Origin of the sequence: Flavobacterium swingsii, from assembly GCF_900111965.1 — a bacterium.
GTDB lineage: Bacteria > Bacteroidota > Bacteroidia > Flavobacteriales > Flavobacteriaceae > Flavobacterium > Flavobacterium swingsii.
This window is the reverse complement of the sequence record NZ_FOJT01000005.1, coordinates 115,344-173,014: the sequence shown is the minus strand read 5'-3', so window position 1 is coordinate 173,014 and position 57,671 is coordinate 115,344. Positions and strand designations below refer to the sequence as shown.

The 57,671-nt window shown below is 31.8% G+C and carries 58 protein-coding genes (2 of these 58 cut by a window edge); 20 read left to right on the top strand and 38 right to left on the bottom strand.

Annotated elements, in window-relative coordinates; translation table 11 throughout:
• Both BM053_RS09970 and BM053_RS09965 read left to right on the top strand, forming a co-directional pair.
• On the top strand, positions 1–298 hold the 3' portion of the coding sequence (locus BM053_RS09970; RefSeq protein WP_167357337.1) for a low molecular weight protein-tyrosine-phosphatase. Its footprint begins 161 nt before the window's first position; only the last 298 of its 459 coding nucleotides appear in the window; its start codon lies off the left edge, out of view; it ends in the stop codon at positions 296–298.
• Between the two features lie 6 nt (positions 299–304).
• Positions 305–1,021 (top strand): SAM-dependent methyltransferase, encoded by a 717-nt coding sequence (locus BM053_RS09965; protein ID WP_091476990.1) that lies wholly within the window; start codon positions 305–307, stop codon positions 1,019–1,021.
• Here the strand turns inward: BM053_RS09965 and BM053_RS09960 are convergent.
• The 5 genes from BM053_RS09960 to dapF form a co-directional block, all read right to left on the bottom strand.
• A complete protein-coding gene (locus BM053_RS09960; RefSeq protein ID WP_091476989.1) occupies positions 1,018–1,659 on the bottom strand; it encodes a peptidoglycan-binding protein LysM in 642 nt (213 codons plus the stop codon). The genes BM053_RS09965 and BM053_RS09960 overlap by 4 nt on opposite strands.
• A gap of 108 nt (positions 1,660–1,767) precedes the next feature.
• On the bottom strand, positions 1,768–2,682 hold the full coding sequence (locus tag BM053_RS09955) for a DUF2279 domain-containing protein (protein ID WP_091476987.1): 915 nt from the start codon (positions 2,680–2,682) through the stop codon (positions 1,768–1,770).
• Positions 2,683–2,684: 2 nt separating this feature from the next.
• Entirely contained in the window at positions 2,685–3,716 is a 1,032-nt protein-coding gene (gene mltG / locus BM053_RS09950; RefSeq protein WP_091476985.1) for an endolytic transglycosylase MltG, read from the bottom strand.
• Positions 3,717–3,727: 11 nt separating this feature from the next.
• The gene (locus tag BM053_RS09945; RefSeq protein WP_091476983.1) at positions 3,728–4,261 is read right to left on the bottom strand and encodes a GNAT family N-acetyltransferase; all 534 of its coding nucleotides are present in this window, start codon (positions 4,259–4,261) and stop codon (positions 3,728–3,730) included.
• A 6-nt stretch (positions 4,262–4,267) separates the two neighbouring features.
• A complete protein-coding gene (dapF, locus tag BM053_RS09940) occupies positions 4,268–5,047 on the bottom strand; it encodes a diaminopimelate epimerase (protein WP_091476982.1) in 780 nt (259 codons plus the stop codon).
• 264 nt (positions 5,048–5,311) lie between these two features.
• Here dapF and BM053_RS09935 point away from each other — a divergent pair, with 264 nt between their 5' ends.
• From BM053_RS09935 to BM053_RS09920, 4 genes are all read left to right on the top strand, one after another.
• On the top strand, positions 5,312–6,700 hold the full coding sequence (locus BM053_RS09935; protein WP_091476980.1) for a Do family serine endopeptidase: 1,389 nt from the start codon (positions 5,312–5,314) through the stop codon (positions 6,698–6,700).
• Positions 6,701–6,844: 144 nt separating this feature from the next.
• The gene (locus BM053_RS09930; RefSeq protein WP_091476979.1) at positions 6,845–8,293 is read left to right on the top strand and encodes a glyceraldehyde-3-phosphate dehydrogenase; all 1,449 of its coding nucleotides are present in this window, start codon (positions 6,845–6,847) and stop codon (positions 8,291–8,293) included.
• 108 nt (positions 8,294–8,401) lie between these two features.
• Positions 8,402–8,764, top strand: coding sequence for a DUF2200 domain-containing protein (locus BM053_RS09925; RefSeq protein WP_091476977.1), 363 nt, complete (start codon positions 8,402–8,404; stop codon positions 8,762–8,764).
• 98 nt (positions 8,765–8,862) lie between these two features.
• Positions 8,863–9,216: an iron chaperone gene (locus BM053_RS09920; protein ID WP_091476975.1), complete on the top strand. Its 354-nt coding sequence runs from the start codon at positions 8,863–8,865 to the stop codon at positions 9,214–9,216.
• Positions 9,217–9,224: 8 nt separating this feature from the next.
• On the opposite strand, the gene BM053_RS09915 is transcribed toward BM053_RS09920, so the two are convergent.
• On the bottom strand, positions 9,225–10,451 hold the full coding sequence (locus BM053_RS09915) for a C40 family peptidase (protein ID WP_091476973.1): 1,227 nt from the start codon (positions 10,449–10,451) through the stop codon (positions 9,225–9,227).
• A gap of 242 nt (positions 10,452–10,693) precedes the next feature.
• Between BM053_RS09915 and BM053_RS09910 the strand changes: the two genes are divergently transcribed.
• The 5 genes from BM053_RS09910 (at position 10,694) to BM053_RS09890 (ending at position 15,462) form a co-directional block, all read left to right on the top strand.
• Positions 10,694–11,809: a Nif3-like dinuclear metal center hexameric protein gene (locus BM053_RS09910; RefSeq protein WP_091476971.1), complete on the top strand. Its 1,116-nt coding sequence runs from the start codon at positions 10,694–10,696 to the stop codon at positions 11,807–11,809.
• 2 nt (positions 11,810–11,811) lie between these two features.
• Complete coding sequence (locus BM053_RS09905; RefSeq protein WP_091476969.1) at positions 11,812–12,591, top strand: zinc ribbon domain-containing protein; 780 nt, start codon at positions 11,812–11,814, stop codon at positions 12,589–12,591.
• Positions 12,592–12,692: 101 nt separating this feature from the next.
• On the top strand, positions 12,693–13,469 hold the full coding sequence (locus BM053_RS09900) for an alpha/beta hydrolase (protein ID WP_317040208.1): 777 nt from the start codon (positions 12,693–12,695) through the stop codon (positions 13,467–13,469).
• A gap of 173 nt (positions 13,470–13,642) precedes the next feature.
• A complete protein-coding gene (rluF, locus tag BM053_RS09895; RefSeq protein ID WP_091476967.1) occupies positions 13,643–14,413 on the top strand; it encodes a 23S rRNA pseudouridine(2604) synthase RluF in 771 nt (256 codons plus the stop codon).
• Positions 14,414–14,466: 53 nt separating this feature from the next.
• The gene (locus tag BM053_RS09890) at positions 14,467–15,462 is read left to right on the top strand and encodes a hypothetical protein (RefSeq protein WP_091476965.1); all 996 of its coding nucleotides are present in this window, start codon (positions 14,467–14,469) and stop codon (positions 15,460–15,462) included.
• On the opposite strand, the gene BM053_RS09885 is transcribed toward BM053_RS09890, so the two are convergent.
• The gene (locus BM053_RS09885; RefSeq protein ID WP_091476963.1) at positions 15,463–16,266 is read right to left on the bottom strand and encodes a mechanosensitive ion channel family protein; all 804 of its coding nucleotides are present in this window, start codon (positions 16,264–16,266) and stop codon (positions 15,463–15,465) included.
• Positions 16,267–16,324: 58 nt separating this feature from the next.
• A complete protein-coding gene (locus BM053_RS09880) occupies positions 16,325–17,887 on the bottom strand; it encodes an NAD(P)/FAD-dependent oxidoreductase (protein ID WP_091476961.1) in 1,563 nt (520 codons plus the stop codon).
• 169 nt (positions 17,888–18,056) lie between these two features.
• Between BM053_RS09880 and BM053_RS09875 the strand changes: the two genes are divergently transcribed.
• Positions 18,057–18,491, top strand: a complete 435-nt coding sequence (locus BM053_RS09875; protein WP_244148520.1) for an SRPBCC family protein — start codon at positions 18,057–18,059, stop codon at positions 18,489–18,491.
• A 37-nt stretch (positions 18,492–18,528) separates the two neighbouring features.
• The gene (locus BM053_RS09870; protein WP_091476956.1) at positions 18,529–18,768 is read left to right on the top strand and encodes a hypothetical protein; all 240 of its coding nucleotides are present in this window, start codon (positions 18,529–18,531) and stop codon (positions 18,766–18,768) included.
• Between the two features lie 61 nt (positions 18,769–18,829).
• Here BM053_RS09870 and recQ read toward each other — a convergent pair whose 3' ends face one another.
• Positions 18,830–21,025: a DNA helicase RecQ gene (gene recQ / locus BM053_RS09865; protein WP_091476954.1), complete on the bottom strand. Its 2,196-nt coding sequence runs from the start codon at positions 21,023–21,025 to the stop codon at positions 18,830–18,832.
• 85 nt (positions 21,026–21,110) lie between these two features.
• On the opposite strand from recQ, the gene BM053_RS09860 reads away from it, so the two are divergent.
• The 4 genes from BM053_RS09860 to lptB all read left to right on the top strand — a co-directional run bounded on the left by BM053_RS09860 (position 21,111) and on the right by lptB (position 24,060).
• Positions 21,111–22,076, top strand: a complete 966-nt coding sequence (locus tag BM053_RS09860; RefSeq protein ID WP_167357336.1) for a KpsF/GutQ family sugar-phosphate isomerase — start codon at positions 21,111–21,113, stop codon at positions 22,074–22,076.
• Positions 22,076–22,900, top strand: coding sequence for a twin-arginine translocase subunit TatC (gene tatC / locus BM053_RS09855; RefSeq protein ID WP_091476953.1), 825 nt, complete (start codon positions 22,076–22,078; stop codon positions 22,898–22,900). The genes BM053_RS09860 and tatC overlap by 1 nt, the downstream gene beginning before the upstream one ends.
• Entirely contained in the window at positions 22,881–23,228 is a 348-nt protein-coding gene (locus BM053_RS09850; protein ID WP_091476951.1) for a carboxymuconolactone decarboxylase family protein, read from the top strand. The genes tatC and BM053_RS09850 overlap by 20 nt, the downstream gene beginning before the upstream one ends.
• A 91-nt stretch (positions 23,229–23,319) precedes the next feature.
• A complete protein-coding gene (lptB, locus tag BM053_RS09845) occupies positions 23,320–24,060 on the top strand; it encodes an LPS export ABC transporter ATP-binding protein (protein WP_091476949.1) in 741 nt (246 codons plus the stop codon).
• A 55-nt stretch (positions 24,061–24,115) separates the two neighbouring features.
• On the opposite strand, the gene BM053_RS09840 is transcribed toward lptB, so the two are convergent.
• The 3 genes from BM053_RS09840 to BM053_RS09830 form a co-directional block, all read right to left on the bottom strand.
• Entirely contained in the window at positions 24,116–24,967 is an 852-nt protein-coding gene (locus BM053_RS09840) for a helix-turn-helix domain-containing protein (RefSeq protein WP_091476947.1), read from the bottom strand.
• A gap of 123 nt (positions 24,968–25,090) precedes the next feature.
• Positions 25,091–25,906: a glycoside hydrolase family 25 protein gene (locus tag BM053_RS09835; RefSeq protein ID WP_091476945.1), complete on the bottom strand. Its 816-nt coding sequence runs from the start codon at positions 25,904–25,906 to the stop codon at positions 25,091–25,093.
• A 7-nt stretch (positions 25,907–25,913) separates the two neighbouring features.
• Complete coding sequence (locus BM053_RS09830) at positions 25,914–26,651, bottom strand: CDP-alcohol phosphatidyltransferase family protein (RefSeq protein WP_091476943.1); 738 nt, start codon at positions 26,649–26,651, stop codon at positions 25,914–25,916.
• A 109-nt stretch (positions 26,652–26,760) separates the two neighbouring features.
• Between BM053_RS09830 and BM053_RS09825 the strand changes: the two genes are divergently transcribed.
• Both BM053_RS09825 and BM053_RS09820 read left to right on the top strand, forming a co-directional pair.
• Positions 26,761–27,837, top strand: a complete 1,077-nt coding sequence (locus BM053_RS09825; RefSeq protein WP_091476941.1) for a putative type IX sorting system protein PorV2 — start codon at positions 26,761–26,763, stop codon at positions 27,835–27,837.
• Positions 27,838–27,842: 5 nt separating this feature from the next.
• Positions 27,843–28,943, top strand: a complete 1,101-nt coding sequence (locus tag BM053_RS09820) for a lipoprotein N-acyltransferase Lnb domain-containing protein (RefSeq protein ID WP_091476940.1) — start codon at positions 27,843–27,845, stop codon at positions 28,941–28,943.
• Between the two features lie 2 nt (positions 28,944–28,945).
• On the opposite strand, the gene BM053_RS09815 is transcribed toward BM053_RS09820, so the two are convergent.
• The 25 genes from BM053_RS09815 to BM053_RS09695 form a co-directional block, all read right to left on the bottom strand.
• Positions 28,946–30,343 (bottom strand): exopolysaccharide biosynthesis polyprenyl glycosylphosphotransferase, encoded by a 1,398-nt coding sequence (locus BM053_RS09815; protein WP_091476938.1) that lies wholly within the window; start codon positions 30,341–30,343, stop codon positions 28,946–28,948.
• A 33-nt stretch (positions 30,344–30,376) separates the two neighbouring features.
• The gene (locus BM053_RS09810; protein WP_091476936.1) at positions 30,377–31,735 is read right to left on the bottom strand and encodes an O-antigen ligase family protein; all 1,359 of its coding nucleotides are present in this window, start codon (positions 31,733–31,735) and stop codon (positions 30,377–30,379) included.
• Entirely contained in the window at positions 31,725–32,807 is a 1,083-nt protein-coding gene (locus BM053_RS09805; RefSeq protein WP_091476934.1) for a glycosyltransferase, read from the bottom strand. The genes BM053_RS09810 and BM053_RS09805 overlap by 11 nt, the downstream gene beginning before the upstream one ends.
• A complete protein-coding gene (locus tag BM053_RS09800) occupies positions 32,804–33,922 on the bottom strand; it encodes a glycosyltransferase family 4 protein (RefSeq protein ID WP_091476932.1) in 1,119 nt (372 codons plus the stop codon). The genes BM053_RS09805 and BM053_RS09800 overlap by 4 nt, the downstream gene beginning before the upstream one ends.
• Before the next feature lie 11 nt (positions 33,923–33,933).
• Positions 33,934–34,746 (bottom strand): class I SAM-dependent methyltransferase, encoded by an 813-nt coding sequence (locus BM053_RS09795; RefSeq protein ID WP_091476931.1) that lies wholly within the window; start codon positions 34,744–34,746, stop codon positions 33,934–33,936.
• A gap of 29 nt (positions 34,747–34,775) precedes the next feature.
• On the bottom strand, positions 34,776–35,930 hold the full coding sequence (locus BM053_RS09790; protein ID WP_091476929.1) for a glycosyltransferase family 4 protein: 1,155 nt from the start codon (positions 35,928–35,930) through the stop codon (positions 34,776–34,778).
• Position 35,931: 1 nt separating this feature from the next.
• A complete protein-coding gene (locus tag BM053_RS09785; protein ID WP_091476927.1) occupies positions 35,932–37,314 on the bottom strand; it encodes a hypothetical protein in 1,383 nt (460 codons plus the stop codon).
• Positions 37,307–38,542: a hypothetical protein gene (locus BM053_RS09780; RefSeq protein ID WP_091476924.1), complete on the bottom strand. Its 1,236-nt coding sequence runs from the start codon at positions 38,540–38,542 to the stop codon at positions 37,307–37,309. The genes BM053_RS09785 and BM053_RS09780 overlap by 8 nt, the downstream gene beginning before the upstream one ends.
• Positions 38,532–39,647 carry a dTDP-4-amino-4,6-dideoxygalactose transaminase gene (gene rffA / locus BM053_RS09775; protein WP_091476922.1) on the bottom strand — a complete coding sequence of 372 codons (1,116 nt, stop codon included), beginning with the start codon at positions 39,645–39,647 and terminating at the stop codon, positions 38,532–38,534. The genes BM053_RS09780 and rffA overlap by 11 nt, the downstream gene beginning before the upstream one ends.
• Positions 39,644–40,327, bottom strand: a complete 684-nt coding sequence (locus BM053_RS09770) for a GNAT family N-acetyltransferase (protein ID WP_091476920.1) — start codon at positions 40,325–40,327, stop codon at positions 39,644–39,646. The genes rffA and BM053_RS09770 overlap by 4 nt, the downstream gene beginning before the upstream one ends.
• Positions 40,324–41,253: a glycosyltransferase family 2 protein gene (locus tag BM053_RS09765; protein WP_091476918.1), complete on the bottom strand. Its 930-nt coding sequence runs from the start codon at positions 41,251–41,253 to the stop codon at positions 40,324–40,326. Before BM053_RS09765 ends, BM053_RS09770 begins: the two co-directional genes overlap by 4 nt.
• Positions 41,254–41,271: 18 nt before the next feature.
• Entirely contained in the window at positions 41,272–42,432 is a 1,161-nt protein-coding gene (locus BM053_RS09760) for a hypothetical protein (RefSeq protein WP_091476917.1), read from the bottom strand.
• A gap of 10 nt (positions 42,433–42,442) precedes the next feature.
• The gene (gene neuC, locus BM053_RS09755; RefSeq protein WP_091476915.1) at positions 42,443–43,564 is read right to left on the bottom strand and encodes a UDP-N-acetylglucosamine 2-epimerase; all 1,122 of its coding nucleotides are present in this window, start codon (positions 43,562–43,564) and stop codon (positions 42,443–42,445) included.
• Position 43,565: 1 nt separating this feature from the next.
• Entirely contained in the window at positions 43,566–44,354 is a 789-nt protein-coding gene (locus tag BM053_RS09750; RefSeq protein ID WP_091476913.1) for a glycosyltransferase family 2 protein, read from the bottom strand.
• Positions 44,347–45,387, bottom strand: coding sequence for an N-acetylneuraminate synthase family protein (locus tag BM053_RS09745; RefSeq protein ID WP_091476912.1), 1,041 nt, complete (start codon positions 45,385–45,387; stop codon positions 44,347–44,349). The genes BM053_RS09750 and BM053_RS09745 overlap by 8 nt, the downstream gene beginning before the upstream one ends.
• Positions 45,388–45,507: 120 nt before the next feature.
• Positions 45,508–46,170, bottom strand: coding sequence for an acylneuraminate cytidylyltransferase family protein (locus BM053_RS09740; protein ID WP_091476910.1), 663 nt, complete (start codon positions 46,168–46,170; stop codon positions 45,508–45,510).
• Positions 46,163–46,795, bottom strand: a complete 633-nt coding sequence (locus BM053_RS12235) for a CatB-related O-acetyltransferase (RefSeq protein WP_091476908.1) — start codon at positions 46,793–46,795, stop codon at positions 46,163–46,165. The genes BM053_RS09740 and BM053_RS12235 overlap by 8 nt, the downstream gene beginning before the upstream one ends.
• Before the next feature lie 4 nt (positions 46,796–46,799).
• Complete coding sequence (locus BM053_RS09730) at positions 46,800–47,792, bottom strand: glycosyltransferase family A protein (RefSeq protein ID WP_091476906.1); 993 nt, start codon at positions 47,790–47,792, stop codon at positions 46,800–46,802.
• On the bottom strand, positions 47,776–48,711 hold the full coding sequence (locus tag BM053_RS09725) for an NAD-dependent epimerase/dehydratase family protein (RefSeq protein WP_091476905.1): 936 nt from the start codon (positions 48,709–48,711) through the stop codon (positions 47,776–47,778). Before BM053_RS09725 ends, BM053_RS09730 begins: the two co-directional genes overlap by 17 nt.
• A 9-nt stretch (positions 48,712–48,720) precedes the next feature.
• Complete coding sequence (locus BM053_RS09720) at positions 48,721–49,602, bottom strand: glycosyltransferase family 2 protein (RefSeq protein WP_091476903.1); 882 nt, start codon at positions 49,600–49,602, stop codon at positions 48,721–48,723.
• Positions 49,592–50,512, bottom strand: coding sequence for a glycosyltransferase family 2 protein (locus BM053_RS09715; RefSeq protein WP_091476902.1), 921 nt, complete (start codon positions 50,510–50,512; stop codon positions 49,592–49,594). The genes BM053_RS09720 and BM053_RS09715 overlap by 11 nt, the downstream gene beginning before the upstream one ends.
• A gap of 32 nt (positions 50,513–50,544) precedes the next feature.
• On the bottom strand, positions 50,545–51,402 hold the full coding sequence (locus tag BM053_RS09710; protein WP_091476900.1) for an FkbM family methyltransferase: 858 nt from the start codon (positions 51,400–51,402) through the stop codon (positions 50,545–50,547).
• Between the two features lie 49 nt (positions 51,403–51,451).
• Positions 51,452–52,543, bottom strand: a complete 1,092-nt coding sequence (locus BM053_RS09705; protein ID WP_167357335.1) for a glycosyltransferase — start codon at positions 52,541–52,543, stop codon at positions 51,452–51,454.
• A 4-nt stretch (positions 52,544–52,547) separates the two neighbouring features.
• Positions 52,548–53,816, bottom strand: a complete 1,269-nt coding sequence (locus BM053_RS09700; RefSeq protein WP_091476895.1) for an ABC transporter ATP-binding protein — start codon at positions 53,814–53,816, stop codon at positions 52,548–52,550.
• 3 nt (positions 53,817–53,819) lie between these two features.
• Positions 53,820–54,785, bottom strand: a complete 966-nt coding sequence (locus BM053_RS09695) for an ABC transporter permease (RefSeq protein WP_244148519.1) — start codon at positions 54,783–54,785, stop codon at positions 53,820–53,822.
• A 53-nt stretch (positions 54,786–54,838) separates the two neighbouring features.
• On the opposite strand from BM053_RS09695, the gene BM053_RS09690 reads away from it, so the two are divergent.
• A complete protein-coding gene (locus BM053_RS09690) occupies positions 54,839–55,558 on the top strand; it encodes a tyrosine-protein phosphatase (RefSeq protein ID WP_091476894.1) in 720 nt (239 codons plus the stop codon).
• Positions 55,559–55,595: 37 nt separating this feature from the next.
• On the opposite strand, the gene BM053_RS09685 is transcribed toward BM053_RS09690, so the two are convergent.
• Positions 55,596–57,671, bottom strand: the 3' portion of a protein-coding gene (locus BM053_RS09685) for a GumC family protein (protein WP_091476892.1). It continues 282 nt past the right edge of the window; the window shows 2,076 of its 2,358 coding nt (coding positions 283–2,358); its start codon lies beyond the right edge, outside the window — the gene reads right to left on this strand; it ends in the stop codon at positions 55,596–55,598.

Sequence of the window (57,671 nt, the reverse complement as noted above, 5' to 3'; positions counted from 1 at the left end):
TGCAAAGGAAAAAGGGATTGATATTTCGAACTTAAAAGGTCGTCAATTCTCGAAACAAGATTTTTCAGATTTTGATTACATTTATGTAATGGATAATCAGAATTATAAAGATGTAATTGCACTTGCTTCTCATGAAAATGAAAAAGAAAAAGTGCAACTCATTCTTAATGAATTATTTCCTGATGAAAATGTAGATGTTCCGGATCCTTATTACGGTTTACAAGATGGTTTTGCAAGAGTTTATGATATGCTCGATGAAGCTTGCGATGTAATTAAGGAAAGACTTTTAAAAAAATAAACCAAGATGAATATTTTAGGAAAATTATATCTTATTCCAACCACTCTTGGCGAAATGAATGCTGATGATGTGTTGCCGCAAACCATCAAAAGAGCTATCGATTTTATAGATTATTATATTGTCGAGAACGAAAAAACAGCAAGAAAATCTATAAAAATTGTTCATGCTGAGAAAAAACAATCAGAACTAAAACTTTTTTTATTAAATAAACATACTGACGCTAAAGAGCATTTAGATTTTATAAAACCATTACTAGAAGGTCATAATGTAGGTTTAATGAGCGAAGCTGGTTGCCCTGGAGTTGCTGACCCAGGTGCAGTTATTGTAAAAATTGCTCACGAAAAAGGAATACAAGTCGTTCCGTTAGTTGGCCCATCATCTATCCTGTTAGCTCTTATGGCATCCGGTATGAATGGTCAGAGTTTTACCTTTAATGGTTATTTACCTATTGATAAATCTGAAAAAAAACACGCAATAAAAGGTTTAGAAAAATTGTCTTTCGATAAAAATCAGTCGCAATTATTTATCGAAACACCTTACCGAAACAACAAATTATTAGAAGATATTTTGCAAACCTTGCAACCCAATACGCTTTTGTGCATAGCTTGTGATATTACTTTACCAACAGAATATATCAAAACGATGACCGTGAATTTATGGAAAAAACAAAAGGTCGATTTGCACAACCGACCTTGTATTTTTATTATTCACAAAACATATTAATAATGCCTGGCTTTAGCTTTTTCACTGGCATCTATACAACTGGTGTCGTAACCCGCAAAATCTTTCATGTATTCTGAGATTGAAGTGCCATAATTATCTTTGCATTTTCTGCGTCCGTTAGTTTTTAAGAACCTTTTTACCGATCCTGGTCCGCCAAGATGAGCTGCAGCTAAAATTCCGGATTCCGTAATTTCTATTCCGTTTATTATTTTTCCCGAATATTTGGTAATTTCTTCGCGAAGTTCCCATTTATTTCTAGATAAATTGGCTAAAAAGGCTTTCTCTTGCAATTTTCGACTTCTTAGGAAAGAAATTGTATCTCTAATTCCTAAAATTCGTAAAGTTTCTGAACCAAACTGATATTTCCCTAAATATCCAAGCGTATTTACTTTATGATACTTTCCTTGAGATTCACGAACAGCCAAAGACTGTCTAAATCCTATAAAAGTTTTTCCGGTAAATGGGATATTAAAAAAGGTTTGGTTAAGTTCTGTTTCGGTAGGTACGGTATAAAACATTTCTTCTTTTTCAAAGATATGAAACCAAGGAAAAAGTTCAGAATAAAATGGTTTAAAACCAGAACTTAAAATTGTAATTGAGGCAAATATTCCGATGTAAAATATTTGTTTTTTTGTCATAAATTGTTTTTCTTTCTAACTAGGTAAAACCATCAAAATTAGAAAATTTCTACAGAACAAATTTACAACCGAAAGCTAAAGTACTGAAATATAATATGTTAAATTTTGTTAAAAATATAAACAATGAAAGTTAACAACTCCGTTAGATGTTAATTCGACACTTGGTGCGGGGATTTTTATAATATTGAAAATCGAGAAAACAGTCTTCAAAAAATGCGACTTTGTGTTAATTTTTGTTAAATCTACATCTAAACTGAGGTAAAACTGGCGGTATCTTTTGTCTTCAAAACTACTATTTATGTCAGAAATCCCTTTATTTCCAGAAATCATTCCTTCGGCTCCGTAACCAACAGCAACATTTACCCATTTTGGTATTTTAGAAGTTGGAAAAAACGAATGCACATTGGCAGACAACCAATATGTTTGCCCATTATAATCTTTTAAGATTTGTTCATTGAATGATTTTCCGAGTGCTTCTGGTCGGATTGAAGCGTATGAAGTGGTGTGAAAAGAAAACTTAGGTACAATTCGTTGCTCTTTCCATAATAATTCTTGCGAAACATATAAAGTTGTACCTGCAGCATTTGCAATAATATCTCCGGAAGAAGCACCCCATTTTTGGGAATATCCGTCAAGAACTTCGACAGCTGTTAGAAATACAAAACCCAACGTTGATCCATAAAGCAATTGTTGCTTTTTTGTAGCACCGCTCCATTGCAATAAATTTGCACCAGTGTTTCCTATATGATAAGCAGAATAAATGTGTCCCAACTTATCCATTTGGAGCCATTCTTTATTGTCATTTATAAAATGAAATTTAGATTTCGGATAGTCTTTATACCATAATTCGTTCAAGCCAATTAAAGCGCCAGAAATAGCAACAGCTTCAGTAATTACAACTGTATTTCTTCTTGGAATGATTAAAGAATCGGCAGGTTTTAAGAAATCATCAATGCTGTTTTGAGCAAAAATTGGAATTGAAAAGAAGAATAAACTTAAATATATGTAGTAATATAATTTCAAAATTATTTTTCGATACCTAACTTAGTAACCCATTCTGCGTATTTTTTTGCATAAACTTGGTGTTCTTCATACGTTTTTGCAAAATCATGGTAACCAAAACGTTCTACACTTGCGCAGAAGAATATATAATCGTGTTTTTCGGCATTTAACACTGCGTCGATAGCTGAAATATCTGGCATAGCGATTGGTCCGGGAGGCAATCCAGTATGAACATAAGTATTATACGGAGAGGAAGAATGTAACATGTTGCCACGAACTCTTTTTATCACTTGGTCGAAATCGCCAGATTCTTTTTTGACTGCAAAAATTACCGTTGGATCTGCTTGTAATGGTGTTTCTAGTTTTAATCGGTTTAGGTAAACTCCAGCAACACGAGGACGTTCGTCGATTTTTACTGTTTCTTTATGCACGATTGATGCTAATGTAGTAACTTCTTGAGAAGTCATTCCTAGTACTTTGGCTTTTGCTAATCTGTCGTTATTCCAAAAAATGGTATATTCTTTTGCCATTTTTTCACGGAATTTTTCTGCCGAAATATTCCATTTTACTTCATAAGTATTTGGAATAAACATACCTAGAATCGTTTCGTTATTGAAACCATTTTTTTTCATAAAAACAGTGTCACGCAGGCTATTAATCAGTGTCGTACTATCTACTTCCATTTGAGAGGAAACGCGAGAAACTAATTTCTCTAAACTTTCTTGGTTGTTAAAAGCCAATTTTAATGGTTCATTGTGACGAAGTGCCGTTATTAATTGAAAATTATTCATCCCTTTTTTGAACAAGAACCTACCTGGAAAAACATTGTCGTTATAAGAACGTTTTTCGGCAACGAATTTAAATGTATTAATATTTTTTACATTCGGTTCGATAATTTTAAGCACATCTTCGTAAGTTGAGCCAGTTGGGATAAAAACGTAAAGTTCATTTTTGTCGAACTTTGTATTGTTTGAAAATATATTGATATAACCATAAATAGCTACCGAAGCTACTAAGATTAATGAAACTATAATGGCAATTTTCTTTTTATTCAAAACGTTATTTTTTAAATTTTTGTGTTTATCAATTGAAACAATTCTTCATCAAAGTATTTTCCTTCGTGAAAAGTCCAATCTTTTTTGCTTCCAATTTTTTGAAAACCAAAAGTAGTAAAAAGCTTTAAACTAACTTCATTATTACTTCCAATATTTGCATACAATTGATGCAGATTTAACTTCATAAATGCATAATTTACTAAAAGAGACAAAGCTTCTTTTCCTATACCTTGGTTTCTGTTTTCTGTGTTTTCGATAACAATTCCTATTCCTGCACGATTATTTTTGGGATCAAAATCGAATAAATCTATTAATCCTAAAGGTTTTGATGCATTATTTTTACAAATAGCCAATCGCAATTGCTTGGCTTCATAGATATCCTGATGGGCATTTTCGAGATATTGTTTGATTAAAAATCGAGAATAAGGCGTTTGTGTATTACTAACTTCCCAAATAGTTTCGTTGTTTTCTACACCAAAGATGAAGTCTAAATCTTCTGGTTCTAATGCTCGTAAATAAATATTATTTCCTTTTAAAGTTATCAAAATAGGTTAATTAAATTCGTAATTCACTTCAAAAACAAATTCTGCTGGTCCTTTTAGGAAAACATTTGTAAAAATACCGTTTTCTTCATCGAACGAAACTTCGAGTTTTCCGCCTTGTACGTTTATAATAATGTTGTTCGAATTTGTTTTCCCTATAGCTTTCACAGCAATTGCGGTTGCCGTTGCTCCTGTTCCGCAAGAAAGTGTTTCGTCTTCTACACCACGTTCGTAGGTTCTGATTGAAAATTCATTTTCGGAAATTTGATTTACAAAATTGACATTACTTCCTGGTTTACCATACAAATAGCTGTATCTGATTTTTGCTCCTTCTTTTTTTACATCAAAATTAGACAAATCATCTACAAACTGAACGTGATGTGGCGAACCTGTGTTTAAGAAAATATAATTATCGTGAATTTTTACTTCACTTACATTTTTCATTTGTAGTGAAACAATTTCATTTTCATTTATTGTGGCGTGATGCAAACCATCTATTGCTATAAATGTTGCTTCATTATTTATAATATTTAGTTTTTTTGCAAAAGCGACTAAACATCGTCCACCGTTGCCACACATAGAGCTTTGGTTTCCGTCAGAGTTGTAATAAACCATTTTAAAATTGGTGGTTTCATCATTTTCTAACAAAATAAGACCGTCGGCTCCAATACCAAAACGTCTGTCGCAAAGTTTTTCGATAAGTGCTGTATTTTCTTTTGGAAATGCTTGCAAACGGTTGTCTATCATGACAAAATCGTTTCCTGTTCCTTGGTATTTGTAGAGTATCATTTTATTGGTTATTCGGTTGTTAGAAAGACTAATTTGAATTTTAGCCCTGATGGAAGTGGAAATCCTTGCTTTTTTTGGCAAGATTGCAACGTACAGCAGGAACGATGTTCTTAGAAACTATAATGTTGTGCTCCTAAAAACTATTACAAAAGTACAAATATTAATGTTAAGTTAAAAGTTGTTAAACGAGCGTTAAACTGTTTTTCTGATGGCAACAAATTTCTAAATTTACGTTTAGAATTTAAAATCTAAAAATATTTAACTATGAAAAAATTTGCAAGTTTATTTTTTGTGTCTTTGTTAAGCGGAGCTACAACGCTGGGTGCTTACAAATTATTTATGGAAGAGAAAAATTCCTCTAAATTGTCGATTGCGAGTACTAATTATGCCAAAAATGTAGGTTTTACTGCCGAAAATACTGATTTTACGACAGCCGCAGAAAATACCATTCATACGGTGGTTCACGTAAAAAATATGACCGTGTATAATGTGCCGAGCGATCCTATGTTAGAGTTCTTTTATGGTTCTCGTGGCGGTGGAGGTCAGCAAACTCAAGTAGGGACTGGTTCAGGCGTGATTATTAGTGCCGATGGTTATATTGTGACAAACAATCATGTGGTTAAAGGTGCTACGGAACTTGAAATTACGTTAAACAACAATAAAACATACAAAGCAAAATTAGTGGGAACCGATAGTAAAATGGATGTTGCTTTACTAAAAATAGATGCCGACGAGAAATTGCCTTATGCTACTTTTGGTGATTCGGACAATCTAAAAGTGGGTGAATGGGTTTTGGCAGTTGGAAATCCGTATAACTTGACATCGACCGTTACCGCTGGAATTGTTTCGGCAAAAGCCAGAGATTTGTCTGGCGGCGGAATCCAATCGTTTATACAAACCGATGCCGCTGTAAATCCAGGAAATAGTGGTGGTGCTTTAGTGAATACTCGTGGGGAATTGATTGGGATAAACACGATGATTTCTTCTCAAACTGGTTCTTATGTTGGTTATTCGTTTGCTGTTCCGTCTAATTTAACTCGTAAAATTGTTGAAGATTTGATGGAATACGGCAACGTACAACGTGGTATTTTAGGTATTGAAGCTGGTGAACTGAATAGTGCCACCTCGAAAGAATTAGGAATAAAACAAAGTACAGGTGTACTTATAAATAAAGTTTCTAAAAATTCTGGTGCCGAAAAAGCTGGGCTTAAAAAAGGAGACATAATCCAGAAATTAGATGAAAAAAGCATCATGTCATTTTCCGATTTAACTTCTTACATTAATACAAAACGTCCGAATGACGAAATTAAAGTAGGAATTGTTCGTGACGAAAAAAACATAACTATTCCTGTAAAATTGACCAAAAAAGAACTCATCAATTACGATTTGAAAGGTTTAGAATTAGCCGATATTGATAATGGTGATATGAAGAAATTCAATATTAAATATGGTGTTAAAATCGAAAACATTACCAATGATGAACTTGCCGGTTATGCAGAGCAACTAAAAGGCGGTGTCATTTTAAGTATCGATAATGTAAAAGCTACTGATATTGAAACCGTGACTAAAGTTTTATCTAAAAAAGCTGAAAGCCAACGTTCTCAAATTGAGTTAATTACGGTAAATGGCCAGATATTGAGATTCTTATTATAACATAATTTGAGGAAAATTAAACCAACCAGTCTTTTTAGACTGGTTTTTTTTTGATACTAAAAAAACTATAAAAATCCTTTACGAAAACGATTGAAATTGATACTTTTGCATCACAAAAAATAATAATCCTTTTTTACTTAAACAATGAGCAACACAACGGTTTACGAAAAAGAAATCGCTTTTCAAGCAGACAGAAGAAGAGCTGGAGTCGAATTAATAAAAATAATTAGCGATTTGTGGTACGACAAATCTATCGAAATGGTTCTTTTCAGAAACCAACTTATCGACAGAAATGTAAGCGACATCATTAACCTACACGAATATGCAGGAGAGTTTGTAAACAAACCAATCTCAGTATTTGATTCGGTAGAAATTGCCAGAGCTATATTATCGCTAGATTTACCACCATCTAAACTAGATATTGGCAAACTAACTTACGAATTTCATCTTGAAAACAACAAATACAATGATGCAAAATCATTTGTAATTGACAAACTAAAAGATGCTAAAAACACCGAAGACATTCACCCAAAAGATGTTGTTTTATATGGTTTCGGACGTATTGGCCGTTTATTAGCAAGAGAATTAATGTCTAAAATGGGTAAAGGAAACCAATTGCGTTTACGCGCTATTGTAACTCGTGACAAAAACGATGCAACCACTTTAGAAAAAAGAGCTTCATTGTTACGTTACGACTCTATTCACGGAGATTTTCAAGGATCGGTCGTTGCCGATGTGGCAAATAATGCTTTAATTATCAACGGAACAACCGTTCATATCATTACAGCAAATCAGCCAGAAGATATCGATTATACTGCCTATGAAATCCATGACGCTTTAGTTATTGATAACACAGGTGCTTTTACAACTCAAGAAGCATTGGCAAGACACTTAACATCAAAAGGAGTTGATAAAGTATTATTGACAGCGCCAGGAAAAGGTGTTCCAAATATCGTACATGGTGTAAACCAAAACGAGTACAATCCAGATGAAGTAAATATTTTTTCTGCAGCTTCTTGTACAACCAATGCAATTACACCAATTTTGAAAGCGGTTGAAGATACATTAGGTGTTGTAAAAGGACATTTAGAAACGATTCACGCTTATACAAACGACCAGAATTTAGTCGACAATATGCATAAAAAATACCGTCGTGGTCGTGCAGCAGCATTAAATATGGTAATTACCGAAACTGGTGCAGGAAGTGCAGTAGCAAAAGCATTACCAAGTTTAGCTGGAAAATTAACTTCAAATGCAATTCGTGTTCCTGTTCCTAATGGTTCATTAGTAGTTTTAAATCTTGAAGTAGGAAAAGAAACTTCGATTGAAGACGTTAACAATATCATGAAAAAATATGCTTTAGAAGGAGAACTTGTTGAGCAAATTAAATATTCATTAAACAACGAATTGGTATCTTCTGATATCGTAGGAACTTCAGCTCCAGCTATTTTCGATAGTAATGCAACAATTGTTTCTGCCGATGGTAAAAACATTGTATTGTATGTTTGGTATGATAACGAATACGGTTACAGTCACCAAGTAATTCGTTTGGCAAAATATATTGCTAAAGTAAGAAGATATACTTATTACTAGTAACTAGGTCAGATTTCATAAAATAACAAATCCGCTTTGAGAAATCGAAGCGGATTTTTTTTGATATATTTGATATTTGACAAAAGAATAACGCTAGAAACACAGAGCATGGACAATCTCGACAAACACAATGAACGTATTGCAAAAATGACCTTTGCCACGGTCTATCCCTTGTATATTGCAAAAGTTGAAAAGAAAAATAGAACAAAAGAAGAATTGCATCAAGTCATAGAATGGTTAACAGGCTTCAACAACGAAAAGCTGAAGGAACTAATAACAGAAAAGGTGACTTTTGAAACATTCTTCCAACAGGCTTCGCTAAATCCCAATGCACCTCTCATCACTGGAGTAATTTGTGGCTATCGCATAGAAGAAATCGAGAATCCTTTGACGCAACAGGTTAGATATTTAGATAAATTGGTAGATGAGTTAGCAAAAGGCAGAAAAATGGAAAAAATATTGCGAAGTTAGTAGCGTTAAAAATTTGAGTAATCTAAGATATAGACAATTCACTTTTATAAATTGAAGCGGATTTTTTTATAATTTAGATAAAAATATTTTCTTCAATTATGGAAACTAAAAAATATGCTTCAATTAAGGAATACATTGCAGATTTTCCTGAAAATGTAGCAACAATCTTGAATAAAATTAGAGAATGCATTCAAAAATCTGCTCCAAATGCGGAAGAAACCATTAGTTATAATATGCCAGCGTTTAAACAAAAGAAGGTTTTAGTTTATTTTGCAGCATACAAAAATCATATAGGATTTTATGCTTTACCATCAGGAAATAAAGCTTTTCAAGAAGAAATCTCTAAATATAAAACAGGAAAAGGTTCTATTCAGTTTCCATTAAATGAAGACATTCCTTATGAATTAATTAAAAAAATAGTTGAATTTAGAGTTATGGAAATTAACGAATAAAAAAATAATTACTCCAAAACTCGATTTATTTTTACAAATCGTTTGGCATAATACGCTTCTTTATTAGAAGAAATTATTACTCCAGCACTTGTTGAAGAATGTATGAATTTTATTTCATCACCAACCACTTCGACTACCATACCTACGTGACTCACACGACCTTTCCCCATAGTAGCAAAGAAAATTAAATCCCCTTTTTGCGCTTCAGATTCATTAACATTGCTACCAAACCTAGCCATTTCGCTTGAACTTCTTGGTAGTTTTATATCGTAAGTACTAAAAGTATTTATCATTAATCCCGAGCAATCGAAACCTTCTTTACTGGTTCCGCCGCTTCTGTATCTAACTCCAATATTCTCCGAAGCTGTGGCAATTAGCAGCTCTGCTTTACTCATACCTTCTGTCGATAATGGCTTCGCCGCAACTTCTTCTTCATCTTTATGAGGAATTATTTCTAGTATTCTAATTTGTGGCGTTGCTGCAGTTGCTTCTTCGGTTTCTTCATCAGATTCTTCCTCGATTTGAGGTTTTACTTCTTCTTTTTTCTTACTTTCTAACTTATTTTTTATTTCCTTAATTACAGGAGCTTCGGCAACAACGGTTTCTTTTTTAATTCCTTTTTTTATTAAAAGATGAAAACCAATAGGTAATTCTTTAACAATTTCTGGATTCAGTTTTTCTAATTCGGAAATACTAACGCCATATTTTTTCGAAATTCCGTATTTTGTTTCTTTTGCTAAAACAAGGTGTGTCATTTCTTCTTCGTCAGAAATTATTGTTTGCTTTTCGGGTTCAATATTTTTTATTGGTTTCGATGGCTCCGAAACAATAACTTTCTCTGGTTTATAATTTTTATCGACAGGGATAATTAATTGAAGTCCAATTTCCAAACCTTCTTTTTCGATAATTGGATTGGCTTTTTTAATATCATCAATAGAAACTTTGTATTGTTTCGAAATTCCGTAAAGTGTTTGTTTGGGTAAAACTTCGTGCGTTATTGTGGTTGCTTTTTTATCTAAAACAACTTCCGCTTTTGGTATTAATAAAACTGAATTCAATTTTAGTTTATTTTTAGATTCCGGATTTAGCCTAAAAATATCGTCTTGTTTTACGTTATACTTTTTAGCAATTTGGTAAACGCTTTCGCCTTTTGCAACAATATGTTTGATGTTATTTTCTTGCGAAAAAACATTTATAGTAATAAAAAAGAATAGTAATAATGTGATATGTTTCATGATATGCTTTTTTTTCTTCCGAAAATGGAAAACGCTAAAATAACCTTTAAAAGTCAATAGATAAAAAGAATAAAGGTTTTTTTAACATAAAAAAAACATTTAAAATTTATTGTTCTAAAAAAATTAATTCCAATTTTTACAAATTAATTCGTGAAAATTAGTGTAATTCGTGTTGAAAATATTTTAAACTATTTTTGCTCCTAAAATTGTAAATTTACAATCTCAAACAATCGAAAACTACAATGAAAATAAAAGAAATTCTTTCCTTTCTTGAAGAAATGGCGCCACTCGCCTACGCCGAAGATTTTGATAATGTAGGCTTACTCGTAGGCGATTCGAACAACGAAGCAACAGGTATTTTAGTTTGTCATGACGCACTAGAAACTGTGATTGACGAAGCTATTGCTAAAAAATGTAATCTCGTAGTTTGCTTCCACCCTATTTTATTTTCAGGTTTAAAAAAAATTACGGGCAAGAATTATGTAGAGCGATCTATTATAAAAGCGATAAAAAATGACATCGCTATTTATGCGGTTCACACCGCTTTAGACAACCATTTGCAAGGTGTAAACAAGATTTTTTGTGATGCTTTAGGATTAAAAAACACGAAAGTTTTAATACCAAAACAAAATTTTATTCAAAAATTAGTTACTTATACCATTCCGGAAAATGCAGATGCAATTCGTACTGCGATGTTACAAGCTGGAGCTGGAACAATAGGAAATTACGATGATTGCAGTTTCAATTCTGAGGGTTTTAGTACTTATAAAGGAAACGAAAATAGTAATCCATCGGTAGGAAATAAAGGCGAACTCACAAAAACCAACGAAATAAAAATAGAAGTGGTTTTCGAAAAACATTTGCAAAGCAAAATCCTAAAGGCATTATTTTCGACTCATATATATGAAGAAGTCGCATACGAAATTTACGATTTACAAAATTCGCATCAAAATATAGGAATGGGAATGGTTGGCGAACTAGAAACTGAAATGAACGAAAAAGATTTTCTAGAATTGGTAAAAACCAAAATGCAATGCGGTGGCATTCGTCACAGTGCCTTTTTAAATAAAAAAATAAAAAAAGTTGCCGTTCTTGGCGGAGCTGGAAGTTTTGCAATTAGAAATGCTATTATGGCTGGTGCCGATGCTTTTTTGACCGCCGATTTAAAATACCATCAGTTTTATGAAGCTGAAAATCAGTTACTTTTAGCAGATATTGGTCATTTTGAAAGCGAACGATACACAAAAAACTATATATTTGATTATCTTACGAAAAAAATCATTAATTTTGCACCCGATTCGGCTATTAGTGGAATCGTTTTATCAGAAGAAAATACAAATCCAGTTAAGTACTTATAAATATGGCAGCTACAAAAGAATTGAACGTTGAAGAGAAGTTAAGAGCGTTATACGATTTACAGTTAATCGACACTCGTATTGACGAAATTAGAAATGTAAGAGGCGAATTGCCACTAGAAGTGGAAGATTTAGAAGATGAAGTAGCAGGATTAAGCACTCGTTTAGAAAAACTAAAAGTTGATTTAGAATCTATCGACGAAAAAATCAAAGAAAAGAAAAATGCTATTGATGAGCACAAAGAATCAATAAAAAAATATACGAAACAACAAGATAGCGTTCGTAACAACAGAGAATTTAACTCTTTAACAAAAGAAGTTGAATACCAAGAATTAGAAATTCAATTGTCTGAGAAGCACATCAAAGAAATGAAAGCTTCTATCGAGCACAAGAAAGAAGTTTACAATCAATCGAAAGAAAGATTAGAAGCAAAATCTAATCACTTGAAGCATAAAAAATCAGAATTAGAGGCAATTATGTCTGAAACTGAAAAAGAAGAAAAATTCTTATCTGAAAAATCATCAGAATTCGAAGAAAAAATCGAAGAGCGTTTGCTAATCGCTTACAAAAGAATCCGTTCTAGCGTAAGAAATGGTTTAGCAGTAGTTTCTATCGAAAGAGGAGCATCAGCAGGATCATTCTTTACAATTCCACCACAAATTCAAATGGAAATTGCTTCACGCAAAAAAGTAATTACAGACGAGCACAGTGGTCGTATTTTAGTAGACAGCTCACTAGCTGAAGAAGAAAAAGAAAAAATGGAGAAATTATTCGCCAAAATGTAGTATATTAAGCCTTCTAAATGAAGGCTTTTTTTATGCAAAAAAATTTAAAATTTATACTCACAAAATCCATCGGGCTTTATATTAACTTACTCAGTTATATAATGCCTGATAAAGCATTGTTAATGGCTTATGGGTATTTTAGTGAACCTAGAGACGGTCGATTATTACCCGACAATCTTCCCGAAATTTTGCAAGAAGCCACAAAAGAAACCATCAGTCACGACCATCATTATTTTCAAACTTATACTTGGCAAGGGAACGAAAATAAAATTTTATTGATTCACGGTTGGGAAAGCAATGCAGCACGTTGGGAAAAACTAATTCGTTTGCTCATAAAATCGGGAAGCACCATTATTGCTATCGATGCACCAGCACACGGACTGAGTAGCGGCAAAGAATTTAACATTCCTACTTATGCTGAGTTTATCAATGTTTTTTCTAAAATTCACCAACCCAAATTCATCATCGGACACTCAATGGGCGGCGTAGCTTGCGCCTATTACCAACACAATTACAAACAAGACCATCTCGAAAAAATGATCTTATTGGGTTCACCATCAGATTTTAATATTTTAATGCAAAATTATGTTAATCTCTTGGGACTAAATTCTAAAGTATACCAACTCATCAAAACCTATATCAAACAACGTTATAATGTAAATACCGACGAATTTACAAGCCAAAATTTCTTAAAAGGCGCAACAATTTCAGGCATTATAGCACATGATATTCACGATGATGTTGTTGCTTTTTCCGAAGCAAAAAAAATCGCATCGGCTTGGAAAAATGCACAATTTATAGAAACCCAAAACCTCGGCCATAGCATGCACGACGATAAATTAAACCAAAAGATTTATCAGTTTTTATTCGAAGCGTAATCTTTCAGGCATTTCCAGGAATGGTTTCTTCCTGCTGTCGCTTTAATCTTGTCTCGTTAAAAAAAAAAAAACGAGACAAGGATTTCCACTCCATCAGGGCTAAAATTAAAATTTAGGAATACTTGTAAAATTTTACAACTTTGAACCTCCCAGAAAATCCTTATCTTTGCAAAATGGAAGAAAACTTAACCCGTATTAATAAATTTTTGTCAGAAACTGGCTATTGCTCGCGTCGTGAAGCAGACAAATTGCTCGACGAAGGCCGTATCACAATAAATGGCGTTGTTCCAGAAATGGGAACCAAAGTTTCGCATCGTGACGAAGTGCGTGTTGACGGGAAATTAGTTCGAGAAAAAACGGAAAAACCAGTCTATCTCGCCTTCAACAAACCAGTAGGAATAGAATGTACAACAAACTTAGACGTACGTTATAATATTGTCGATTTCATTAATTACCCGAAACGAATTTTCCCGATTGGACGATTAGACAAAGCCAGCGAAGGTCTTATTTTTATGACCAATGATGGTGATATTGTAAACAAAATTCTGCGCGCAAGAAACAACCACGAAAAAGAATATACTGTAACAGTCAACAAACTAATTACCGACAGATTCATTCAAAAAATGAGCAACGGAATCCCAATTTTAGATACCGTAACCAAGAAATGTAAGGTCGAACAGATTAGCAAAACCACTTTCAAAATCGTGCTAACACAAGGTTTAAACCGACAAATTCGTAGAATGTGCGAATATTTGGGTTACGAAGTTACTTCGCTAAAAAGAATCCGAATTATAAATATTTCGCTAGATGTTCCTGTGGGTCGCTACCGAGATTTGACTGATGCTGAAATAGAAGAATTAAACAATCTTATCGAACCTTCTAGCAAAACTGAAGAAGCTAGTTTCCCTAAAATTAGTAGTAATAGAAATTTCAGAAAGCCTTAAATTTAATAAATACTCATTTAGTTATGAGTATGGCTATATACTAAAACAAAAAAATGAAGGATATACTTAAAAGCAAATTGATATTAGCACCATTTATTGTAATTGCACTTTTTCCTCTAGCCTTCTTTGGAATCTTTGGAATTCCACTAATAATTTCAACAATTAATAATCTTGAGACAGGGAAAACGAATGATACTACTGGTGTTTTTATCCCCATTTTGTCTTTACTTTTAATCATTTTTCTACTCATAAGATTACTAAACCGTTTTCCTAGGTTTACAATAGACAGAGATGGGATAAAGTTTTCAACGATTTTCAATTCAACAAAACACGATTGGAATGACATTGAGAATATTGAATTAACTGGGAAAAAAGAATTTTGGAAGTTTTATTATTCTCCATCAGAAACCACAACTTTTAATTTTAAAAATGGAGAAATAAAACATTTATGGATTGAACAGTATTCTAATTCTTCTGAAATAAGAATAGTTTTAGAAAGAGCCAAGCAAATATTAATCGATAAATCATCAACATTCAACAATCTATATTTTGAAATTTATAATCCACCGAATCAAATAGAAAGTATCAAATTAGAAAAAGGTGAGATTTTTAATGACAATCATTTATTCTCCTTAACTGGAATATTATTTTACGGATTTCTAGCTAGTCCTTTATATTTTATTTATATATATAGAATCCCCTCCAAAGTCAATATGATAGCTCCGTATATCATATTAAGTTTTGTTTTTCTAATATTGGGTGGTCTTATTAGTTTTGGCATTAATTACTTTATACTGACTGATAAATTCTTGGTAGTTAAAAATAGTATTTGGTTCTGGAAAAATAAAATTCATAGAATTGAAGACATCAAGGAAATCGTAATTGATACTCCTCAACGTTCAACTATTTGCCTGAGAATTATTAACAACAATTATAAAACGAATGTATATTCAGCGAGTAGTCTAAGAACTAAAACTTGGAAAAAATTAATCTCTCATTTAGAACAAAAAAATATAACTGTTCGAGATGAAGCTATTAATTTAAGATAATTACGACTTTTTTTCGATTACAATTCCAGCTTTACCCAATTCAGTCTTACAATTTTCTAAAGTTTCAGCACAAACTTTAGAAAAATCTTCATTATTTGCCCAAGGTCTGATAGCTAATTTTACACTTGTTTCCGTAAGTGCAGAAACTTCTACTGAAGATGCAGGTTCTTGTAATATTTTTTCATTCTGAGTTAAAACGGTCATAATAATTTCTTTTGTTTTTTTCAAATCGGCATCATACGACACTGAAATCGATAAATCTGCACGACGAGTTCCTTCGAGCGAGTGATTTATAATATTCCCGTTAGACAAACTGCCATTTGGTATAAATATCGTTTGGTTATTTCCTGTTAATAATTTGGTTACAAATATCTGAATTTCTAAAACTGTTCCCGAAACACCTTGCGCTTCGATTGAGTCACCTACTTCAAATGGTTTGAACAATATAATAAGAATTCCACCCGCAAAATTAGACAATGAACCTTGCAAAGAAAGACCAATCGCTAAACCTGCAGCACCAATAATTGCTACAAAAGAAGCGGTTTCTATTCCTAACTTAGAGATAAAAGTTACAAAAAGTAAAACACGCAACAACCAAATAAGAATATCTATAAGAAATTTAGAAAGTGTGGGTTCGAATTCTCTTTTTAGTGCTTTCCTATTAACTAATTTTTTAAAAATTTTAATAGCATAATGACCTACCACCAGAATAAAAAAAGCAGTAACTAGTTTAGGCGAATATTCAATTAGCGTATTCACATTTCTTTCTACATACTCTATGACTTTATTTACAATAATTGACATTTGCTATTTTTTAATTTTATCAAATCTACAAAATAATTAGGCTTCAATTTTAGAAATTTTATCGCAACAAACTCTCGGCAATTTTCAAAGCGCATTTCTCTCCATCGATAGCTGCCGAAATAATTCCACCGGCATAACCTGCTCCTTCACCGCAAGGATATAGTCCTTTTATTTGCAAATGTTCTAAGGTAATTTCGTCTCTCGGGATTCGAACTGGCGAAGATGTTCTAGATTCTGGCGCGTGCAAAATGGCTTCATTAGTTAAGTAACCTTTCATCGATTTTCCGAATTCCGAAAAACCTTCTCGCAATATTTGTGATAAGAAACCTGGGAAAACCTGACCCATTTCTACCGAAGTAGTTCCAGGAACATAAGATGTTTTTGGAATTTCTTTTGATACTTTATTCTGTGTAAAATCAATCATTCGTTGTGCCGGAACTTTTTGAGTTTCTCCAGCCAAATGCCACGCATTTTGCTCGATACTTTTTTGAAATTCCATTCCAGCCAAAGCACCAAATTTTGCAAATGGTTTAAAATCTTCTAGCTTTAATTCGATTACAATTCCGGAATTGGCAGTAGCCTGATCTCTTTTAGATGGAGACCAACCATTGGTTACAACCTCGCCTGGACTCGTCGCACAAGGTGCAATGACTCCACCAGGACACATACAAAACGAATACATTCCGCGACCATTTACCTGTTTCACAATAGAATACGGAGCTGGCGGCAAATGTTCGCCTCGATAATCACATGAATATTGAATCTGGTCAATCAAACTTTGTGGATGTTCTGCACGAACGCCAAGTGCAAATGGCTTTGCTTCGATAAATATTTTTTTTCTGTCTAATAATTCGAAAATATCACGAGCAGAATGTCCTGTGGCTAAGATTATTTTATTGGCAACAATTGTATCTCCGTTTTGGTTTACAACGCCTTGCACTTCATTATTTTTGACTAAAATATCCGTTACACGAGTTTCAAAAAGGACTTTTCCTCCCATTTCGATGATTTTTTCTCGAATATCCTGAATAATTTGTGGTAATTTATTGGTTCCAATGTGCGGATGGGCTTCTACCAAAATATCTGGTGTGGCACCAAAAGCAACGAGTAATTTTAGAATTCTATCTATATCGCCACGTTTTTTAGAACGAGTGTATAATTTTCCGTCGGAATACGTTCCCGCTCCGCCTTCGCCAAAACAATAATTAGAATCTTCGTTTACAATATGGTCAACATTGATGGCTTTTAAATCTCGACGACGACCACGAACGTCTTTTCCTCGTTCGATGACTATTGGTTTTAACCCTAATTCTATGAGTTGCAACGCTGCAAAAAGTCCTGCTGGTCCTGCTCCTATTACAATTACTTCTTGCGAAGTTGAAACATCTTTATATTCTGGAAGTTCTATTTTTTGTTCAACAAAATTTTCTCCTTGAAGAAAAATATTGATCTTTAGATTGATTTTAATGGCTTTCTGACGCGCATCGATAGAACGTTTTAAAATAGAAATATGCTGAATATCTTTTACAGAAACTTTTATTTGTTTCGACAAATAGTCTTTTAACAAACTTTCGTTTGCAGCAATTTCGGGTGTAACTTGTAGTAAAAGTTCTTTAGGCATTTTTGTAAAGTAGATTCGATTACAAAAGTAAGAATTTGAAGTGGATTTATAAATGAGTTAGCAGCAATATTAGACACACGACACATCTTTCGGACATTTATAAATTAATCATAACTGATTTTTTTTGTAATTTAGTAAGAAAAAATAAATTATCATGGAAAATAATAGTGTGTCGTTACATCGAGTGATAACGGCTTCTCCGGAAAAAATTTATCGCGCATTTACAGATGCAAATGCAATGGCTTCATGGATTCCTCCTTATGGTTTCTTATGCGTAGTTCACAACATGGACGTAAAAATAGGTGGCAGTTTTAAAATGTCTTTTATTAATTTCACGACAGGAAACGGACATTCTTTTGGCGGTAAATACATTGACCTTAAACCAAATGAATTTATTAAATACACTGACACATTTGATGATCCAAATTTGCCTGGTGAAATGATGACTTCAGTTTGGCTAAAAAAAGTTTCATGTGGTACAGAGATAAAAATAGTACAAGAAAACATACCATCTGTTATTCCCACAGAGATGTGCTACCTTGGATGGCAGGAATCTCTTGAAAAATTAAAAAAATTGGTAGAGCCAGAAATTCCTGATGCGTAATAATCTTTGTAACTTTACGCCTTAGAAACTTTATAAAATGTCTAGACAAATAAAACTAATTTGGGATTTTAGAGGACAAGCTTCCGAAAAAACTGCTGAACATCACGAAATTCATCTTAAAGAATATATTGCTATCGAAAAATTCCCTTTAAACATTACAGGTTTTGAAGTGATAAACGATATGCACGCCATCGCATTTATGGTGGTAACCGATGAGAATATGATTGCTGTTCGTGATGCTTTGAAACCGCATCGTGGAGAGGTTTATGTAGTCTAATGTCTTAAAGCCGAAAGTCATAAAGTCTAAAAAAATGATTCTTAAACTTTATGACTTTCAATTAATTTGCTACTTCGCTAATAAACTTTATTCGCATTAATCGCAATTCATTAATATCATAATCGCCATCAAATTCCTTGAGCGCGTCTTCTATATCATCGGATTCGGATTCCATAAAATAATCATGAATTTCTTCTTGCTGGTCGTCGTCTAGCATTTCATCAATCCAATATTTTATATTTAGTTTGGTTCCAGAATTTACAATCTGCTCCATTTCTTTGAGCAAAGTATTCATATCCAAACCTTTTGCTTTGGCAATGTCTTTGAGCGATAATTTTCTGTCGATATTCTGAATAATGTACAGTTTATTCACTGAATTTGCTCCCGTAGATTTGACAACCAAATCGTCTGGACGCATCACTTCATTATCTTCTACATAACGAGAAATGAGTTCTATAAAATCTTTTCCGTATTTCTTGGCTTTGCCTTCTCCTACTCCGTGAACATTACTTAATTCATCTAAAGTGATAGGATATTTGAGTGCCATATCCTCGAGTGATGGATCTTGAAACACTACAAACGGAGGAACTCCTAGTTTTTTAGCTACTTTTTTACGCAAATCGCGCAACATAGACATCAAAGCTTCATCGGCAGTTCCTGATACTTTTGATGCTGACACAATCGCCTCATCTTCGGTTTCACTATATTCGTGGTCTTCGGACATCATAAATGATTGTGGCTTTTTTATAAAATCCAATCCTTTATCTGTGACCTTAATAATACCGTAGGTTTCTATGTCTTTTGATAATAATCCGTCGACTAAAGCCAATCTTAAAACTGCCATCCAATACCTCTCATCGTGGTCTTTACCAATACCGAAAAGTTTTTGAGCATCAGTTTTATGTGCCTTAATCATCGCATTTATTTTCCCCATAAGTGTATATACAATTTCTTTCGATTTGTATATGTGCTTGGTATCGCGAATTACTTCTATTAATTTTACAACTTGATCTTTGGCTTCAACCTGCACTTTTGGATTGCGCATATTGTCATCCATATCGCCACCATCACCTGTTTCGTTGTCAAATTCTTCTCCAAAATAATGCAATAAGAATTTACGTCTTGACATAGATGTTTCGGCATAAGCCACCACTTCTTGCAATAAGGCAAAACCAACTTCTTGCTCGGCAACTGGTTTTCCGGACATGAATTTTTCTAACTTTTCGACATCTTTATAAGAATAGTAAGCCAAACAATGACCTTCGCCACCATCTCGACCTGCTCGACCTGTTTCTTGGTAATAACTTTCTAAGGATTTTGGAATATCATGGTGTATCACAAAACGAACATCTGGCTTGTCTATTCCCATTCCGAAAGCAATAGTTGCCACAACCACATCGACATCTTCCATAAGAAACATATCTTGGTGTTTGGCTCGTGTTTTTGCATCTAATCCTGCATGATAAGGCACTGCCGAAATTCCGTTTACTTGTAAAACCTGTGCAATTGCTTCCACTTTTTTGCGGCTTAAGCAATATATAATTCCTGATTTTCCTTTGTGTTGTTTGATAAAACGAATAATGTCTGATTCGACATTTTTAGTTTTGGTACGTACTTCGTAATATAAATTGGGTCTGTTAAATGATGCTTTGAAAGTATTTGCATCAGGCATATCTAGATTTTTCAGGATATCTTCCTGTACTTTTGGCGTAGCAGTTGCTGTTAGCCCAATAATTGGAACATCTCCAAGTAATTTTATGATATTTTTTAAGTTTCTGTATTCTGGTCTAAAATCGTGTCCCCATTCTGAAATACAATGCGCTTCATCAATAGCAACGAATGAAATTTTTTCTTTTTGAAGAAAAGCAACATATTCGTCTTTTGTTAACGATTCTGGTGCCACATATAATAATTTGGTTAAACCCGAAGAGATATCTTTTTTAACCTGAGTAATTTCGGTTTTTGTTAAAGACGAATTGAGCACATGAGCAATTCCTGCTTCTGAAGATAAACTTCGTATTGCATCGACTTGATTTTTCATCAAAGCTATAAGTGGCGAAACAACGATTGCCGTTCCTCCTTGCATCAGTGCAGGTAACTGATAACACAAAGATTTACCACCACCAGTAGGCATAATTACAAATGAATTGTGCTTACCTACGATGCTTTTTATCACCTGTTCCTGTAAACCTTTAAATTGGTTAAAACCAAAATATTTTTTTAATTCCTTGTGAATATCAATTTCGTGTGAATTCATTCTTTAGTAATAGTATTTTATATAAATTTGCGGGAACATAAAGATACAAATTTCTTTTACATACACAAATTTAAAATATTCTGTTTTGATATCAAAAGAAAATATATTGGCATCCGCCAAAAAAACGATGTTGTCAGAAAGCCAATCAATTGCTAAACTAACTGATTATCTTACCGATGACTTCGCAAAAACTATCGAAATCATATACCAATCTAAAGGAAGATTGGTTGTTACTGGAATAGGAAAAAGTGCCATTATTGCACAAAAAATGGTGGCAACTTACAATTCGACTGGAACACCAAGTATATTTTTGCATGCTGCCGAAGCCATTCATGGTGATTTGGGTATGGTTCAGCCAGATGATGTGGTTATTTGCATTTCAAAAAGCGGGAATAGCCCAGAAATAAAAGCTTTAGTTCCTATTTTGAAACGTTTTGGTAACGCATTAATTGCGATTACTGGAAATATGACTTCTTTTTTGGCAAAAGAATCTAATTTTGTTTTAAATACTACGGTCGATGCCGAATCTTGTCCTATAAATCTTGCTCCTACAAACAGTACAACCGCACAGCTTGTAATGGGTGATGCTATTGGAGTTTGTTTAATGGAAATGAGGAATTTCAAAAGTGAAGATTTTGCAAAATACCATCCAGGTGGAGCTTTGGGCAAAAAATTATTACTTCGCGTAAGCGATATGCTAGATATGACTCACAAACCAATGGTTTCTCCAGATTCATCTATTAAAAATGTAATTTTTGAAATCTCAGAAAAACGTTTGGGCGTGACTGCAGTTGTAGAAAATGAAAAAGTAATTGGAATTATTACCGATGGTGATATTCGAAGAATGCTAAACAATAATGATACTTTTTCGCATCTTACTGCTAAAGACATTATGACTAAAAACCCGAAAACGATTCAATATTCGGCTATGGTTGTTGATGCTTTTAATATTTTAGAAGATTTTTCTATCACACAATTGGTTGTAGAAAACGAAGGTAAATATGCTGGCGTTTTACATTTACACGACATTTTAAAAGAAGGAATAGTATAATGGCAAAGAAAAATCTCAGCGAAATGTCATTTTTGGATCATCTTGAAGAATTAAGATGGTTATTAGTACGAAGTACAATTGCTATTATTGTTATGGCCTGTGTTGTTTATTCTTTTAGTGATTATATATTCGATGCTATTATGTTTGGGCCAACGAATCCTAATTTTATCACATACCGTTTTTTTTGTGATGCTTCACATTATTTGGGATTTGCCGATAGTATTTGCATTACCGAATTGCCATTTGTCATTCAAAACACTAGTATGGAAGGACAAGTAAATGTATTTGTCTGGACTTGCATTACAGCAGGATTTATCCTTGCATTCCCTTTTATTTTATGGGAATTATGGAAATTTATTAGTCCCGCGTTGTATGAAAAAGAAAAGCAAAATGCAAAATTATTTATATTCACAGCTTCTATATTGTTCTTTTTAGGGGTTTTATTTGGTTACTTTGTTATTGTCCCAATGTCTATCAATTTTGTGGCAACCTTTCAAATTAGTGCTGTCGTAAAAAACGAATTCAATCTCGATTCGTATATCGGAATGATAAAAACATCGGTTATTGCCAGTGGTTTATTTTTCGAATTACCAATCCTTATCTATTTCTTAACCAAATTAGGATTAGTAACACCTGATTTTTTAAGAACTTACAGAAAATATGCAGTTGTAATTGTTTTAATTATTGCAGCAATTGTTACGCCACCCGATGTTGTGAGTCAAATTACAGTCGCAATTCCTATGTTATTAATATATGAAGCCAGTATATTTATATCGGTATTTGTAGTAAAAAAAGAAAAGCAAAATGAGCAACTTAGTAACTGAATTTAATGATTATCGTTCTAAAATGAACGAAAAATTGTTAGCAGACAACAATAAAGTCATCAAAAGAATTTTTAATCTTGATACCAATACTTATGCCAAAGGCGCACTCGATGTTCGCACAAAAGAGCTTTTAGGATTAGTAGCTTCGGCCGTTTTGCGTTGCGATGATTGTATCAAATACCATCTAGAGACAGCTTACAAACTAGGTGTTACTAAAGAAGAAATGATGGAAACCATGAGCGTCGCCACTTTGGTAGGCGGAACCATTGTAATTCCTCATTTGCGTCGTGCATACGAATTTTGGGAAGCGCTTGAAGAAGAAAACTAAATAATTGTTAATAGGTTTATTTGTTGATTCTTTTAATCGTTTATTTGTACCGATTAAACATTTTACCGATTAAACGATTAAACGAAACAAAATGATATTAAGAGCAGAAAACTTAGTAAAAACCTATAAAGGAAGAAGTGTTGTAAAAGGTATTTCGGTCGAAGTAAACCAAGGAGAAATCGTGGGTTTATTGGGTCCAAATGGAGCCGGAAAAACCACTTCTTTTTATATGATTGTAGGTTTGGTAAAACCAAATTCTGGAAATATTTATCTCGATGATATGAATATTACCGATTATCCGATGTACAAACGCGCACAAAACGGTATTGGATATTTAGCCCAAGAAGCTTCTGTTTTTAGAAAACTGAGTATTGAAGATAATATTTTAAGCGTTTTGCAACTCACAAAATTATCCAAAGCAGATCAAGAAGCTAAAATGGAATCGTTAATTGATGAATTTAGCTTGCAACACATTCGCACCAATCGTGGTGATTTATTATCTGGTGGCGAACGTCGTCGTACCGAAATTGCACGTTGTTTAGCGACTGATCCTAAATTTATTCTGTTAGACGAACCTTTCGCAGGAGTAGATCCCGTTGCTGTAGAAGATATTCAGCGAATTGTAGCCCAACTTAAAAATAAGAATATCGGAATTTTAATTACCGACCACAACGTACAAGAAACACTTGCCATTACCGACAAAACATATTTGATGTTTGAAGGAGGAATCCTAAAAGCTGGCGTACCAGAAGAATTAGTAGAAGACGAAATGGTACGAAGAGTTTATTTAGGTCAGAATTTTGAGTTAAGAAGAAAGAAAATAGAGTTTTAGAACTTAAAGCAAAAAGCATCAAAAATTAAATTTTGATGCTTTTTTTTATAAAATTTTAATCTTCAAAATCTATGTTTGAAGGTTTTTCTGGAATTTTATTACTGGAAACAGCATCAGTAATATCTCCTAAAATTTCGAAAGAAATTCGGTCGAACCAGACTTTTCCAGTCCCATTTAGAAGTACTCCAAAATTTAGTGTGCTACTTTCTTTGGGAACATTCAAAATAATTTCGCATTTCGTCCAATCGGAATTTCCTTTTATAGGTCGGTCGTGCATATTATCGAAACTCAAATGTTTTTTTTCGAATTTTGAGTCTACACGCAACCACATTCCACTCCAATTAGTTACCTCTTCGGATTTTATGTAGCCTGTCATTTTGATACGTTTTCCTAAATAAAATTTCGCATCACAACTTTGCATTATTGTACCAAAACCCTTTATTTCATCTTCAATAGATTTGATATAAGCACTTTTCTTTCCTGTTTTTGTAACTGAATTATCAAAACCAATTTCATAACTTTTGGCTTTACTTCCAGCTTTAAACCAACCATTAATAGTTTGTGCTTGTGTTTCGCTTTTTGTCATAAAAAACAAACCTAAAATCAACAATACCGATAAAAAAGATAATTTTTTCATTGTGTTTTTCTTTAAATTAATAATTTCTAAAATTGCACCTTTAAACGTTGACGTCTTAACATTTTGAGATACTGTTTTTGTATTATAAAAATCAAATTCTAGCGCAGAAAAAATAGTTTTAATCGTAAAACTTCGTGGAATAACCTCGCCCAATTCTATTCTCTGAATTGTTCTAATACTTAAGTTACACTTTTCTGCAAGCTCATTTTGAGTAAAGCCTTTTGAAAGTCTTAGTTCTAAAATTTTCTTTCCTAATTCTGGTTGTTTCATAATTCAAATAATACAAGTGCAAGATTAGTTTCAACAAAAAGAAAATCCAAAATTTTAAATAGATTTTGATGTGACATTCTTACGACATTATTTTAATCAATTGATTTTATGGTTTTTAAAAAATTATTTTATCAATAATTCTTTCAAATCTAACGAAGTTCCGTTATAAATATTTACATCTACACAACCTTTTATTCCGGTTACTTTTCCGTTTTCGGTTACTTGCCAAATAGACCAATCGGAATCAATATCAGTATAAAAAGCGCTGTAATTTGCAATCCAAAAAGGATAATCTGAGAAATCTTCTTTTAGAAAATCGTTATAATAACTTTCGCTGCTGTAAATAATTGGTTTTACCCCATAATGTTTTTCGACAACATCGAGCCAACGTTGCAATCCTACTTTTAGCCTTTCGATAGATTGCTCTTTAGGTAATTTTTCAATATCCAACACGGGAGGGAAATCACCTTTTTGTAGTCTAACATTTTTAATGAAATTATTGGCTTGTTCGATCGAATTTTCGTTGGGACGATAGTAATGATAAGCACCACAAATAAGCTTGCTTTCTTTGGCTTTAGCCCAATATTTTTTGAACTTATAATCTAATCTGTCGTTACCAACCGTGGCGCGAACAAAAACAAATTCGATAGGAAAACCACCTTCAATTTCTTTAGGACTATCCCAATCTATTTTGTCTTGGTATTCAGAAATATCGATGCCAAAGGATTTTTCGATGTGTGCATCTAATACTTTATCGAGCGACGCCATTCTGGTTTCAACAATAAATTTATCGGTTTTAAAACCAAAATAATAAGCCAAAACATTTCGCTGACTGTATATAATGAGCAAAAAAAATGCGATAAAAAGATATCCGTAAAACGTATTGCTCCTAAAAAATGATTTTTGTTTTTTAGACTTAACTGATTTTCGTACAGCCATTAATACATTATTTTTTATTAATCATATTATTTACAACCGAAAGCAAGACATAAAAAATAATAACCATAGGAATTCCTAAATATCTAAAAACGAGTAATAACAATACCGAAGTTGCTAGAAACAAGATTTGTAAAGCATTTTTCTTGAATGTAAAATCTTTTATTTTTAATGAAAATAAAGGAATTTCGGCATTCATAACATAAGCACTAACAATAGAAATTGCAATAAGAACCCAATGATTTTGAAGCGCATTAGTAATAAATTCTAAGTTTGGATTTAGCAAAACCAAAGGCAAACTCAAAATAAATAAAGTATTAGCAGGTGTTGGCAAACCTATAAACGAATCAGTTTGACGGGTATCGATATTAAAATTTGCCAAACGATAACAAGCTCCTAAAGTGATTATAAATCCTAAAAATGGTAAAATCATTACCGAATTATCCCAAGAAGAAATGCTAATTATTTTCTCTTCTCCAAACGATTTCAAAAGCAATTGAAACATAATAACGCCAGGGACAACACCACTGGTTATCATATCTGCTAAGGAATCTAATTGTAATCCCAAAGGACTGGAAACCTTAAACAATCGAGCAAAAAAACCATCAAAAAAATCAAAGAAAATACCCAAACAAACAAAATAAAACGCCAATAAAAATTCTTGCTGAAAGGCAAAAACCAAAGCAATACAACCACAAAAAAGATTTAATAAAGTAATAATATTGGGAATATGTTTTTTGATGTTCATTTTTGAAATAATTTAATTATCGATTCCGCAAATTTAGTACAATAAGTTTATACATTGATGCGTTTATTATATCAGATTTTTATTTAATCTTTGTACAAATTAATTTTCATTGAAAAAACTTATACTTTTTATATTTTTAATCACATGTAGCTTTACAAAAGCGCAAACGATTCGTAAATATTCGAACGAATTTATGAATATTGGTGTCGATGCTCGTGCTTTTGGTATGGCAAATACGATGGTGGCGCACAGTGGCGATGTAAATTCTGGTTATTGGAATCCGACAGGTTTGCTAAAAATTGAAGATAGCGAAGCATCACTGATGCATGCTAATTATTTTGCCAATATTGCACAATATGATTATGCCGCTTACGCTAAAAAAATAGACGACCGTAGTGCTTGGGGCGCATCGATTATACGTTTCGGGGTTGATGATATTTTAAATACTACCCAATTGATTGATGCCAGCGGAAATGTAAATTATAACAGAATCAGCCTGTTTTCGACCGCAGATTATGGTTTTACCTTTTCGTATGCCCGAAAATTGCCTGTACAAGGATTTCAATATGGTGCAAATGCTAAAATAATTCGTCGAATTATTGGAGATTTTGCCAGTTCATGGGGATTTGGTTTCGATTTGGGTTTACAATTCGAAAAAAACGATTGGCAATTAGGGCTCATGGTTCGTGATATTACGACTACTTATAATATTTGGAATATTAATGAAAAGGAATTTCAAAAAATAAAAGACGCACAAACATTAAACCCACTACAAAATCAGGATTTGCCAGAAAGCAGCGAAATTACTTTACCAAAAGTACAGTTTGGTGTGGCTAAAAAATACGAATTTCACAATGAAACGAGTTTGCTGGCTTCAGCAAATTTGAATATGCAATTTCAACAAACAAATGATTTAATTTCGACCAGTTTTGCAAGTATCGATCCTGCAATTGGAGCTGAATTTGGTTATAACAATTTGGCTTTTTTGAGAGCTGGTTTTGGTAATTTTCAGAAAATACTACAAATAGATGGCAGCAAAAAAATAGGATTTCAACCCAATCTCGGTGTTGGATTTCAGTACAAAGGAATTGCTATCGATTATGCACTGACCGATTTAGGAAACCAAAGTGCGGCTTTATATTCGAATGTGTTTTCGGTAAAAGTTGATTTAAGTATTTTTAGATAAAACCAATGGTAAAAAAACTAGTTTTCCTATTCTTTTGCATGCAATTTTCGATAGCTTATTGTCAAGAATCGCTTATTTCCGAAAATACAAAAATTAGCATTCTTACCGTAGGACTTGCTGATGAAGTACATTCTTTATACGGACACACTGCGATACGAATAAAAAATCAAAATTTTGACTTGGTTTACAACTACGGAATGTTCGATTTTACTACCGAAAATTTTGTAGCAAAATTTGCAAAAGGCGATTTGCAATATTATGCTATAGCTTACCCTTATGCCGATTTCGAGTATAGTTACAAGGAAGACAATCGCTCTATTTACGAGCAAATTTTAGACTTATCTCTTATTGAAAAACAGAATCTATTTAACAAATTAAATACTTCTCTTTTACCCGAGAACACATTTTATACTTATAAATTTATCGATAGAAATTGCACTACAAAAGTGATTGATATTCTAAATGAAGTGCTCGCAAAGAAACCCATTATTAAGAAAAATATTGATAATTCAACTTATCGAGAAGTTTTATATCCGTATGCTGAAAATCATTTTTACGAGCAATTGGGCATTAATCTTATTTTTGGTCAAAAACCTGACCAACAAGCCACTACTATTTTTTTGCCGTTAGATTTATATGATAATTTGAAAAATATTTCATACAAAAACAAACCTTTAGTTTCCGAGACAAATACTCTTTTTGAAGCAAACAGAACCACTTCAACTTCTTATTTAAATAGCATTTATTCATTAATAGCTATTTTATTATTATTTGTAATCTTAAATAAAAAAGCAACAAATATTATTTATTTTTCTGTTTTGGGATTAATCGGAGTGTTATTTTCGTTTATGAGTATTTACTCTTTTCATAAAGAGTTGTTTTGGAATTATAACGTTCTTTTGCTTAATCCATTATTCATATTTCTTGTGTTTTTTATGATTAAAAACAAAACAAAATGGGTTAAAAAAATGAGTTTAATCGGCTTGTTATTCTTGGGAGGTTATTGTTTTTATATGATAGGAAAAATTCATTTTGTAATTGTTTTACCTATTATAATTACAACATTTATATTGCTTTTACGATTGTTTTTGAAGAAACAAAATTAAAATTATTGTCCTTTATAAAAAAGGACTGTACTTATCGTTTTGACAATAATATTCAAATCAAGATAAATGCTTCTGTGTTTGATATAATACAAATCATATTGCAATTTTATAAGACTATCATCAATGGTTTCTCCGTATGAATAATTTACTTGCGCCCAACCTGTAAGTCCTGGTTTTAAGACATGACGGGTTTCATAAAACGGCATGATTTGGGCTATTTCTTTCACAAAAACGGGTCTTTCTGGTCTTGGTCCAATAACCGACATATCGCCTTTTAGCACATTGATAAACTGTGGCACCTCATCTAATCTCGATTTTCTTAAAAATTTACCGAAGGTGGTTATTCTAGAATCATTTGCAGTTGCAAAAACAGCTCCAGAAGTTTCGGCATTAACAATCATAGAACGAAGTTTGTAAATTTCGAATATTTCTCCGTTTTTTCCTACTCTTTCTTGGGTATAAAATAGTGGTCCACGATTCCCTAATAGATTTCCTAGCAAGACAAATGGTAAAATAAGAATCCCTCCTAAAAGTCCTAAAAGTGAGATTAGAACCTCTAAAAATCTTGCTACAATTAGGTATAACTTATTTTGATTACTTCTAGAAAACGGAAAATATTTATAGAAATCTCGAGCTAAATATTGCACTGGAATACGTTGGGTGATACTCTCGTAAACTTGCGTATATTCTCGTATTACAAAGCCATTTTCGAGTAATTTTATGAGTTTATTATATAATTCAACTGTAATTCCTTCGGTTTTTTGTGAAGCAATCACAATTTCTGATATGCCTTTTTGAAGAATAAAATCTTCAATATCATCTAGATCAATAGGAGAAACAAAACAACATTCAAATTCTTCTAAAATTTGTGACGCATCAGAATTGATATAACCTTCTATTTTATAATGTGGATCTACACTTTGCAAACCTTTAACTAGTTCTTCTAATTCTTCTTTATCACAAATTAAAATTACTTTTTTACCAAATCTTGTTGAGGCAAAAAACTTGACATAAATTATTCTCCAAAGCAATAATGACAGCAGAATACAGCTGTAAAAAAGTAATATTTGCAAACGATTTCCTGGAAGTGTTGGTGTGATTATTGGCGTTAGCAAATACAACAATACGGTCGTAGAGGTTACCAGCACAATACTTTTCGTGATTTGAAACTGATTACTCGCCACTTGCAAATTATACATTTCGAAAACAGAACCAAAAAACAAAATGTATAGGGATAAAATAATAGTCCAATAAAAATTAGTTTCTGATATTCTAAAATAATGAAAATCGAAAAGAGTTCCTAGTAAATGTAACAATCCCAAAACAGAAACCACGTCAAAAAATCGAAGAAGAATTTTTCTTTCGGAGATTTCGAAATGTATTTTAGCTTTAGAAGTCATGATAACTCGTTTTTACAAATATCTAAAAATAAATCAATTTTCTTCAAGATTTTTATTTAGTTTTTTTTGTTCTTCAATACTATAAACATGTAATAATGACAAGGCATATACGAATGCTGGTGCAGCTAATCTCATGGCGGCATGGTTTATAGTGAGTATCCAAAAAGTGAAAAACGACAATAAATATATATTTTGCCTGTTATTTACATATAAAGCCAAGGGTGTGATTATTAAAATAAGCATGGCCAACACGCCAAAAGAACCATGCTCTGCTAACATTCTTGTTATTTCGTTGTGAGAAGCAACTGTTTCCCCCAGATCCTCTATTCTATTTTCTTTTCCTTTACCCACACCAACTCCTATAATTGGGTTTTCTAGAAACATGCCAAACTCATTACCCATAATTTCTTCTCGACCAGTAAGTAAACTTGATTTTTCCCTTCCTTTTGCATCTTGATTGGCATATCTATTGGATATCAAACCGTTAGATTGACTAATACTATAATTCCAAATAATTACAAACAAGAAGCCCGAAATCCCTATTAACCAATATAGTTTTACTCTTGCAGAACGTTTGGTTACAAAAAAAAGCACCACGAAGAACAAGATTATCATTACTCCTGCACACATCATTCCGCCTCTAGAAAAGGTAACTAAGCCTCTAAAAGCGACCATGAGTAATAAAGCCAGATTTGATATGATTACCCATTTTTCTTTAGAATGAAAAATGAGTCGTGTAAATAAAATAAAAGTGCCCAATCCTAAAACTGTAGCCACCTGATTGGGACCAAAACCACCCGAAGTTTGAAAGTTAGACTGTGTACTAGTAATTACTTCTTTTACACTTGGTGTGTACAGAAACATATAAGTGACAGTGGTTATGATGGGTGCTAGTATACAAAGTAGCACATTATCTAGTTCCTTTAGCGTGATTCTTCGCTGGTAACAATACACCGCAGAAACACCCAAACAAATAGGCCCCGAGATGTTAAAAGCAATCGCTTTTATAATATTTGTATCTAAATTAAGTGTTACCGTAGCGACTAAAATACCTGGAATTAGAATAATTAAAAAAATCCAATAGGGAAATGAATTTTTAGAAAATCCGGAAAAATAAATCCCCATGAGCATAAAAATGATTATCGAATATTTTCCCATTTCATACGCAACATACCCTCCAGTCATTCTTATCATAACTTCACTTCCTACGGCATAAGCAGCAATATATAAAACCTGATTCTTAGCATTTTGTGTTTTTAATAATACCAATAAGCTTATTGAAAGTATACCTAATCCGTAAGGTATTGATAATTTTGAATTCAAATAAAGAGCAACTCCAAAAGCAATGTGAAGTAATATAATTCCTGAGTAAGTTAAATTTTTAGACTTCATTTATTGCTGTTTTGTATACCGAAACCAAACTAGAAACAACTTTTTCTTTGCTGTAATTATCGCGAACCAAAGTATTCAAATTAGTTGACAATATAGTTCTTAATCCTATATCATTTACTAATTTATTTAGATTGAAAGCCAAATCATCAACCTCATTTGATTTAAAAAGCAATCCTGTTTTGTTAGGGATAATTACTTCTGAGCAAAACCCTACATTGGAAGAAATTACGGAAATACTCGCCAATCCGTATTCTAATAATGTAACTGGAAAACCCTCGTAAGTAGAGCATAAAACTCCTATTGTTGTTTGTGATAATATGTTTGAAATATCCGATTTCGAATCGTAAAGAGAAACACAATCTGAAATATTTAGCTCCTTAGTTAGTTTGATTATGTTTTCAGAATAAAAATCTTGGTGATTTTTTCCTACAAAATGCAATGACCAACCTTCTTCCTTCAAGTTTAATTGTGCAAAAGCTTTAATCAAAACACTATGATTTTTGGGTTCTCGCAAATTTGCCAAACAAACAATTCGCTTTCCTTCTTGACCATTCAAAAAAGTTTTTTGGGTATCATTTGATTCTAAACTCGCAAAATTAGGGAAATAAGAAGCTTTTTTAATTCCTATTTGATGAAACCAGCTTTCGATTTGTTTGTTTACAACCAAAACTTTTCTAAAGAAAAACAAGCAGATAAATAATGGCAAATTTTTAAAAAAAGACTGATTTGACCTGTCGCCATTGTGCTCATGGAATACGATTTTTATTTTAAAACAGATGGTTTTTAATAAAAAAGCGGTAAAAAATGAAGTTCCGTGCGCGTGAAGAATATCAATATTATTTTTAACAATAATATTTTTCAATAACTTAATCGCTTTAAAATCAATTACTTTTTTTTTGTTTAAAAAGTAGTAAGCTACTTTATCGCCTAATTGATTTTTTAAAACACCTTCTTTTCGAGTAACCACAATTCCGCTAAATTCAATTTTATCACCAAGCGCATTAGCATAATTAACTGCCATACGTTCTGCACCACCTGCATCTAACGAATCTATGATTTGTAAAACCCTCATGATTGCAAAAGTAGTTTTATTTCTTGTTCAAAATAATCTAATGTGTATTTTCTAGACCACTTTATTCCGTTTGAAGCCATTTCCTGATACAATGCTGAGTTATTAATTAATTCTTGAATTGTTTTGACATCTTTTTCTAAATCGACTTGTAATAACAACCCTCTATTGCCATAATCTAACATATTGGGCACACAAGAAATGCTAGTCGCAATGGGAACACAACCCCAAAACATACCTTCGGCAATTACTTTTGGCCAACCTTCGCTTTGTGATGGCAACAGTACAAAATGGCTTTCTTGATAGGCTTTTTGTATTATAGAAGTAGTTTTATTACCGTGCAAAGTGAGGGAATCTTGCAACTTATTTTCTGAGATATACTCTTCAATATTTTTTCTTTCTTTTCCTTCTCCAAAAATAGAAAATTCGATTTGGAAACCATTTTGTATTAATTTTTCGACTAATTGAATAGCGTACAAAGGTCTTTTCCCTATCGATAAAGTACCTACGAATAATATTTTTATAATTCCTTGTAAATTTCTAGATACAACTTCCTCTTTGTCCGATTCTTTATAAGTGGCTGTAAAAAATGGTTTAATATTTTTTGTGCTATTTTCCCATTCGCCGTAAACTAAAACTTGCATATTTCGAGTTAGAAAAGTATGACTCAAAATATATTTTTGCAAACGATAACTGATTGGACTTTTAGCTTTTGAATCCCAATTTCCTGCGTATTTTGCGGTTTTAGTTTTACTCAGAAAAAGAATTTGAACTAAACTCCCTAATAAACCAACATTTCCTGGACATCGCAAATGAATGTGATCTGCTTTTTTAAAACTGCTAAATATTTTAAATAAAATAGACGGTATTTTAAATAGGGTTTGAAAAATAGATTTTGCAGACAGAATGTCAAAATTACCAATCGCAACAAACGTTATATTAGTATGCTCATAATGAATATGAATAGGTGTTGTTTTAGCATTTTCAATTGGAGCAACAATAATAACTTTATCAACGTATTTTAGCCAAACATTCATTTCCCGAACATAGGGAGAATAAGCAAAATATTGATTATTCTCTATGATATGAGGAACATGTGTTACAATTACAAAAGTCATTTGGTTTTTTCTTATTTCTTTTGCATTTTCATCGTGACGTGCATACAGCTAAACAAAACTTTGTCAGAAACCATTGAATTGTCCCAATCTTGCTGGTGCCATCTTTTACCAATTTCTTGTTTTTTTTCGCTCGAAATAGGCAATAAATTAATGAGGAAATACCATTTGGCTTTTCCTAACACACCATGTCTTTCAATGACTTTAAATGTATTGTGAAACTTGTAATAAGTACTTTTTGTAAACGGCCATTCCCAATCTTTATCCGACTGAAAAGGACGATACAAGACTCTAATTATTTTTATTGGCAAACTGGTTTCGAAAGGATCGTAACTTACTATGATTCCGTTTGTTGCTAATTTTTCGTTTAGTTTTGAGATTAAAACATCTGGATTTTGAAAATGATGCAAAACGCCATAAGCATAAATAATATCGAAATCTTTATCAGGAAAATCGGTCATCGACAAGAAATCGGCAGCAATCGCTTTGGCCGTTGGAATATCTTTTAGTCTGTCATTTAATTTTGCAATGGCAACATCACTTAAATCTAAACCAATGTATTCTTTGCTGTTTTCCGCCATATACATACTTAAGTTATTTCCTGAGAAACAACCCAAATCGAGTACTTTTTTATCAGACAAATCGCCAAACCAAACTTTATGCAAGTCATACGATTGGTTGAGTGCACCAATATCACGACGTATTTGTTTTAATGTTTTTTCTCTAAGAAATCCCCAAATTCTAGTCGGAATATTTTTATGAGTTTTATAATTATAAAATTCTTTTTGTTTTATATTGGTCTCTATTATTTCTTCTGCTGTTTTCATTATTTAGTATGCTTTAATTTGTGCTAAAGTTATCTTTTTTTAATTAATAGTGATTGAAAAAAAATAATATTTTGATTTACACTATTTTCTAAACCGTATTTTTTTAAGACAAAGGTTCTTGCTCTTTTGCCTATTTCGATTGATTTTTCTTTGTTAGCAAAAACCCAGCTTATTTTTTCTGCTATATCTTCAGGATTATGTGGGTTGCAAAGTAATCCCGTTTCATAATCGGTTATTGTTTCAGGACCTGGTCCTAATTTTGTAAATACTACCATTTTTTCCATTGCCATAGCTTCGGGAGCTACTAATCCTTGGGTTTCCATGTGTGATGGAAAAACACAAACTGATGCTTGTGCGTATTTAGCAGGAAGTGATTCAAAAGCTATTGCTCCATGAAAGCGAACTGCATCTGCGTAACTTCCTAATTTAGGGAATTCCTTTTCGACTAACATTTGCTGGTAAGAACTCCCATCTGGAAACAACCAATCTCTGCCATATATTTCTAGTGTCGCTTCCGGATATTTTTCTTTAACAATCGAGAATGCTTGAATTAGTTGGCGTATTCCTTTTTTTTCACAAATAGTACCCGCAAATACAATTTGAAACGGTACGACATTTACATGTAATGGACTAAACAAATCTGTATTGATAGGATAAAAAATAGTAGTTACAGGTTTTTTACGATAAGAAAGGTATTTTTCTGTGTGGGTTTTCACATAATTTGAAACTGGAACAAAAGCATCTGCTTTAGCAAAAGAACGTTTCTCCTGAAATCCTTTCCACCAATCAATTCCTCTGTTTTCTGCTTCGGCAAAAAAATGATGTCCGCCATGTAATCGGATTACATACTGAATATCTTTAATTTTTGTAAGAAATGCCAAGCCTAATTCAGCTGTTTCTATTATATCAATTGGTTTTTTTTTGTGAATTTCTCTGATTTTAGCATTAATCGCTTTAGAATTCAACCACCAAGATAATCCTTTAACTGTATTTTTTTTTAAACGGTATAATGCTACACCGTTTTCTATTGATTCCTCATTGGTTTCAGAATAATTAATTCCCACCACGCTAACATGAATTCCTTTAGTTACCAAAGCCGTAGCGATAATTTTTACAAAACTACCAAAACCACCATGCGGAAAACCGGTTTTAGGATATTCGTGGGTGATGAAACAAATGTGCATATTATTGTAATTTTAAAATCGTTCTAATATTTGATGATGCATTCTTATAATCTGGAATAATAACTGATTTCCATTGAGCCATAACATTCACACTACCTTTTTCGAGTATTTTTTGAGTTATTTCGGCACTATTGTTTAGCCATATTACAGCTTCTTTTGTTGGCATGCTTCTAAAATGTTGAAAATGATAGATTTTTTTTACCGACCAATCAGATACTTTTTTGATGTTTTGATCATAATTAATAAAAACACACGGTTTATCGAACATGGCAAAATCGAATGCCATGGTCGAACCAACATTGACCACAATATCTGAGTAATAAGCAGTACTAACAAGTAAGGACACATCTTCCCTTGAAGGATAAACCATACTCCAATCGGTAGATTTTTTGAATAACCAAATAGGAGGAACTTCTTTAATAAGATTACTATATTTTTGTACTACCGAATCGAACCTTCCTGATAAATCGACAGGGCAACGACGCAGTAAGATTTGATATTGTGTATCTAATCCCGCTTTTATAATTTCTGTGGCAATATCTTCAAGATACTGAGGGTCATCGGGCGAGGTTAAAACATCATCTCCAGAATAACAGATGATTTTTTTGGTCAAGTCTAAATTATATCTGTTGTAAAAATCTTCTTTTGGAATAATATTATTGGATTTTTCGTAACATTCAAACTGTGGTGTTCCAGTAATATGAATCTTTGATTGCGAAATTTCTGGATAATATAATTTCATTTCTTCTTTCATATATTCAGACCACACCAAATAATTATCGGCACGTAATGCCATTCTGGCTTTAGGTAAATTATCCCAAGAATAAATTACAGTAGTCGTTTGGATACCCAAATCTTTTGCCGCTGCAAAAACTGTCGCACATTGCAAACCTCTTTGATGGGAACAAAATAATTTATTGGGTTGTAATTCTTGAAGTATACCTTTTATTTCAAAATAAAAAGAATTTTTACGAATCGCTTTCTGATATATTTTTTCTAAAACAAGAATTCTGTTGTATTTTTTAACAAATGGTGCTGTACGCTCGATTGCTTTATAAAATATTTTCTTTGAAAACGAATTATGCGAAGATTTCCAATTTGTTAGAATAGTATCATTTTTTGTTAGTGCCAAATTGTGTTTAAGTCGGGACAAACAAATTAATTCTCTAAGAAATTTTTCTTTTAACGATTCTTTATATATTGGGATTTTTAACGCCTGAGAAATTCCTGTAAGTTTTTTTACGTCGGTTTCTGTTTCGCTATCAAAATTGTGAAATAGAATTAAGTCTTCTTCTCTATTTTTAAAAACTTCCGAATAGAGATAATTTCGTATTCCTACACCATCAGGAAATAATAGAAGGATTTTATTTTTAATTTCAACCACAGTTGCTTATTATTTTGTTACAAAGGTTAAAAGAACCATATAAACTCATCAATATCAAAATAGCATAATTAATTATAACCATATTTTTATTTATACTTTTTTTATGTTGTAAATTCCAATAATACAATATACTGGCAATAAAAACTGGCGCTAACCATCTTAACTCGACAAATGAAATGATTATGAATGAAAAAATTGAGAGCATCATCATTAATATTAAAGGAATAAAGGTCGATTCATTTATTTTCCTTTCTCTAATAAAACCACGAGCGCCAAAAAAGAATGTTAGCAAAAGAATAAATCCTAACTGCCTAAATCCGAAAAAAGTACATTCGAAGAAATCTTTAAAAAATTCTTTAACGGTTAACTTAATATCGAATAAAACACCACTTATAATTCCTTTAGGTAACGAATTTTCACCGTTTGCTTTCAAATAAGCATCTGTTTGCTCCCAACTCGGGTGATTATGATTGGGTAATTCTCCTTTATTTACCATTAGCTGAGCAAGATATTGTCTTTGCACCCAATTTGATTTAGCGGATTGCGGAGGCGATTTAAGATCATAAGATAAATTACCGTTTTCCGTCAGAGATGGTAGGTTTAAAACCAAAAAAAGTGCAACCAATCCTAATGGATAGTACCATTTTAAGTTGCTAAATCCTTTTTTGTGATATATGATATAAAAGCAGATTAAAATTACTGGTGTATAAACTAGAATTAGCTCTCTTGCAAAGAAAGCAATAGTTAGAGCAGACAGTGCTAATGTGGCATTCCACTCGCCTTTTCCGATTAAAAAAAACACTTCGCAAAGAAAAATTATTAATGCAACAAAGAAAAGCGAGTCGTTTGTACCAAAATAAAAATAACCTACTGTACTTATAAAAAAAAGTAAAAAACCATAAAATGGTAATTGCTTTTTTATTCTTTTAAAAAAATAAAAAAACAAACTCGAAACAATTAAAACATTAACCAACCGAAGTACTATAAAATTTTTCAAAAACAATGACAAAGGATATACTAATAGCATATATGGTATAGAAATGTTTTTCCTTACGGCATTATTCCAACCTTCTGTTTTTATAAAATCTAAATCATTCATAAATAACATTTCATCGCCTGAGCCAGCATTTCTAGTCAAAAAAAAGTAGGCTGAAATAAGCGAATATATCGACACTATTACTAAAAAAGAGAATTCTACTGTTTTTAAAATTTTAAAATTAATTTTCATATTTTTTTATTTTTGAAACTACATTTTCAACATCTAATTCATAATACATAGGCAATCTTAGCAATCTATCAGTAAAATTATCGCTGTTTTCTAATATTCTCCCATCATGTTTTTCGTTATAAAAAGGGCTAGAATGAAGACTAATATAATGAAATACGGCTAGTATCTCGTTTTGTTTCAAATGGTTTATTAATGCTGTTCGCTGTGACACTGATTTACAAACCAAATAAAACATGTGGGCATTATTCGTAGCCTCATTAATAATTGACATTAGTTTTATTTCATTTTTGTTTGCCCATTCTGCCAAATGTTCTAGATAAAAATCCCAATGTTGCAATCTCTTTTTTTGAATATTCTCAATATTTTCAATCTGAGCCCATAAAAATGCCGCTATAATTTCCGAAGGCAAAAAGGACGAACCAATATCGACCCAACCGTATTTGTTTACTTCTCCACGGAAGAATTCTGCACGATTAGTTCCTTTTTCCCAAATTACTTCAGCTCTAGGTATAAATCGGTCGTCATTTATCGTGAGCATTCCGCCTTCGCCAGAAATAATATTTTTAGTTTCGTGAAATGAAAAAGTCGCCATATGACCTATACTTCCTAAGGCTTTACCGTTGTAAAAAGAATCGATGGCTTGTGCTGCATCTTCAATTACGATGAGATTATATTTGTCTGCAAGAAACATGATTTTATCCATATCGCAAGCAACTCCTGCATAATGTACGGGAACGATTGCTTTAGTTTTTGGTGTGATTAAGGCTTCTATCTTAGTCGCATCGATATTTGGATTGTCAGGACAAGAATCTGCAAACACAATTTTTGCTCCTTGCCTTACAAAAGCAATGGCGGTAGATACAAAGGTAAAACTAGGTACAATGACCTCATCTCCTTCTTGAATGTTGGCTAAAATAGCACACATTTCTAAAGCATCAGTACAGGAAGTGGTGAGCAAAGCTTTTTTGAAACCATATTTTTGTTCGAAAAAAGTCTGACATTTTTGAGTAAACATTCCGTTGCCCGAAATTTTACCCGATTTGACAGCCTCTTCTATATATTGTGTTTCCTTTCCTGTTAGATAAGGCTTGTTGAATGGAATCATATTCTCCAATAATGTTTAATAATTAGTTTTTCTATTATTTTATATCCCAATTTAGTATAAAAACCGCAAGCAGCTTTATTTGCTAATTGTGTAGGAATATGCAACTCCAAAATTCCTATTGATTTTAATTGATTTTCAACCGCAATAATTAGTTTTTTTCCTATTCCTTTACCTTGTTCATTAGGATTTATTGCGATTAATCCTATTGTGGCATGACCTTCGTAAACTTTATATGAAACAAAACCTATTGTGTTTTGTCCTTCTTTATACACTAAAATATCGTCTGAAAATTGCTTATTTATTGAATTGTCTATCCATTTTTTGTACAAATCCTGAAATTCAATTTGCCTAAAATTTTGGTCAAGGTTAAATCTACTAAATTTTCCGCTTTCGAAAGCAAGTTGGTATACTATTTCTTTATTTACATTGGTATTAAAAAAAGAAATCACGTTTACATCTGTTGATTCTAGTTTTGTTATTTTTTTAGCAAATATAACTTTGGTTTCAACAAATGTTTGTTTGAAATTTTCGATTTCTATAGTATCATTGTCGATTGATTTAACATAAATTAAATCATAATTCTCTCCAGAAATTGAAGGGTTAGTTTTATTATTAATGAGTATTTCTCCTATTTTTTTTTTGAAAAAATCAGAATCCCAATCGAGCTTTTTTACATTCATTTTATTTCGTCTATAACAAATATTGGTCTGTTCTTTGTCTGGTCAAATATTTTTCCTACATAAATTCCTGTAACTCCTATTGTTGTTATGATAACGCCCGAAAGAAACCAAATTGAAACAATTATCGAGCTATATCCTAAAACTTCTACCTGACTTGTTATGGCAAGGTAAAGATTATATATTCCTAAAAGGAACGAAATTCCAGAAATTGTTAAGCCAAATTTCACAAAAAGTTTCAATGGTTTGTTTGAAAACGAAATAATAGTATTGAAAGCCAAACTTATTAGTTTTGAAAGTGTATAGGTCGAATTTCCTTCTTCTCTTTCGGCATGTTCGACCTCGATGGCAGTTGTACTGAAACCTACAAACTTTACAAATAATGGAAAAAATTTAATATAATCGGAAATATCCAAAATGGCATCTATTACTTTTTTGTTATAAATTCCAAAATTTGCTACTTCGTTATCATACAAAGTATCGGTAAAAAAACTATATATTTTTGAAAAAATAAATGATGTTTTTCTTTTAAAAAAACCGTCTTGCCTATTTTTTCTTTTGGCCAAAACAACATCATAACCTTCTTTTGCTTTGGTATATAATTTTAGAACTTCTTTGGGTTGGTCTTGCAAATCGCAATCCAGAACTACAACCCATTCGCCTTTTACTTGAGATAATCCTGCCATGATGGAAGGATGTTGACCGAAATTTCGACTCAATCTTATACTCTTTACTTCAGAAAAATTTTCAGATAGTTTTTGCATGACTTGCCAACTATTGTCTGGACTTCTGTCGTCGACCAAAATAATTTCGTAAGGTTCATTAATTTCTAACATCACTTTTTGAATTTCTTCAACCAGTTTGTCAAGAATTTTTTCGGCCCGATATACCGGACTTACAAATGAAATTATTGGTGTCGTATTTTGCATTTATTATTCGATTCTAAATTATATGATACTTGATGTTATTGCAATTTTAAAAAAATATACTATTCCTGAAACAAAATGCAAGACAAATAATCCTATTTCTATTTTATATGGTTTGTATTTATTAACGTTATTACTGATTAGTTTTAATAATTGTATTAAACATACCATAAATAATAAATACGAACACATGAAGGTTTGCCATAAAAAATTACCTGATAATTCTCTTCTACCACTTTCGTAGAAAAGACAACTAATAACAAGAGATATTCCTATACAAATTAATGCAAATTGAACCATTTTTTCTTTCAAAAGTGGTTTGTTTCTATAAAGAAAAATTATTGGAAACAGGAAACTAGAAACAATTGTACTTGCAAAAAAAACTGCTGTATAAAACCAATTTTGTTTACATGAATTGTACAATAGATGCATAAAATCGATTTTTACCGATGTTCCTCCTGAACCTGACTGTGCTTTTATATAAATAAAATAATATTCTACCAAAATTAATATTCCTGCTACAATTATTGGAATTAAGCTTGTGAAGAAATTTTTTCTAAATCCGTAAGTTTTTAATAAAAGTATTGGATAGGCAATTATATAAACAAAAATAAAACTAGGCTTTATTAATATATTTAAAACAATTAAAATAAAGATTGTAATATCTCTTTTTGTGCTGTAGTTTTCGAGTTGTTTTAGTGAATTCCAAAACAATAAGATTACAAATGGCATTGCAAAAATTGTTGTCGAATTGTGCCACACATTGGGCGGATAACTCATAATGTAATATTTTCCAAAAAGAATATATATTGACGGAAGGCTAAAACAAAAAAGCAATAATCCTGCTGAAACCGAAGGTATAATTCCTATACTCTCATTTAGTTTTGAAACTTCATTATGAATAATTTTTTTAGACAGCTTGTATTTTAAAAATGTTATTGCAACCAAAATTATATAGGACGCTGCTATCAAATACTCGATTTTATTCGAAAAAAAGCTGACGCAATAAACGGTTAGATAATACAAGAAATTTGTTTGCGCTCCCATTGTTCCGTCTAAATAGCCAACAATAAATTTTGCATGAGATGGAATATCGGTTTCTATAAAGTAAATGAGATAATAATATACCATTGCTAAAACTAGCAAAACGGTAAGGTCGATGAAAAATATTTTTTTTGTCATTTTTTATTTTTTATATATCTCTAAATTGTTTCTGATGATTGAGTTTCCAAATATCGACTTTTTCTAAAGATTGCAAAAATAATTGTGCACTATTTCCTTGACCAAAATCGTTTTGAGAAGCTTGTGTTTGGTGTGTATCAATAATAGACAAGGATTTTTGTATGTTCGATTTGTCATAATCTACATTAATAATATCGGCATTTAACGCTCTATTTTGTTGGCGTGTTCCTATATTAATAATGGGTAATCCGTAATAAGGTGCTTCCCGAATTCCTGCACTGCTGTTTCCTATTATGAACTGTGCTTTTTTTAGTAATGTTAAAAAATATTCGAAACGCAACGAAGGAAATATTCGGAAACGAGGATTGTTTTTTAGTTTTTCATAAGCTTGCAATATTACATTGCTTCCTAAATCGTTGTTTGGAAAAATGACTATATAATTGTGCGTGTCTTCTAACAATGAAGTTACAAAATCATCTGCATATTTTTGCATGTGCTTTGCTTCGGTAGTTACAGGGTGAAACATGACTACGGCATAAGCATCGAAATCGATTTCGTAATATTTTTTTGCGGTTTCTAAATCAGGTAAATTGTTTGAAAACATAATATCTACATCAGGTGAACCTATTGTAAAAATTGATTCCGATAATTCTCCCATTTGTATCAGTCGGTTTTTTGCCGAATCGTTTGACACGAAATGCACATGACTCATTTTACTTGTTGAATGACGAATTAACTCATCGATAGTTCCAGAAACTTCACCTCCTTCTATATGCGATACTAATATATTATTTAACGACCCCACAATAGCGCCAGCCAAAGCTTCCACTCTATCACCATGAATTACAATCATATCTGGACGACAATCTTTAACATAAGCTGACAAGCCTTCGATGGTTTTTGCCAATGTTAAATCCATCGTAGTTTCGTGTGTATGATTCTCAAAAGTATGCACATTAGTAAACCCACAACGCTCTATTTCTAAAAGTGTGTAACCGTATTCTTTTTGCAAATGCATTCCGGTTACAAATACAAAAACTTCAAAATTAGAATTGTTTTCTAAAATTGAAATTAATGATTTTATTTTACCAAAATCGGCTCGAGTACCTGTTAGAAATAGGATTTTTTTCATTTTATATTTTCCTTGGTTTGTTAAGATAAAACTTAATTTGAAATATCATTTTTCTAAATGAGTAAAATGCATTTAATATCCAACCTTTTAATAAACCCATATTTTCAAGAAAGAAATCTTGAAAAATTTGTTTAATTGTTTTGCTTTTTCCCCAAAGTTGGTATTGAATTATTGTTTCGTTTTTAAACCTAAAAAAATTTTGCTTACTATTTCTTTTTATATCATAACAAAAAATTGATGGAACAAATTGTATATCATAACCTTTGTTTACGACTCTTTTTGTCCATTCTTTGTCCTCGTTAGTAATTATATTGTCTAGAAATTTCTGGTCTTTCCATACGTTTTTATTAATGGCCGAACAAGCAAACATTAGACCACAACCGTTTAAATTTTCTTTGACCGAAATTCCGTTTAGATAAAGCTTATAATCACTGGAATAATGCAAACATCTTAATCCTGCTAATTGGTTAGAACTATTTTTGAATTTATCTAAAATTAGCTTAAAAAAATCATGGCTCACTGGGAAAACATGAGCACTCATTAAGACAACAATCTCATTTTTTGAAATTTCCATTGCCAAGTTGGCGCTAGATCCGTAGGAAAATTTTTCGACAGTAATGAATTTTGCCGAATTTTGTATTGCTATTTCTTTGCTGTTATCAGTAGAACAATTATCAATTACAATTATTTCATCAATATCATTTTTATAAAATTTATTCAATACGGTTAATAAAAACTCAATACTTTTAGCTTCGTTTTTATTACGTATAACAACTGATATTTTATTCATAATCAGAATTCATTAATTGTTCATCATTTTCTATATCTCGAGTGGCGATTTTTCCTAACAAACTTTCATAATGTTCTGCTAAAATTTTTCCTGTTCCTGGTCTTTTTACCCAAATATTTTCTTTGGTAAAAACAGCTCCTTTTTTTATAGGAGCGATTGTACAAACGGTAGCAAAAGCAAAATCGATGGTTACTTGTTCTTCGTCGGCTGGCTTTTTTGTTCCGCCACGCATTAATGACATTTCTGCTGAATTTATAATTAATTCTGCACAAGCATTTTCGTTCATACTACAAACAATATCTGGTCCTGTTCGTTGCATATGGTCTGTAAAATGACGTTCTAAAATAGAAGCGCCTAAAGCTACTGCACCTAAACAAGCATTGTTATTTAAAGTATGATCGCTTAATCCGAAAACTTTGTTCGGAAATGCCTGGTGCATTTCTACCATCGCACCAAAACGAACCAAATGAATCGGTGTAGGATACAAATTGGTCGTATGCAAAAGTGCTACGGGAATATTGTGTTTGTCAAAAATAGCAACTGCTTTAGTGATACTTTCTATAGTATTCATTCCTGTACTCAAGATAACAGGTTTTCCAAAAGAAGCAATATGTTCTAATAATGGGTAATTATTACATTCACCAGAACCAATTTTATAAGCTGGAATATCAAACTTTTTTAATCTTTCTGCTGCAGCACGAGAAAAGGGTGTTGAAATAAAAATCATGCCCTTACTTTCTACATAATTTTTTAGTTCTAGTTCGTCAGCTTCGTTTAAAGCGCAACGTTCCATAATTTCATAAATAGAAACTGTGGCGTTACCAGGAATTACTTTTTTCGCTTCTTTATTCATTTCGTCAGCCACAATATGGGTTTGATGCTTTACCACCTCAACACCAGCGCGTTGGGCAGCATCGACCATTTCTTTGGCTACTTGTAGTGAACCTTCGTGATTGATACCTATTTCGGCAATGACCAATGGCGGAAAATCTTGTCCTATTTTTCTGCCTGCTATTTCTATGTATGGATTCATTATATTTTAGATTTCTGTCCCAATAGCTATCGGGATTATATTTTAGATTGTTCGAACTTCCACTATAAATTTAAAACCATTCAAGGCATCGATTTACAGTAATTTACATGATTTTTATATTTATTGATTACTTTTAAGTAAGAAATCAGCATAATCAAAATCTTCTTGTGTATCTATATCAACATTCGCAAAAGGGTGATTTACTTGAAATGGAAAAGCATTTTCTGAAATAATACTATTGTCTAAAATTAGTGTTGCTTTACTAATATACAACAATCCATTTTCGAAATATAGTGGCTCTAAATCTTGACTTCTCTGCCCTATTTCGTAATTGAAAGGAATGTATTTGTCGTTAACAATTTTTCCAAATTTCTGATGGTTTCGGGTAACGGTAAATAGGCTATCACAATTGTTATTATTAAAAATACCAAAAGCTTCTTTTAATAAATTTGCAGGTCGAAATGGATTTGTCGCTTGCAATAAAACTACATTTTCTACGCTCTCTATAGTTGAAAGAACATGTTTTAGTGCTGAAACGGTAGGTTCGAAATCACCCGATAATTCAGCTGGTCTATCTATAACTTTGGCACCGTATTGTATGGCAATTTCTTTAATTTTTTTGTCGTCGGTAGAAACATAAATATCGTCTATAATGTCTATGTTGGCTTTGGCAAATAAAATACTATGCACTATAAGCGGCAAACCATCAAGAAATTTGATATTTTTTTCTGGTAGTCTTTTAGAACCGCCACGAACTGGTATTATAGCAATGGTTTTACTCATAAATACTTTCTTTATTTTGAAAATTTTTAAAGAACAGTGGTTTTATCTTTTCTAAGTCTGATTCAGACAAATCCCACCATTTTAAATCTTCAATTTCTTTAATAATAGTATCAGAAAATCGCTTATTAATTGTTTTAGCAGGAACTCCTGCAACAATGGTATAAGGCAAAACATCTTTAGTTATTACTGCTCCAGCCGCCAGAATTGCTCCATTGCCAATAGTAACATTGCCCACTATGATAACGTTATGTCCTATCCAAACATCATTTCCAACAATGACGGTATTCGTTTGTTTCAGCTGTTGCAATTCTCCTTTAAATAAATTAGAATTGATGTACGAAGACATATAATTTATAGGGTGATTTGTGGTATGAATGGCTACATCGGCACCAATCTGGCAATATTTACCAATGGTAATATTTCCAGCTAATAAGTTATTATACCCAAGCGTTGTTGCATAACCAATTTTTATATTTCCGGAAAAATTACAGCGATCTGGCACGGCATTCTTACCTTCAAAAGTAACATTTTGCAATCCTCTGGGAAAACCAAAAAAAGTAACATTATTTTTTTTTTGAGGTCTATTAAGAATGTAATACAACGCTTTTCTTATTAAATCAATCATAATATCAAGACAGTATTTTAATTTTTTTAAGTAACCTTCTAGTCTTAGACCTTATAAAATATGGAATTATTTTAGCTAAAAATGAAACGTCTTTGAAAGGTATTACTTGAAATGAAAATTCTTTTTCATCATAATCCCTTAATTCCGCTATTTTTTGATCTGCCCATTCTTTTTCCAGAACATTTCCCATATGCCAAACATATGCTTTTGGAGATGATAATCTCCATAAACCAGTTTTATCAAAAGGAATGTCTAAATAAATAGATTCCGAACCTCCTGAAACACCAATTTTTGATTGCTCTTTAGGAACAAATTTCAACGTAGGTGTTTTTCTAATAGTGCAACAAAAATGACCCGCACCAATGATATAATTATACTTACTAACACAAAAAACATTTCCAGCGAACATCTTTTCTGTAAACTCATTATTTTTCCCAACACTTTTGTGAAAATGTGCTAAATCATCAAAAGCACATACAGCACTTGCTTTTCTTTTTTTAAAGAAAACGGTAAATAGATTTTCAAATAGTGTAGAATCTGCGTGGCTGTAATTCCTAGGTGTTGGATTCATCGAAACAAAACCTGCTTTTGACACATTTTTAAACATGTTGAAAGTCTGTTGCAACCATCCCTTATCAAAAAAAACATCGGCATCAGAATAGGTAATAAATTCTTCAAAACTGGCTCTCGTTTCGGCTATGATAGCATTCATTTTGCCAACATTTTCTGTATTAAAAACCGCTCTGTCAATTTTTTCATCTTGCCAAAGTTGGTAAATATATTCATTTACCTCATCTGACGAAGCGTTAGATATTAAGGAAACAACCGTATCCTCATTAATTGTTTTTAATAAAGACTCTATACATACTTTAAAAACATTGAACGCATCGGCAAAATATCCTTCAGCATTTGGAATATAAACTGGAATAATTACCCTATGTGATTTAATGAATAAATCAATAGTTTTATGATTATTTGGATTACTTCCTATTCTCATAATGGTTTATCAATTTTGCAATCCCTACTTCTAAAGCGATTAATTCTCTCCCTAAAATAGCTTTCATTTTTGTCGTATCTGGACATCTTCTGGTCATATCACCTTCTTCCAATGGTGGTAAATGAATAATTTTTGAACTTGAATTAGATATTGCAATTACTCTTTGAGCTAAATCTAAAATCGTCATTTCGATATCGCTCCCTACGTTCAGCACATCATTTACAGAGTTTTTATCGTCCATTGCCTTTACACAAGCAGCTATATTATCATCTACATAGCAAAATGAACGGGTTTGCAAACCATCTCCATACAAATAAATAGGCTCATTTTTAAGTGCTGCTTTGATAAATCTTGGCACCACAAAATCTTCGCTCTGATTAGGTCCGTAGGTATTAAAGAAACGAAAAATTGTATATTCTAATCCGTATTCTTGATAATAGGATTTAAAAAAGGCTTCTCCAACATTCTTTACAATAGCATAAGGCAATCTAGAGTTTAGTGGTGTTGTGTTTTCGTTTTGAGGAATTTCAAAAGGCTCACCATATACTTCAGAAGAGCTTGAATAAAAAACACGTTTTACACCTGAATTTTTAGATAAGGACAAAATATTTTTTATTCCATCTATATCATCTAAGACCATTATGGGATTTTCCAGTGTGCGCTTTACTCCTACTATTGCAGCATAATGAAACACATAATCAAAATTATACCTGCCGAAAATAGGCACGATATCATTGTAATTATTTGCATTTGCTTTAATAAATTTTACGTTTTCACCTTGTGGAACTTTTGCCATGCTTCCTGTCGATAAATTATCGACAATAACAATATAATTGTCTTTGTTTTCTGCTAATTTAGTAGCTAAAGCACTACCTACATTTCCCGCTCCGCCAGTTATAAGTATTGTTATTTTATCCATCTTTTTGGCTTAATTTGTATTTATTTTTTTAATTGGTAATTTTAAATAATAAAAAGGATTCACAATCAAATTTAGTCGATTTATTTTTATTGGATTTTTCGAAAAAATAGTATTCCAACTTCTTATTCCAGCATTGGCTAAAATATAAGCTATTTTATACAATGTAAATGGGTTTTTTATTCCCATTTTTATGAAATTTGAGAACATTTTTTGTTCAATTCCCACGTACTTTTCTATTTTTTTTGATAACCTATTAGTATCATTCCCTTCACGATAAAAAGCCAAAGGCTCCTCTATGTATAGAACTTTAAAAAAATAAAACATTCTTTGATAAAAATCTACATCTTCACCAACTTTTATTTCTTCATCAAAAATAATTTTATCAAAAACTTCTTTTCTAAAAAGTGGTGTTGGGGATTTTACAACCCAAACTCCTAAAGCGTTCCAAAAAACAAAACCACTTCTTTTGTGTGCTTTTTCTACTGATGCTCCTATTATTTCGCCAGTTTCTACTCCATTATCATTAATGATTTTAGCGGCAGAATGAACGCAAAATATTTCTTTATCTTTCTCTAAAACCGTTACCTGTTTTTCGATTTTTGTGTTTAAAAACAAATCATCGTCATCTAATAGCGCAATATATTTTCCTTTTGCATTTTTTACACCAAAATTTCTTGCAGATGAAAGCCCCCCATTTTCTTTATATAAATAAATACATTGCTTGTATTTTGCACATATATCTTCTGCATAATTAATTTTTGAACCATCATCAATAACTAAAATTTCAATGTTTTTATAGGTTTGACTTATAACAGATTGGATAGCAATATCTAAATATTCTTCTCTATTATAAGTAGGTATAATAACACTAACCAATGAACTATTTTCCATTAAAAATTTTTTTTAAAGTCAAGGGTAATAGTTTTTTTAAATACAAATTTTTTAATTTTTTGTCGTTTCTAAAAACCTCGAAATTAAACATTTCACGTTTATTTTTCCAAATATAGTTATTAAAATAGTGATTTATAATATTAATACTTTTTTCTGGATAATTAAAATAGGCTATATAAACAATCACTTCTTTATAGGTTCCTAGTATAGCTTTTGAATTTGAAAGTATTGTTGTGGTTGAATTTTCATGACGCCTAAAAAAATTCATTTTTTTATTGATAAAAGCAAATGATGAATTGGTAAGTAGAAAAGTCCATAAAAATATATCTGAAGATTGTCTATATGAAAAAATTATTGCGGGAATTTCGACAGAAGGTTTTCTAAAAACTACCGAACTGCCATTGTTGATATAGGTTTCCAGAGGCATTTTTTCTAAAAATGCTTTTCCTTCAAAAACTTTATACTCATTATGATCTACACTTAGAGATTTTGTTCTTTTTTCTGTACTTGAAATAATCTTATTTTGTTCATCAACAAGGTTACTCGAACAAAAACTTAAAACACATTCTTTATTTTTTTCTAAAACATGAATCTGTTCAGACAAAAAATAAATATCTGAATAATCGTCTGTTTCTGCAATCCAAATGTATTCTGAATCGGATAATTCAATTCCTTTTTGCCAAGATTTATAACCGCTTCCTGAATTGGTTTCATTAATAATAAAATATTTGACTCTTTCTTTATTGTTCTCAACAAAATCAGTCAATATTTCTAGACTAGAATCTGTAGATTTATCGTCAATAATAATAAGCTCCCAATCACTATAAATTTGGTTTATTATTGAATCTAGTCTGTCTTTTAAAAAGATAGCATGATTGTATGATGGAAGAATTATTGAAACTTTAGGCATTTATCTTATTTTATATAGCTTGATTTTGTGAACTATTTAATAAGTGAACTATGTTTGGCGTGCGTGTCAAACCAGCCTGGAATAGATTGCTTAGTAAATAAATGAATTATTTTAAATAGTATTTTACGAATATATCCATTGGTAATAAATCCATTATCTCCAAACAATTTGTATCCGAAGAAAATTAGTTGATATTTTTGTATAGCATTCGAATAATTAATCCATTTATTAGGCAAATCTTTTCCAAATAATCCTGTCGCTCCTGAACTAAATTGATAGTTCAAACAAATTCCTTCTTCTGAATTTTCGGGTTCTTTTTGCTCTGAAATATTTCCTTGATTAACGATTTGAAATTGAGAATATCCGTTATTTTTAAACAAATCAAATTCTTCTTTCAGCTCTGTGAAAGAAACTTTTTCAGATTCGATAGATACATAATCTGGTTTTTTATCAAAATTAAGCAAAGCTTTTAGACAAACTCTGTCCATTCCTTCTATATCAATCTTTAGATAATACGGGATTCCGTATTTTTCAAGACATTTTTTAAAATCTATTTTGGCAACCTCAACAATTTCATTTTCTGTACCTTTTTTTTCATTTCTTTTTGCCCAATTACCATCTACTGTTCCCCAAACGCTTAAATTTTTATTTCTATAAAACTGAATATTGGGATTAGAGGAATCTGTATCAAAATCGAAATCAATTATAGCTCCTTCTACAATAGTAAGTTTTCCGTCTTTAATTTCATCTGCAAATTTTGTCGCACACAATTTTACCAACTCTGGATTTGCTTCAAATGCTACAACTTGATATCCTTTTTTTAGGTAAAACTCTGTGTCCTCACCTTTATGCATACCAACATCAAATATTGTTTTTTTGACTTCTGCCATTTTTTCCTTTTTTTTTGATAAATTAAAATACTTTGCCAATTATATTTTACTAATTAAGTATTTTAGTCCAACATTCAACAATTGTTCTTTCTTCCATTTCCATACTGTATTCCGAAAGAATAAATTCTGATGCTTTTTTCCCTTTTGTTACAAATGGCTTGTCATCTAGTTCGTATTCTTTGATGACTTTTTCGAGTGTTTTTGCAAAGGCAATGACATCTCTGTCTTCTATTGGATAACAAAAATCTTCTTTAAAAAATTCTTTTCCGCCTTTTCCTGCATAACCAACAACAACACAACCGCAAGCCATAGCTTCAGCTGGTGGCATTCCGAATCCTTCATTGATGCTAAAACTAAGAAAAAACGCACATTCTTTTAAGTTTTTAGCCACTTCGTTTTCGTTCATATTGTGTATCTCTACAAGTTCCCAATTTTCTAAAACTCCTCTGAATTTTAAAATATTAATAACTTGAACCAAATCAGGACGCAAACGTCTTGGCATAAAAGCAATTTTTCTTTTTTTATTTTCATTAAAAGAAAAATTTTTTGCATCAATCCCATAACGAACTCTATTGACGGTCATTTTCGGGAATGCATGATTTATATATTCTTTTGCATTTTCAGAGTTGACTACTGTTGCAATTAGATTTTTTTCTAAATATGGTGTGTCGTTATTTTTTAGATTTAAATCGTAATGAAAAAATGTCTGATATGCTCCTTGGTTATATATTACCGTTGGGTTGTTTACTAACAGGTTAGTAACATTGGGACCATATACTTCTGGAAAAACAAAAATATCATCTTGTTTTACTGAAATGTTTTTGGATTTACTTTTAATCTTCAAAAGGTTCTCTTTAATATTTTTTTTATAAATATTCTTTGCTTTTAAAAGTAAATTTAAGATTCCTTTTTCGTTGGATTTGGTTTTTAATAAGTTATCAATGCCTTCAAATAATGGATAGTAATAAGCAATTTTTGTTTCGTTTTTAAACCAAGTACATTTAAAACCATACCATCTGTGTAGTACAAATGCGTTAAAACCATTATTATTTAGGATATCAACTTGTCTGTATATCTGTTTTATCCCTCCTGTTGGAGCATTAATATCATCGCAAACAAAAAATATTCTTTTATTATTCATAATTTTATTTGCTAATAAAATTGACATCAAAATCGAACAAAAGTCTACTTTCGGCTACAGGAACACCTCGCCCTGCCTTGTAATAATCTCCGTCTACAACTTCAAAATAAATAGCGCTTTGAAGCCAATCGGCTCTTTTCAAATCTACATAAACATCAGTGCTTATATAATATCCTCCTTCATTTAAATTGAGTTTATCCATTTTGAAAAGTATCTTGCAAACGTTTGATTTTGTTTCTTTATTAAACAAGTAATTGCTCATCCAAGCGATTCTTTGTCCCATTCGATCATCGATTTTCAAATCAAAACGAATATGTGATGAATCAATTTCTTGAGGATTGTCTATAGTTAATTCGATATGAAATGGTTTTCCTATTTGGGGTTCTAAATTTTTATTTTCCCCATAAATTGATGATTCAATTACTTTTATAACACCCGAACCAATTCTGCTGTCGAAGTTAGCCAATGATTCTATATTAGCATTATCTTTCAAATATACTTGTATTGATTCTTCTATATCACCTTCAAAAAAAATGGTTCCGTTTCGCATTACCACTCCTCTTGTGCATAAATTTTGCACGGCCGCCATATTATGACTCACAAACAAAACGGTTTTGCCTGCTTCTCTAGATATATCCTGCATTTTACCAATGGCTTTTTTCTGAAACTCGGCATCACCAACTGCTAAAACCTCATCAACCACTAAAATCTCTGGGTCTAAATGAGCCGCTACTGCAAAGGCCAAACGAACAGTCATTCCGCTACTGTAGCGTTTTACTGGAGTGTCTATGTATCGTTCGCAGCCTGAAAATTCTATAATTTCATCAATTTTGGAAGCGATTTCTTTTTTAGTCATACCCAAAATGGCTCCATTTAAGTACACGTTTTCACGACCCGTCATTTCTGGATGAAAACCTGTTCCTACTTCGAGTAAAGACGCTATTCTTCCTCTGGTTTTTATGCTTCCCGTGGTGGGCGAAGTGACACGAGATAATATTTTGAGTAATGTCGATTTTCCTGCACCATTCTTACCAATAATACCCAATACTTCTCCTTGATTGACTTCAAAATTGATGTCTTGCAAGGCCCAAACGTAATCTGTATCTCCTTTTTTGCTTCGATCATTGGTTTCGCCAATTTTAAGAAACGGATCTTCTTTGCCTCTTATTTTTGCCCACCATCGGTTTAAATCATGAGAAATAGTACCTGTTCCCACCTGTCCAAGTCGGTACTGTTTCGATACGTTTTCTATTTTTAAAATTACTTTACTCATGATTTAAATAACATCTATAAAATTCTTTTCTGTTTTATTAAAAACAAAAACACCCGCAAAAAATATTATTATCGAAAATAATAAGGAATATAATACGCCAAATAAATCTAATGTTCCACTACCTAAAAAAGCATATTTAAAAAAATCAAAAATACTCGTTAATGGATTTAAATATACTAAATAATGTAATGATTCTGGTAGTTTTTCTAGAGCTAATGAAGTTGGATAAACAATAGGCGTCACATACATATATAACGAAATCCCAAAAGTCACCACGAAGGTTAAATCTCTATATTTTGTGGTTAGTGAAGTGATAATCATACCTGAGCCTAGTGACAATAATATCATAACCAACAATAACAATGGCGTGTACAAAACATATAGGTTAGGATGTACGTTATATCCTTTATATATACAATAAAACAAAACACCCAAGAAAAACAGGAATTGAATTCCGAATTTGACCAAATTTGAAAAAACAATAGCCAGTGGCATGATTAATCTGGGAAAATACACTTTCCCGAATAAATTCTGATTGGTTTTAAATACTTCGGAAGTAGATTTAAAACAATCTGAAAAATAAAACCAAAGTACATTTCCTGCCAAAACAAACAAAAAATACGGCGTATCATCAGAAGGAATGTTGGCTATTTGGCTAAAAATAACAAATTGTATTAGCGAGGTAATTAATGGCTGAATGATAAACCAAATAGGACCTAAAATGGTTTGTTTGTAAAAAGTCACAATATCTCTTTTTACAAAAAGAAACAGCAAGTCTCTATAACGCCATAATTCCTTATAATCTAATTCGAACAAACCTCTTTTGGAGGAAATCTCGAACAACCACTCTTCTTTATTTTCTTCTGAATAACTCACTAATTGTAGGTAATATAAATATTTTCGTAAATCTATAAATTTAATTTGATTAGATAAATAAAAACAGGCTAAAAGTCCAAGTATCATTAACATTTTTATTTCCAAATAAATGATACTTTTGTAGTCCAAATTAAAACCTACCTATAATGTTATTTTTTAATAAAAACAAAACAGTCCTCAAGGATTTAATCCCTGAAAACCACGTTGACATCCATTCGCACTTGTTGCCAGGAATAGATGATGGTGCACAAACTATTGATGATACTTTATTTTTACTTGATAGTTTGAAAAATATGGGAGTTTCAAAATTTATAACGACACCCCACATTTTTAGCGGTTTTTGGGACAACACCAAAGATAAAATACAAGCGCTTGAGTTAGAAACAAACTCAAACAACAATACTTCATTTAAAGCTGCAGCCGAATACTTAATGGATGATCATTTTATTTCTTTGTTTCAAAAAGGGGAAATCCTGACACTTAAAGACAATTATGTTCTGGTTGAAATGTCTTACTTGAATCCGCCAATTCAGCTTTTTGACATTATTTTCGATTTGCAAATAGCGGGATACAAACCCGTTTTGGCGCATCCTGAGCGATATGCTTTTTATCATAATAATTTTGACTTATACCAAAAATTAAAAAACGCAGGTTGTTTGTTTCAACTTAACTTATTATCGACAGTAGGTTATTATGGGAAAGAAGTGGCTCATGCTGCCGAAAAATTATTAAAAAAAGGACTTATAGATTTTGTAGGATCTGATGTACACCACAAAAAACACATTGACTCTTTTGATAAAAAAATATTAATAAAAGATTTGCATCCATTAAAAGAGGCAATTGCAAACAATCAGTTTTTTAAATAAAAAAAGAGGCAATTTAAATTGCCTCTTTTTTTATTTCTTATCCGAAGAAAGAAAAATTAAACATTTTCTTGTACCAAGGTTTTTCAATTATTTCTTGGCCGTAGCCGTAGCCGTAACCACTTTTTGTATCTGTATCATTAAGCAATACACACATGTTAGGCAATTTTTTCTCTCTATACAATGATTCCGGTGTTCTTAAGAATGATTTTTCTAAATAATTAGCTCTAACTACATATACAAAGGCATCGGCATTTTTAGATATTAGCAACGTATCGGTAACCAAACTAACTGGAGCAGTATCTACAACAATGTAATCATATTCTGATTTTAATTGTTCGAACATAGCTTCAACCTTTTTACTCATTAATAATTCTGCTGGATTAGGCGGAATGACTCCTGCTGGAAGAATATCAAAGTTTTCGTAACCTTTTTGATTTACTATAAAATCATGTATATCTGAATCTTTTGTCGACAAAAAGTTTGTGAGTCCTCTTGATGGCAATTTTACGTATTCTTCTAATTTAGGATTTCTAATATCCATACCTATAAGCAATACTTTTTTTCCTGAAATGGCGATAGTTGCAGCAAGATTAATAGCTATAAATGTTTTGCCTTCTTTTGGCAAGGTAGAAGTTAAAAATATAGTTTTTGCTTTGTTATTGGTTTCCAAATTACTTAAAACAAATTCTAAATTAGTCCTAACAATACGTATCGCTTCTGCTGAACTGGTTCTGCTTCCCGACTGCATGATTTCATTATTATCATCAGAATGAGGTACATCACCAATAAATGGAATCGTCAAATTAGCATCTAAATCATGACGATTTTTCACTTTAGTATCCAGTAAATCTAATAAATAGATTATCGAAAAAGGAATAAGCAATCCCAATATTAAGGATACTAAATAAATTAAACTTCTTTTAGGTGATATAGGGGTATCTGAAGAATAAGCATAATCTACAACTTTAGATATTGGTGCTGTTGCCGCTAGTGTAATGGCGGTTTCTTCTCTCTTTTTAAACAAATACAAATACAATTCTTCCTTAATTTGTTGTTGTCTAAAAATTCCTCTAAATTCTCTTTCTTGTCTGGGAATTTGAGAAATTCTTCCACCAACAATATTTCCTTGATTAATAATGGCATTGTTTTTTATAACTAATGAAGACTTTAGTTTATTTAGACTTTCAGAAATACTAGATTTTAAAGAATTTATTTTATCATTAACTCTAATAACAATTGGATTTTCTGGAGTAGAGCTTTTAAGTACTCTATTTCTTTCTATGACCAAATTATTGTATTCTGCAATCAGTGTCGATGAATTATTATCATCCGGAACAATATTTGCTGGTATGATATCGTCATTGTTGTTGTTTTTCATAAAATCGATCATGATACCAACAACTTTAAGTTGTGTCCCTACAATAACTTCTTCTTTGTTTGATTCGCTGGAATTTTTAAGATACAATTCGGCTTCAGTAGGAAGATCAGTAATATTATTTTTCCTTTTATACTTTTCTACATCTTTTTCTACGCCATCTAGTTCGCTTGTAATAATCCCCAACCTATCGTTTATAAATTGAGCCGTTTTTTCAGAAATTAAATTTTTATCAACTATGGCATCATTGTTATAAATGACAACTAATTTATCTAAGAAATCCTCAGACTTTTCTTTAACTGGATCCGTAAAGGAAATTTCTAGAACATTTGTGTGTTTTGTTATGTTTAATACATCTAACCTTCCTTTAAATTTATTAGTAGCTTTTTTTAGAGATTCTAGCTTTATAACAATATTTAAATTTATATCTTTTGCATTATTTCTGTTCATACTGACCACATAATTTCCTAATTCTTTTGAAGAAATTATCTGCCCAAAGTTAAACTCACCTACATTATTATTATTTGCATCAAACAATTCGAACTTTTTAGGTGATAAAATTTTCACGCTTAAAGTGGTGTCCTTTTCGAAAAAATTTTTATTTTTTTCTTTAAAATCAATAGTAATAAGGTTTTCCCCATAAGATTCGGAAGATTTAATACGACCTTCTATAACATATGATATATTAAAATTCCCTTCTTTGATTGTTTTTTCGACTAATGATCTCGATTTCAAAAC

Bases quoted from the DNA above. Each gene is read 5' to 3' on its own strand.
- BM053_RS09795 (WP_091476931.1), bottom strand. From the start codon at position 34,746: ATGAAAACAGCAGAAGAAATAATAGAGACCAATATAAAACAAAAAGAA.
- lptB (WP_091476949.1), top strand. From the start codon at position 23,320: ATGATATTAAGAGCAGAAAACTTAGTAAAAACCTATAAAGGAAGAAGT.
- BM053_RS09935 (WP_091476980.1), top strand. From the start codon at position 5,312: ATGAAAAAATTTGCAAGTTTATTTTTTGTGTCTTTGTTAAGCGGAGCT.
- BM053_RS09820 (WP_091476940.1), top strand. From the start codon at position 27,843: ATGGTAAAAAAACTAGTTTTCCTATTCTTTTGCATGCAATTTTCGATA.
- tatC (WP_091476953.1), top strand. From the start codon at position 22,076: ATGGCAAAGAAAAATCTCAGCGAAATGTCATTTTTGGATCATCTTGAA.
- BM053_RS09745 (WP_091476912.1), bottom strand. From the start codon at position 45,387: ATGAATCCATACATAGAAATAGCAGGCAGAAAAATAGGACAAGATTTT.
- BM053_RS09835 (WP_091476945.1), bottom strand. From the start codon at position 25,906: ATGGCTGTACGAAAATCAGTTAAGTCTAAAAAACAAAAATCATTTTTT.
- BM053_RS09695 (WP_244148519.1), bottom strand. From the start codon at position 54,785: ATGTTAATGATACTTGGACTTTTAGCCTGTTTTTATTTATCTAATCAA.
- BM053_RS09705 (WP_167357335.1), bottom strand. From the start codon at position 52,543: ATGAATAATAAAAGAATATTTTTTGTTTGCGATGATATTAATGCTCCA.
- BM053_RS09730 (WP_091476906.1), bottom strand. From the start codon at position 47,792: ATGAGAATAGGAAGTAATCCAAATAATCATAAAACTATTGATTTATTC.
- BM053_RS09880 (WP_091476961.1), bottom strand. From the start codon at position 17,887: ATGCCTAAAGAACTTTTACTACAAGTTACACCCGAAATTGCTGCAAAC.
- BM053_RS09910 (WP_091476971.1), top strand. From the start codon at position 10,694: ATGAAAATAAAAGAAATTCTTTCCTTTCTTGAAGAAATGGCGCCACTC.
- BM053_RS09800 (WP_091476932.1), bottom strand. From the start codon at position 33,922: ATGACTTTTGTAATTGTAACACATGTTCCTCATATCATAGAGAATAAT.
- dapF (WP_091476982.1), bottom strand. From the start codon at position 5,047: ATGATACTCTACAAATACCAAGGAACAGGAAACGATTTTGTCATGATA.
- BM053_RS09710 (WP_091476900.1), bottom strand. From the start codon at position 51,402: ATGGCAGAAGTCAAAAAAACAATATTTGATGTTGGTATGCATAAAGGT.
- BM053_RS09790 (WP_091476929.1), bottom strand. From the start codon at position 35,930: ATGCACATTTGTTTCATCACCCACGAATATCCTAAAACCGGTTTTCCG.
- neuC (WP_091476915.1), bottom strand. From the start codon at position 43,564: ATGAAAAAAATCCTATTTCTAACAGGTACTCGAGCCGATTTTGGTAAA.
- BM053_RS09925 (WP_091476977.1), top strand. From the start codon at position 8,402: ATGGACAATCTCGACAAACACAATGAACGTATTGCAAAAATGACCTTT.
- BM053_RS09690 (WP_091476894.1), top strand. From the start codon at position 54,839: ATGTTATTTTTTAATAAAAACAAAACAGTCCTCAAGGATTTAATCCCT.
- BM053_RS09750 (WP_091476913.1), bottom strand. From the start codon at position 44,354: ATGAATAAAATATCAGTTGTTATACGTAATAAAAACGAAGCTAAAAGT.
- BM053_RS09960 (WP_091476989.1), bottom strand. From the start codon at position 1,659: ATGACAAAAAAACAAATATTTTACATCGGAATATTTGCCTCAATTACA.
- BM053_RS09700 (WP_091476895.1), bottom strand. From the start codon at position 53,816: ATGAGTAAAGTAATTTTAAAAATAGAAAACGTATCGAAACAGTACCGA.
- BM053_RS09725 (WP_091476905.1), bottom strand. From the start codon at position 48,711: ATGGATAAAATAACAATACTTATAACTGGCGGAGCGGGAAATGTAGGT.
- BM053_RS09760 (WP_091476917.1), bottom strand. From the start codon at position 42,432: ATGACAAAAAAAATATTTTTCATCGACCTTACCGTTTTGCTAGTTTTA.
- BM053_RS09850 (WP_091476951.1), top strand. From the start codon at position 22,881: ATGAGCAACTTAGTAACTGAATTTAATGATTATCGTTCTAAAATGAAC.
- BM053_RS09805 (WP_091476934.1), bottom strand. From the start codon at position 32,807: ATGAGGGTTTTACAAATCATAGATTCGTTAGATGCAGGTGGTGCAGAA.
- recQ (WP_091476954.1), bottom strand. From the start codon at position 21,025: ATGAATTCACACGAAATTGATATTCACAAGGAATTAAAAAAATATTTT.
- BM053_RS09780 (WP_091476924.1), bottom strand. From the start codon at position 38,542: ATGAAAATTAATTTTAAAATTTTAAAAACAGTAGAATTCTCTTTTTTA.
- BM053_RS09920 (WP_091476975.1), top strand. From the start codon at position 8,863: ATGGAAACTAAAAAATATGCTTCAATTAAGGAATACATTGCAGATTTT.
- BM053_RS09810 (WP_091476936.1), bottom strand. From the start codon at position 31,735: ATGAAGTCTAAAAATTTAACTTACTCAGGAATTATATTACTTCACATT.
- BM053_RS09930 (WP_091476979.1), top strand. From the start codon at position 6,845: ATGAGCAACACAACGGTTTACGAAAAAGAAATCGCTTTTCAAGCAGAC.
- BM053_RS09765 (WP_091476918.1), bottom strand. From the start codon at position 41,253: ATGCAAAATACGACACCAATAATTTCATTTGTAAGTCCGGTATATCGG.
- BM053_RS09770 (WP_091476920.1), bottom strand. From the start codon at position 40,327: ATGAATGTAAAAAAGCTCGATTGGGATTCTGATTTTTTCAAAAAAAAA.
- BM053_RS09965 (WP_091476990.1), top strand. From the start codon at position 305: ATGAATATTTTAGGAAAATTATATCTTATTCCAACCACTCTTGGCGAA.
- BM053_RS09890 (WP_091476965.1), top strand. From the start codon at position 14,467: ATGAAGGATATACTTAAAAGCAAATTGATATTAGCACCATTTATTGTA.
- BM053_RS09815 (WP_091476938.1), bottom strand. From the start codon at position 30,343: ATGACTTCTAAAGCTAAAATACATTTCGAAATCTCCGAAAGAAAAATT.
- BM053_RS09830 (WP_091476943.1), bottom strand. From the start codon at position 26,651: ATGAACATCAAAAAACATATTCCCAATATTATTACTTTATTAAATCTT.
- rluF (WP_091476967.1), top strand. From the start codon at position 13,643: ATGGAAGAAAACTTAACCCGTATTAATAAATTTTTGTCAGAAACTGGC.
- BM053_RS09715 (WP_091476902.1), bottom strand. From the start codon at position 50,512: ATGCCTAAAGTTTCAATAATTCTTCCATCATACAATCATGCTATCTTT.
- BM053_RS09840 (WP_091476947.1), bottom strand. From the start codon at position 24,967: ATGAAACAACCAGAATTAGGAAAGAAAATTTTAGAACTAAGACTTTCA.
- BM053_RS09740 (WP_091476910.1), bottom strand. From the start codon at position 46,170: ATGAGTAAAACCATTGCTATAATACCAGTTCGTGGCGGTTCTAAAAGA.
- rffA (WP_091476922.1), bottom strand. From the start codon at position 39,647: ATGATTCCATTCAACAAGCCTTATCTAACAGGAAAGGAAACACAATAT.
- BM053_RS09720 (WP_091476903.1), bottom strand. From the start codon at position 49,602: ATGGAAAATAGTTCATTGGTTAGTGTTATTATACCTACTTATAATAGA.
- BM053_RS09900 (WP_317040208.1), top strand. From the start codon at position 12,693: ATGCCTGATAAAGCATTGTTAATGGCTTATGGGTATTTTAGTGAACCT.
- BM053_RS12235 (WP_091476908.1), bottom strand. From the start codon at position 46,795: ATGATTGATTTAATAAGAAAAGCGTTGTATTACATTCTTAATAGACCT.
- BM053_RS09905 (WP_091476969.1), top strand. From the start codon at position 11,812: ATGGCAGCTACAAAAGAATTGAACGTTGAAGAGAAGTTAAGAGCGTTA.
- BM053_RS09885 (WP_091476963.1), bottom strand. From the start codon at position 16,266: ATGTCAATTATTGTAAATAAAGTCATAGAGTATGTAGAAAGAAATGTG.
- BM053_RS09915 (WP_091476973.1), bottom strand. From the start codon at position 10,451: ATGAAACATATCACATTATTACTATTCTTTTTTATTACTATAAATGTT.
- BM053_RS09870 (WP_091476956.1), top strand. From the start codon at position 18,529: ATGTCTAGACAAATAAAACTAATTTGGGATTTTAGAGGACAAGCTTCC.